51 protein-coding genes and 2 tRNA genes are annotated in these 54,421 nt (G+C 40.1%); 15 read left to right on the top strand and 38 right to left on the bottom strand.

Features of this window, described 5'->3' with window-relative positions; translation table 11 throughout:
* Nucleotides 1-56: 56 nt before the first annotated feature.
* From ACJHV0_RS02855 to ACJHV0_RS02835, 5 genes are all read right to left on the bottom strand, one after another.
* Nucleotides 57-132: transfer RNA gene (locus ACJHV0_RS02855), tRNA-His, on the bottom strand.
* 28 nt (nt 133-160) lie between these two features.
* Nucleotides 161-237, bottom strand: a tRNA-Arg gene (locus tag ACJHV0_RS02850).
* A 156-nt stretch (nt 238-393) separates the two neighbouring features.
* The gene (wecG, locus tag ACJHV0_RS02845) at nt 394-1,116 is read right to left on the bottom strand and encodes a lipopolysaccharide N-acetylmannosaminouronosyltransferase (protein ID WP_483133328.1); all 723 of its coding nucleotides are present in this window, start codon (nt 1,114-1,116) and stop codon (nt 394-396) included.
* The gene (locus ACJHV0_RS02840; RefSeq protein WP_483133327.1) at nt 1,106-2,371 is read right to left on the bottom strand and encodes a WzyE family oligosaccharide polymerase; all 1,266 of its coding nucleotides are present in this window, start codon (nt 2,369-2,371) and stop codon (nt 1,106-1,108) included. The genes wecG and ACJHV0_RS02840 overlap by 11 nt, the downstream gene beginning before the upstream one ends.
* A complete protein-coding gene (locus ACJHV0_RS02835) occupies nt 2,364-3,434 on the bottom strand; it encodes a TDP-N-acetylfucosamine:lipid II N-acetylfucosaminyltransferase family protein (RefSeq protein WP_483133326.1) in 1,071 nt (356 codons plus the stop codon). The genes ACJHV0_RS02840 and ACJHV0_RS02835 overlap by 8 nt, the downstream gene beginning before the upstream one ends.
* A gap of 173 nt (nt 3,435-3,607) precedes the next feature.
* Here ACJHV0_RS02835 and glnA point away from each other — a divergent pair, with 173 nt between their 5' ends.
* A complete protein-coding gene (gene glnA / locus ACJHV0_RS02830; RefSeq protein ID WP_334255606.1) occupies nt 3,608-5,029 on the top strand; it encodes a type I glutamate--ammonia ligase in 1,422 nt (473 codons plus the stop codon).
* A gap of 34 nt (nt 5,030-5,063) precedes the next feature.
* On the opposite strand, the gene rffA is transcribed toward glnA, so the two are convergent.
* From rffA to wecA, 5 genes are read right to left on the bottom strand one after another with little or no spacing between them, the layout of a single operon-like run.
* Complete coding sequence (gene rffA, locus ACJHV0_RS02825; protein WP_483133325.1) at nt 5,064-6,212, bottom strand: dTDP-4-amino-4,6-dideoxygalactose transaminase; 1,149 nt, start codon at nt 6,210-6,212, stop codon at nt 5,064-5,066.
* Complete coding sequence (rffC, locus tag ACJHV0_RS02820; protein ID WP_483133324.1) at nt 6,209-6,853, bottom strand: dTDP-4-amino-4,6-dideoxy-D-galactose acyltransferase; 645 nt, start codon at nt 6,851-6,853, stop codon at nt 6,209-6,211. Before rffC ends, rffA begins: the two co-directional genes overlap by 4 nt.
* Complete coding sequence (gene wecC, locus ACJHV0_RS02815) at nt 6,841-8,085, bottom strand: UDP-N-acetyl-D-mannosamine dehydrogenase (RefSeq protein ID WP_483133323.1); 1,245 nt, start codon at nt 8,083-8,085, stop codon at nt 6,841-6,843. The genes rffC and wecC overlap by 13 nt, the downstream gene beginning before the upstream one ends.
* Nucleotides 8,086-8,134: 49 nt before the next feature.
* Entirely contained in the window at nt 8,135-8,944 is an 810-nt protein-coding gene (locus ACJHV0_RS02810; RefSeq protein ID WP_483133322.1) for an LPS chain length-determining protein, read from the bottom strand.
* A gap of 11 nt (nt 8,945-8,955) precedes the next feature.
* The gene (gene wecA, locus ACJHV0_RS02805; protein WP_283386515.1) at nt 8,956-10,020 is read right to left on the bottom strand and encodes a UDP-N-acetylglucosamine--undecaprenyl-phosphate N-acetylglucosaminephosphotransferase; all 1,065 of its coding nucleotides are present in this window, start codon (nt 10,018-10,020) and stop codon (nt 8,956-8,958) included.
* A gap of 142 nt (nt 10,021-10,162) precedes the next feature.
* Between wecA and hemL the strand changes: the two genes are divergently transcribed.
* Entirely contained in the window at nt 10,163-11,443 is a 1,281-nt protein-coding gene (gene hemL / locus ACJHV0_RS02800; RefSeq protein WP_483133321.1) for a glutamate-1-semialdehyde 2,1-aminomutase, read from the top strand.
* Between the two features lie 172 nt (nt 11,444-11,615).
* On the opposite strand, the gene ACJHV0_RS02795 is transcribed toward hemL, so the two are convergent.
* The 7 genes from ACJHV0_RS02795 to ACJHV0_RS02765 all read right to left on the bottom strand — a co-directional run bounded on the left by ACJHV0_RS02795 (nt 11,616) and on the right by ACJHV0_RS02765 (nt 22,650).
* The gene (locus tag ACJHV0_RS02795) at nt 11,616-11,753 is read right to left on the bottom strand and encodes a hypothetical protein (RefSeq protein ID WP_200865317.1); all 138 of its coding nucleotides are present in this window, start codon (nt 11,751-11,753) and stop codon (nt 11,616-11,618) included.
* A gap of 195 nt (nt 11,754-11,948) precedes the next feature.
* Nucleotides 11,949-12,476: an ImmA/IrrE family metallo-endopeptidase gene (locus ACJHV0_RS02790; RefSeq protein WP_025235152.1), complete on the bottom strand. Its 528-nt coding sequence runs from the start codon at nt 12,474-12,476 to the stop codon at nt 11,949-11,951.
* Nucleotides 12,476-12,832, bottom strand: a complete 357-nt coding sequence (locus tag ACJHV0_RS02785; RefSeq protein WP_025235151.1) for a helix-turn-helix domain-containing protein — start codon at nt 12,830-12,832, stop codon at nt 12,476-12,478. Before ACJHV0_RS02785 ends, ACJHV0_RS02790 begins: the two co-directional genes overlap by 1 nt.
* 212 nt (nt 12,833-13,044) lie before the next feature.
* Nucleotides 13,045-17,328: a DNA-directed RNA polymerase subunit beta' gene (gene rpoC, locus ACJHV0_RS02780; protein WP_483133320.1), complete on the bottom strand. Its 4,284-nt coding sequence runs from the start codon at nt 17,326-17,328 to the stop codon at nt 13,045-13,047.
* Nucleotides 17,329-17,509: 181 nt separating this feature from the next.
* A complete protein-coding gene (gene rpoB, locus ACJHV0_RS02775; RefSeq protein ID WP_025235149.1) occupies nt 17,510-21,535 on the bottom strand; it encodes a DNA-directed RNA polymerase subunit beta in 4,026 nt (1,341 codons plus the stop codon).
* A gap of 326 nt (nt 21,536-21,861) precedes the next feature.
* Nucleotides 21,862-22,077 carry a hypothetical protein gene (locus ACJHV0_RS02770; protein WP_483133319.1) on the bottom strand — a complete coding sequence of 72 codons (216 nt, stop codon included), beginning with the start codon at nt 22,075-22,077 and terminating at the stop codon, nt 21,862-21,864.
* Nucleotides 22,078-22,173: 96 nt separating this feature from the next.
* Nucleotides 22,174-22,650 (bottom strand): hypothetical protein, encoded by a 477-nt coding sequence (locus tag ACJHV0_RS02765; RefSeq protein WP_483133318.1) that lies wholly within the window; start codon nt 22,648-22,650, stop codon nt 22,174-22,176.
* Nucleotides 22,651-22,864: 214 nt separating this feature from the next.
* Here ACJHV0_RS02765 and ACJHV0_RS02760 point away from each other — a divergent pair, with 214 nt between their 5' ends.
* Entirely contained in the window at nt 22,865-23,125 is a 261-nt protein-coding gene (locus tag ACJHV0_RS02760; protein ID WP_176807923.1) for a helix-turn-helix domain-containing protein, read from the top strand.
* A 119-nt stretch (nt 23,126-23,244) separates the two neighbouring features.
* On the opposite strand, the gene ACJHV0_RS02755 is transcribed toward ACJHV0_RS02760, so the two are convergent.
* The 9 genes from ACJHV0_RS02755 to dprA form a co-directional block, all read right to left on the bottom strand.
* Nucleotides 23,245-23,649 (bottom strand): type II toxin-antitoxin system VapC family toxin, encoded by a 405-nt coding sequence (locus ACJHV0_RS02755; RefSeq protein WP_483133317.1) that lies wholly within the window; start codon nt 23,647-23,649, stop codon nt 23,245-23,247.
* On the bottom strand, nt 23,646-23,885 hold the full coding sequence (locus tag ACJHV0_RS02750) for an antitoxin (RefSeq protein ID WP_025235144.1): 240 nt from the start codon (nt 23,883-23,885) through the stop codon (nt 23,646-23,648). Before ACJHV0_RS02750 ends, ACJHV0_RS02755 begins: the two co-directional genes overlap by 4 nt.
* A gap of 254 nt (nt 23,886-24,139) precedes the next feature.
* Nucleotides 24,140-24,505 (bottom strand): 50S ribosomal protein L7/L12, encoded by a 366-nt coding sequence (gene rplL / locus ACJHV0_RS02745; RefSeq protein ID WP_005621166.1) that lies wholly within the window; start codon nt 24,503-24,505, stop codon nt 24,140-24,142.
* 55 nt (nt 24,506-24,560) lie between these two features.
* Nucleotides 24,561-25,052, bottom strand: a complete 492-nt coding sequence (rplJ, locus tag ACJHV0_RS02740; RefSeq protein WP_025235143.1) for a 50S ribosomal protein L10 — start codon at nt 25,050-25,052, stop codon at nt 24,561-24,563.
* 286 nt (nt 25,053-25,338) lie between these two features.
* Complete coding sequence (gene rplA / locus ACJHV0_RS02735; protein ID WP_025235142.1) at nt 25,339-26,028, bottom strand: 50S ribosomal protein L1; 690 nt, start codon at nt 26,026-26,028, stop codon at nt 25,339-25,341.
* Nucleotides 26,029-26,032: 4 nt separating this feature from the next.
* The gene (gene rplK, locus ACJHV0_RS02730; protein WP_025235141.1) at nt 26,033-26,461 is read right to left on the bottom strand and encodes a 50S ribosomal protein L11; all 429 of its coding nucleotides are present in this window, start codon (nt 26,459-26,461) and stop codon (nt 26,033-26,035) included.
* A gap of 415 nt (nt 26,462-26,876) precedes the next feature.
* Nucleotides 26,877-27,440, bottom strand: a complete 564-nt coding sequence (nusG, locus tag ACJHV0_RS02725) for a transcription termination/antitermination protein NusG (RefSeq protein WP_025235140.1) — start codon at nt 27,438-27,440, stop codon at nt 26,877-26,879.
* Nucleotide 27,441: 1 nt separating this feature from the next.
* A complete protein-coding gene (secE, locus tag ACJHV0_RS02720) occupies nt 27,442-27,855 on the bottom strand; it encodes a preprotein translocase subunit SecE (RefSeq protein ID WP_025235139.1) in 414 nt (137 codons plus the stop codon).
* A 123-nt stretch (nt 27,856-27,978) separates the two neighbouring features.
* A complete protein-coding gene (dprA, locus tag ACJHV0_RS02715) occupies nt 27,979-29,118 on the bottom strand; it encodes a DNA-processing protein DprA (protein WP_334235535.1) in 1,140 nt (379 codons plus the stop codon).
* An 87-nt stretch (nt 29,119-29,205) separates the two neighbouring features.
* Here dprA and def point away from each other — a divergent pair, with 87 nt between their 5' ends.
* Nucleotides 29,206-29,718, top strand: coding sequence for a peptide deformylase (def, locus tag ACJHV0_RS02710; protein ID WP_188157027.1), 513 nt, complete (start codon nt 29,206-29,208; stop codon nt 29,716-29,718).
* Between the two features lie 94 nt (nt 29,719-29,812).
* Nucleotides 29,813-30,742 (top strand): ADP-glyceromanno-heptose 6-epimerase, encoded by a 930-nt coding sequence (rfaD, locus tag ACJHV0_RS02705; protein ID WP_483133316.1) that lies wholly within the window; start codon nt 29,813-29,815, stop codon nt 30,740-30,742.
* A 92-nt stretch (nt 30,743-30,834) separates the two neighbouring features.
* On the opposite strand, the gene ACJHV0_RS02700 is transcribed toward rfaD, so the two are convergent.
* From ACJHV0_RS02700 to idnD, 3 genes are read right to left on the bottom strand one after another with little or no spacing between them, the layout of a single operon-like run.
* Nucleotides 30,835-32,184 carry a GntP family permease gene (locus ACJHV0_RS02700; RefSeq protein WP_025235130.1) on the bottom strand — a complete coding sequence of 450 codons (1,350 nt, stop codon included), beginning with the start codon at nt 32,182-32,184 and terminating at the stop codon, nt 30,835-30,837.
* A gap of 22 nt (nt 32,185-32,206) precedes the next feature.
* The gene (gene idnO, locus ACJHV0_RS02695; protein WP_283387057.1) at nt 32,207-32,971 is read right to left on the bottom strand and encodes a gluconate 5-dehydrogenase; all 765 of its coding nucleotides are present in this window, start codon (nt 32,969-32,971) and stop codon (nt 32,207-32,209) included.
* 13 nt (nt 32,972-32,984) lie between these two features.
* The gene (gene idnD / locus ACJHV0_RS02690; protein ID WP_025235128.1) at nt 32,985-34,028 is read right to left on the bottom strand and encodes an L-idonate 5-dehydrogenase; all 1,044 of its coding nucleotides are present in this window, start codon (nt 34,026-34,028) and stop codon (nt 32,985-32,987) included.
* Between the two features lie 185 nt (nt 34,029-34,213).
* On the opposite strand from idnD, the gene ACJHV0_RS02685 reads away from it, so the two are divergent.
* Complete coding sequence (locus ACJHV0_RS02685; RefSeq protein ID WP_025235127.1) at nt 34,214-34,735, top strand: gluconokinase; 522 nt, start codon at nt 34,214-34,216, stop codon at nt 34,733-34,735.
* Nucleotides 34,736-34,763: 28 nt separating this feature from the next.
* Here the strand turns inward: ACJHV0_RS02685 and gntR are convergent, their stop codons facing one another.
* The 6 genes from gntR to xylF form a co-directional block, all read right to left on the bottom strand.
* On the bottom strand, nt 34,764-35,759 hold the full coding sequence (gene gntR / locus ACJHV0_RS02680; RefSeq protein ID WP_334234496.1) for a gluconate operon transcriptional repressor GntR: 996 nt from the start codon (nt 35,757-35,759) through the stop codon (nt 34,764-34,766).
* A 72-nt stretch (nt 35,760-35,831) separates the two neighbouring features.
* Nucleotides 35,832-36,992, bottom strand: a complete 1,161-nt coding sequence (locus ACJHV0_RS02675; protein WP_025235125.1) for a XylR family transcriptional regulator — start codon at nt 36,990-36,992, stop codon at nt 35,832-35,834.
* Nucleotides 36,993-37,080: 88 nt separating this feature from the next.
* Nucleotides 37,081-38,061: an aldo/keto reductase gene (locus ACJHV0_RS02670; RefSeq protein ID WP_483133315.1), complete on the bottom strand. Its 981-nt coding sequence runs from the start codon at nt 38,059-38,061 to the stop codon at nt 37,081-37,083.
* Between the two features lie 142 nt (nt 38,062-38,203).
* Nucleotides 38,204-39,331, bottom strand: a complete 1,128-nt coding sequence (locus tag ACJHV0_RS02665) for a sugar ABC transporter permease (protein ID WP_483133314.1) — start codon at nt 39,329-39,331, stop codon at nt 38,204-38,206.
* A gap of 3 nt (nt 39,332-39,334) precedes the next feature.
* Nucleotides 39,335-40,849, bottom strand: a complete 1,515-nt coding sequence (gene xylG, locus ACJHV0_RS02660; protein ID WP_483133313.1) for a D-xylose ABC transporter ATP-binding protein — start codon at nt 40,847-40,849, stop codon at nt 39,335-39,337.
* 64 nt (nt 40,850-40,913) lie between these two features.
* Nucleotides 40,914-41,915, bottom strand: a complete 1,002-nt coding sequence (gene xylF, locus ACJHV0_RS02655; RefSeq protein WP_334256969.1) for a D-xylose ABC transporter substrate-binding protein — start codon at nt 41,913-41,915, stop codon at nt 40,914-40,916.
* A 245-nt stretch (nt 41,916-42,160) separates the two neighbouring features.
* Between xylF and xylA the strand changes: the two genes are divergently transcribed.
* The 7 genes from xylA to ACJHV0_RS02620 all read left to right on the top strand — a co-directional run bounded on the left by xylA (nt 42,161) and on the right by ACJHV0_RS02620 (nt 50,554).
* Nucleotides 42,161-43,480, top strand: a complete 1,320-nt coding sequence (gene xylA, locus ACJHV0_RS02650) for a xylose isomerase (protein ID WP_483133312.1) — start codon at nt 42,161-42,163, stop codon at nt 43,478-43,480.
* Nucleotides 43,481-43,781: 301 nt separating this feature from the next.
* A complete protein-coding gene (gene xylB / locus ACJHV0_RS02645) occupies nt 43,782-45,227 on the top strand; it encodes a xylulokinase (protein WP_483133311.1) in 1,446 nt (481 codons plus the stop codon).
* 311 nt (nt 45,228-45,538) lie between these two features.
* Nucleotides 45,539-46,306 carry an SDR family NAD(P)-dependent oxidoreductase gene (locus ACJHV0_RS02640; RefSeq protein ID WP_483133310.1) on the top strand — a complete coding sequence of 256 codons (768 nt, stop codon included), beginning with the start codon at nt 45,539-45,541 and terminating at the stop codon, nt 46,304-46,306.
* A 12-nt stretch (nt 46,307-46,318) separates the two neighbouring features.
* Complete coding sequence (locus ACJHV0_RS02635) at nt 46,319-47,155, top strand: transketolase (RefSeq protein ID WP_483133309.1); 837 nt, start codon at nt 46,319-46,321, stop codon at nt 47,153-47,155.
* 12 nt (nt 47,156-47,167) lie between these two features.
* A complete protein-coding gene (locus tag ACJHV0_RS02630) occupies nt 47,168-48,154 on the top strand; it encodes a transketolase family protein (RefSeq protein WP_483133308.1) in 987 nt (328 codons plus the stop codon).
* 105 nt (nt 48,155-48,259) lie between these two features.
* A complete protein-coding gene (locus ACJHV0_RS02625) occupies nt 48,260-49,567 on the top strand; it encodes an MFS transporter (RefSeq protein WP_483133307.1) in 1,308 nt (435 codons plus the stop codon).
* 66 nt (nt 49,568-49,633) lie between these two features.
* Nucleotides 49,634-50,554, top strand: a complete 921-nt coding sequence (locus ACJHV0_RS02620) for a LysR family transcriptional regulator (protein WP_483133306.1) — start codon at nt 49,634-49,636, stop codon at nt 50,552-50,554.
* 127 nt (nt 50,555-50,681) lie between these two features.
* Here the strand turns inward: ACJHV0_RS02620 and ACJHV0_RS02615 are convergent, their stop codons facing one another.
* Nucleotides 50,682-51,005 carry a DMT family transporter gene (locus ACJHV0_RS02615; RefSeq protein WP_483133305.1) on the bottom strand — a complete coding sequence of 108 codons (324 nt, stop codon included), beginning with the start codon at nt 51,003-51,005 and terminating at the stop codon, nt 50,682-50,684.
* 79 nt (nt 51,006-51,084) lie between these two features.
* Here ACJHV0_RS02615 and ACJHV0_RS02610 point away from each other — a divergent pair, with 79 nt between their 5' ends.
* Nucleotides 51,085-51,624 (top strand): RBBP9/YdeN family alpha/beta hydrolase, encoded by a 540-nt coding sequence (locus ACJHV0_RS02610; protein ID WP_334235504.1) that lies wholly within the window; start codon nt 51,085-51,087, stop codon nt 51,622-51,624.
* 36 nt (nt 51,625-51,660) lie between these two features.
* Here the strand turns inward: ACJHV0_RS02610 and dapF are convergent, their stop codons facing one another.
* Entirely contained in the window at nt 51,661-52,485 is an 825-nt protein-coding gene (gene dapF, locus ACJHV0_RS02605; protein ID WP_483133304.1) for a diaminopimelate epimerase, read from the bottom strand.
* Between the two features lie 148 nt (nt 52,486-52,633).
* Here dapF and ACJHV0_RS02600 point away from each other — a divergent pair, with 148 nt between their 5' ends.
* The gene (locus ACJHV0_RS02600; RefSeq protein WP_334229508.1) at nt 52,634-53,956 is read left to right on the top strand and encodes an anaerobic C4-dicarboxylate transporter; all 1,323 of its coding nucleotides are present in this window, start codon (nt 52,634-52,636) and stop codon (nt 53,954-53,956) included.
* A gap of 59 nt (nt 53,957-54,015) precedes the next feature.
* Here ACJHV0_RS02600 and ACJHV0_RS02595 read toward each other — a convergent pair whose 3' ends face one another.
* Nucleotides 54,016-54,381 carry a CrcB family protein gene (locus tag ACJHV0_RS02595; protein WP_334229509.1) on the bottom strand — a complete coding sequence of 122 codons (366 nt, stop codon included), beginning with the start codon at nt 54,379-54,381 and terminating at the stop codon, nt 54,016-54,018.
* Nucleotides 54,382-54,421 lie beyond the last annotated feature (40 nt).

Genomic DNA, 54,421 nt, shown 5'->3' with positions numbered 1-54,421 from the left:
TGCGCTACCAAGCTGCGCTACTCGCCGTCAGTTACTCATTAAGAGTATATTTAAAATGGGGTGGCTAATGGGATTCGAACCCACGACAACTGGAATCACAATCCAGGGCTCTACCAACTGAGCTATAGCCACCATTGTGTTGATAGTGCTGCATTGACTCTGGCGCGCTCGACAAGATTCGAACTTGCGACCTTTGGCTCCGGAGGCCAACGCTCTATCCAACTGAGCTACGAACGCTTTGATTTACATCAATAAGTTATTGCGTCGCAACGGAGGCGTATATTATAGATTTCCATTCCCCTTGTCTAGCACTTTTTCAAAAAAATTTAAAAAAACATCTCATTTGATTTTATTTTATTCAAAACGTGTAATAAATATCAAATATGCTGATTTTTAGAGCTGATTCGTTACATAATAATAAGCATATCTCAGCAAATTGAGTTGTCGTTGCCAACGTGTGGGTTGATGTAATAAGCGATACAACCACTCCAGTCCTAAGTTTTGCCAGATTTTAGGTGCTCTTTTTGCCTTTCCGGTAAAAACATCGTAAGTTCCCCCTACCCCCATATAAAGAGCCTGCGGATATTCTTTATAGACTTTTTGAATAAATAGCTCTTGCTTTGGCGTTCCCATTGCAACACTGATAAATTTCGCTCCACTTTGCTTAATTTGGGTAATAAGAGAGTATTCATCTTCTTCATTAAAATAGCCGTGATGCGTGCCGACAATATTGACATTCCATTTCACTAACTTAGCTTCAACTAACTTTAAATTCTCAGAAGTGCTACCCACTAAAAAAACAGGCACATTCAACTCCCCTGCTTTTTGCATTAGTTTTTCCCATAAATCTGCTCCTGCAATTCTTTCTATTTCCATATTTGGATATTTCTTTTTTACCGACTGAACAATGCTGATCCCATCTGCATAGTTAAACTCAGCGTCAGCAATCACTTGGTGTAGCTGTGGATTTTTTTCTGCATTAATCACTTTTTCCGCATTAATAGCGATCAACCTTCCTTGTTGAATACCCTTCTCATTCATTAAAAAATTGGTAAAAATTTCCTGATTTTTGACCGCTTGCAACTTAATGCCACGAATAATGACGTTATCGAACATCTTGTTTCCCACCTATTAACTTCGCTAATAGCCAACAAACGGCAAAAACAATCGTAAAAAAGAGGAAGCGAGAGACAAAAGCGTCCATTCCCTCTCGGACTAAAACAATCAAGTTGAACAAATTACCGAAACAATACGCCTGAATTAACGCAGAATTGACTGCTTTTCCATAGGTAAAAAAGTTATCTAACATTTTAATCAAAAACGCTACAACCGCCATTCCAATCGCAATCGCTCCAAATCCGCCCATCATATAGAAAGAGCCTAATAATGTGGGTGAAATAGCTAAGCCTGAATGATTCCCCAAAATCACTTTAGTGAAATAATTTGCCGTGTTCCAAGCAATATCCGGGCGTTCTTGCCAAACAGATTGTGGAATATAGACATAAAAATCCCTCACAATCGGCATTAAGCCTTGATATTCCACATCAGAAGATAATAAGCGGGCGAGATTTTCCCAAGGTGAAAAGGTATCTCGGCTCAAATATAAAAAGGTGTAGATCGTTTCACTGGCAGAAAGATTCAATTTATAGCGAGCGAGAGCGAGGAAAAACATTGCGATTACACCACTTAACCCTAGCCAGACTACAGTGGATAGTGAAAGATACTTTTGCTGCAAGCCAATCAGCAAGAAAAATGCCACCGCTAATGCTAAATTTGCCCTTGTACCACCTACGGCGAAATAAGTTAATAAACCAAATAATCCGCCGATAATCAACACCGCCCACCACGCTTTTTTGTTCTTATATAAGAAGAAGAAAATCAGCAGAGCCGGCAATAAAAAGTAGAAAAAACGTTTTAATGCTGAAAGCACGACCCAATCTTTGGCGAATAGCTGGCTATATTTTTCTAATTTAAAGAAGAGAAAACCGTTTAAATAAAGGAAGTAAAATAACGTTGAAATGGCAACTAACGCCAACATACAAGCGGTTATTTTTGCCTGAAAATTTGCAGATTTTGGCTCAAACGGCAGTGAAAAACGGCAACAGTAAGAATAAACGACAAAATAAATGAAATAGCCCACTCCGCTTGTCATAAACACCAACCATTGATGTTCAATGTTTGGGAGTAAGTAATCAAAGCCTAATGCCATTGCGAGAGAAAGCGGGAAGCCTGCGTAAAAGGTAATAAAATAGATCAGACTGAACAGTAAATGGAAAGTAAAGCCCGATTTCTGATAAAGCCGATAAAGTACGGTTAAAAATAGCCCTACGGAAACGAGGTAAAATCCGCCAAGAAACAGTAAATTATTCATTATGTATCAATTCAGTTAATTGTGTTTGCCATAATTTCAGATAAGTTTGAGGAAAAAACGCAATGTTGTTTTTATCCATATTACCTAATTGTTGTTTGGCAGCTTGAATTTTTGAAAATGTCATATTCTCCGCCAACAGATAAGGCACTTGCTCAGCTTGCATATCCAAACCAAACGGATTATTCGGGTGCAGCACGCAGGGAATATTCTGTTGGATCAACAAACAAATCGTACCAATGCCTTGTTGGCGTTCAAAGTCAAAATAGCCGAGATCGCATTGTGAAAGCAATAAAAGATATTCGTCAAAATCCAATTTTTCTCGCAGAATTTGCAAATTTTCCGCTAAAAATAACCGCTTGCCCTCTGCTTCCACTTGCTGAATATAGCATTCATTATTTGCCGGATAGCCCATTGGCACAATAATTCGTACGTTGTTGCCCAAACGCTGCTGGATTTCCTTTAATGCTTGAATATGATTATTAGAAGGATCGCCTGAATTGCCTAATAAAATAGTTAATTGATCATTTTTAACTCTCTGCACGCTATGTCGATCCGGCAATTTCGTTGCGAAATAGATTAACCGATCTTGTTCCGTTCTTGATCTTATACGTCGCCAGAAATAATCCAAATCCCCTCTTGTCGCCCAAATCTGCTTTAACTTACGTTGAGCAAACCGCCTAATTGGATAAAATAACCTAAATTTCCAAGAAGCAGAGACTTCGTATAAATCCGCTCCCCAAATATGCCAGATAATATTTTCTGTTGATAATTTTCCTAACGCAATGGCAAGCCAAACCCACAGATTAAACTGACCGTGTAAGATAAAACAAGCGGTCGGATTTTGCTGATTTTTTGCAATGAGTGCTTGAGCAATTTGTTTTTGAGTAGAAAAAGTCGTTATCTCCAAATCAGGGAAATAGGTTTTAAGCATATCCTTACCCACTACATAAAAATAATGGGAAGAAGGCGGCAACGTAGGTAGCAACTCTTGTTGAAAAAACGTTAAAACACGCTGATTATGGTGTGGAATATCCGAGCCTAAAATATGATAAATCGGTTGCATAACGTTATAATTTCCTTCAGCCAAAAAATACTTCTAATTTTAACAACAATTGACAATTCTGCCGAAATTTCTTTTGCATAAATGCGACTAAAAAACATCACATTTCCAGCTAAAAAAATGCTATGATGTGCGAGTTTTTATTTATTAATTTCGCTACGAGGAATACTTATATTATGTCGAACGCAATCGCTAACGTATCTAAACTCATTCAAGACAATGACATCAAATTTGTCTTATTAAAATTTACTGATATTAAAGGTAAAGAACACGGAGTTTCATTACCTGTCAGTTTGGTCATCAATGATCTTGAAGACTTATTTGAGGAAGGCAAAATGTTCGACGGCTCGTCCGTTGAGGGCTGGAAAGCGATTAATAAAGCCGATATGCTTTTAATGCCAATTGCCGAAACTGCTGTTGTTGATCCTTTCGCTCGCATTCCTACCCTCACTATCCGCTGTTCAATTTACGACCCTAACACAATGCAGTCTTATGACCGCGACCCTCGCTCTATCGCTCAACGTGCGGAAAACTATTTAAAATCTACCGGTATTGCCGACAGCGTGATGTTCGGACCTGAGCCGGAATTTTTCCTGTTTGACGATGTGCGTTTCAGCACCGAGATGAACAATGTCTCATACAAAATTGATGATGTTGAAGCCGCTTGGAATACCAACCGTAAATTTGAAGACGGTAACAATGGCTATCGCCCATTGAAAAAAGGCGGCTACTGTGCGATTGCCCCAATTGATACTGCTCACGATATTCGCTCAGAAATGTGCTTACTGATGGAAGAAATGGGCTTAGTGATCGAAGCTCATCACCACGAAGTGGCAACTGCGGGTCAAAATGAGATCGCAACCAAATTCAACAGCTTAACGTTAAAAGCGGACGAAACCCAAATTTACAAATACATCGTGCAAAATGTAGCGGTTGAACACGGTAAAACAGCGTGTTTTATGCCAAAGCCATTCGCAGGTGATAACGGTTCGGGAATGCACTGTAATATGTCGTTAAGCAAAGACGGCAAAAACGTCTTTATGGGCGACAAATACGCAGGCTTATCTGAAACTGCCCTTTACTATATCGGTGGTATCATCAAACACGCTAAAGCATTAAATGCCTTCACCAACCCAACGACTAACTCATACAAACGCTTAGTGCCGGGCTTTGAAGCTCCAGTATTGTTAGCATATTCGGCAAGTAACCGCTCAGCATCTATCCGTATTCCGGCAGTAACCAGCCCGAAAGCGACTCGTGTAGAAGCTCGCTTCCCAGACCCAATGGCGAACCCTTACCTTTGCTTTGCCGCATTATTAATGGCAGGTTTAGACGGTGTGATCAATAAAATCCACCCGGGCGATGCAATGGATAAGAACCTATATGATTTACCACCGGAAGAGTTAAAAGATATTCCAACAGTTGCTTCATCGTTAGAATCTGCTCTTGATGCGTTAAGCAATGACTTTGAATTCTTAACTCAAGGTGGCGTGTTCACTAAAGATTTTATTGATGCGTATATCGGCATTCGCCGCAAAGAAGTGGAGCGTGTGAATATGACCCCACACCCGGTAGAATTTGAACTTTATTATTCATAATAGAGAACGGCTGAGAATAATCTCAGCCGTTTTTTCATTGTTCGAAAAAGCTTATCACCGCCTCAATAACTCTAGATTGTTCTTGTTCAGTGAAATTATAAAAGAGCGGCAATCTCACTAATCGTTCACTTTCTTTTGTAGTAAAACAATCTTCCCCACTAAATCTGCCAAACTTCCCCCCGGCAGGGCTGGAATGTAACGGTACATAATGAAACACTGTTAAGATCTTTTGAGCTTTCATAAACGCAATAAACGCCGAACGTTCAGCTAAATCTTTCAGTTTCAGATAAAACAAATGCCCATTATGTTGATATTGTTCTTCCGAACTTGGTAGCACTACTCTGCCTGTTTGAGCCAACGGCAAAAAGGCTTGCAAATAGTTCTGCCACAAAGTTAATCGTTTTTGATTAATTTTATCTGCCACTTCAAGTTGAGCATACAAATAGGCAGCTTGAATTTCCGACATTAAAAAACTCGATCCAATATCCTGCCAACGGTATTTATCCACCTCACCACGAAAAAACCGGCTTCGATCCGTGCCTTTTTCCCGTAAAATCTCTGCTCTAGCGATCAATGTCGGATCATTCAACACGATCGCTCCACCTTCACCACCTGCCGAGTAATTTTTGGTTTCGTGGAAACTATAGCACCCGATATGCCCGATTGAGCCTAAGGCTCTGCCTTGATAAAACGCATTAACAGCTTGAGCGGCATCTTCCACTACATAAAGCCCGTGCTTTTCAGCAATCGCCATAATTTTTTCCATCTCGCACGCCACACCGGCATAATGCACAGGCACAATGGCTTTGGTTTTCGGTGTGATTGCTTGCTCGATTTGGTTTTCATCAATATTCATTGTATCAGGGCGAATATCCACAAACACGATTTTCGCCCCACGCAACACAAAAGCGTTGGCAGTAGAAACAAAAGTGTAACTTGGCATAATCACTTCATCACCAGGCTGAATATCCAACAAAATCGCTGCCATTTCTAAGGCTGCCGTGCAAGAAGGTGTGAGTAGCACTTTACTGTGCGTGAGGTTTTTCTCCAGCCACTGTTCGCACAAATGGGTAAATTTACCATTGCCTGATAGCTTTCCGCTCGCCATTGCTTGTTGAATATAGCCAAGTTCCGAGCCAATAATCGGTGGTTGATTGAATGGGATAAGATCTGTATTTTTCATAAATTGCTTGAAATTGCAGGATAAAACCAATAATAGACCGCTTGTATATTTGCCCCTAGAGATTGGTACAACCGAGCAGCCTTCAGATTACTACTTTGCGTAGCAACAAATAACTTATCTACCTGCTGTTGCTTCGCCCAATAGATTGCAGCGTGCAACAACGCAGAACCAATCCCTTGTTGCTGAAAACGAGGCTCTACCGCCAATAAGCCAATTTTAGCTTGCTTGCCGGCTAATAAACGAACAGTAATCGCCCCTTGAAGTTGCCCTAATTCATTTCGTTTAATCAGGCAAATATCATCAAATTCGCCTTTCACTGCATTTTCAATCCACGTTTGATAAAAACGTTGATTTTCCTCTATAGAAAAATAAGGCGGGCGGAAACGGCTATTTGGAAAAGCAGAACCAAATAATGAAATTAACTCAGGCAAATCAGACATCTTTGCTTCACTACAAGCGGTCGGATTTTGCGAAAATTTTACAAGATCGAATGCAAGTTCCACCTCGCCTTCTACAAAGATAAAACCTTGTTTTTGCAGTCGGTCTATGTGAACAAAATTATCAGCCGCTACTTTTGCTTGCACGATTTCTCTGCCGAAAAAATCAGAGAGCCATTTATCCGCCCTTATCATCTTAACCATATCCCTCTGCAATCAAGCAGATATTTTTGTTTCACACGATCAATTGAGATTTGTTTGAATGGTGTATGATCAACCAATAGAACAATAATATCGGCTTGGGAAAGTGCTGTAACAGTATCAACTAATATTACATTTTCTAACGATAAAGTCTGAATATTTGGTTCAACCGCCATCACTCTGCCTTTATGCCATCGAGCTATCTGTTGGGTAATTGCTAGGGCTGGGCTTTCTCGCAAATCATCAATATCCGGCTTAAAGGCTAAACCGAAACAAGCAATGGTTAGATCACCGGGTTTACAATTTTTCTCTACCACACAATCCGCCACAAGGGCTTTGAGTTTTTCTAACACCCATTGCGGCTTGGCATTATTTACTTCCCGTGCAGTGCGAATTAAACGGGCTAATTGAGGCGATTGAGAAACAATAAACCAAGGATCAACCGCAATGCAATGTCCGCCCACGCCAGCTCCGGGTTGTAGAATATTCACTCTTGGATGCTGATTGGCAAGCTCAATGAGCTCCCACACGTTAATATCTAGCTCATCGCAAATCATTGAAAGTTCGTTGGCAAAAGCGATATTTACATCACGAAAGCTATTTTCCACCAGCTTACACATTTCAGCCGTGCGAGCTTGGGTTGAAATACAATTCCCTTTTGCAAAAATTTGGTATAAATCGACCGCTTGTTGGCTGCATTGGGGGGTTAAACCACCAATAATGCGGTTATTTTCCACCAATTCTGTCATTATTCTGCCGGGTAAAACACGTTCAGGGCAGTAGGCAATATGCACATCGGCAGGAAAGGCTAAATCGGAACGAGCTTGGCTTAACCACTCGGCTAATTTTTCTGTTGTACCGACAGGCGAAGTGGACTCAAGCACCACCAAATTCCCTTTGCGTAAATAAGGGGCGATAGCTAAAGCAGCATTTTGCATATAGGAGAGATCGGGCTTTTTCCCTAATAGTGGCGTTGGCACTGCAATAATAAAGGCATCCGCCTCCTCAGGCGTTTGAGTTGCAAAAAAATATCCATTTTTGACCGCTTGTGTAAAGGCTGTTTGCAAATCAGGCTCAATAATATGAATTTTGCCTTGCTTGAGGCTTGCTACAACTTGCTCATTAATATCCACCCCAATTACTTGCTTACCTGCATTGGCAAAAGCCACCGCCGTTGGTAACCCTATATAGCCTAAGCCAATAATACAAATTCGATTAAATTTAGTTTTTTGCATCTTTACCCATTAAAAAGAGAAATGGCACACTACGCGTGTGCCATTTTAATTATACTTCTTCTAATGCTACATTAGTTTTTGCTCTTACTGCAAAACTTAACATAAAGCCGATAAGCAATCCGCCTAATGCTCCAACCATTAACCAAAACAGTCGCTCCGGCGATTCTGCTTTTAGTGGAATAGCAGGCGATTTCACTAAACGATAAGCTTTTAATTGGTTATCCAATGGCTGAACCGAACGCATCATTTGCAATTTTGCCGCCCAGTCTTGATTACCTTTTGTTCCAACATTTAACTCTGAAGCAGTTTTAATTTGTTGGAATAATACCTTCCATTTCGCAATTAAATCGGCGTTTAACTTCTCACGAGCTTGAGTATTTACCAGTGGAATAAAATCCGTTAATAATTTTTGAGCATCTTCTGCATTTTCTAAAGTTAAACTCAGATTATCGGCAGAAGTGGTTACATCTTTTTGGAAACTAAACTGCTCAACCAATTCAGCCGCCACAATCGCTGTCGATTTTTTCTCAACTTGAGCCTTTAGCTTTACCACGTCATTTTCTAATAAGTAAGCTTGAAGCAAATCAGCAGAGTTCAAATTGCGTTGAAATTCCTCATAGGCTTGTTCCACCGCATCTTTCTGGGAAGCTTGGCTACTGAGTTCCGGCGTATTACTACTCAAAAACCGATAAGTAGAAAGCAACGAATAATAATTACCTAAATCAGGAATGCTCGGTTGCTCAAACTGAGCGGTTACTTGCCATTTTTCAGGCTGAGTATAACTCAAACCATAACCGGCACCGCCCCCAATGGCAGCAAATAAAATCAGAACTAAAAAACGATAAAATAGCGTTTTCACAACAATTTCCTTTAAACTTGTTTAGTGCGTTTTGCACGGCGTTTCAAACGGCGAATAAAACGCGTTATACGCCACGCGTGGGTAATTGAATAGGCGTATAAAAAGAACAAACCGATGAACATCAACATCATTACCCATTGGTTCCAGTAATATACTTCGCCCAATATGCCAAGTGTGGCACAAAAACCAGCCCAAAGTGTAATCACTAACAGGGCTTGGCGAGAGGTTAATCCTGCTCGCATCATTAAATGGTGCAAATGCAAGCGGTCAGGTTTGAACGGACTTTTACCTTTTTTCAAACGGCGAATAATTACTGCCACCATATCAATAAGAGGAACGGCAATCAACCATAACCCTGTAATCGGGCTGATTGGTGAGCCTTGTCCCTGCGTGCTTAACAGTAAAATCCAAATAATAGTAAAGCCAATCAGCATACTGCCTGAGTCGCCCATAAATACTTTCCATTTTGCACCGAATAGACTTAAGTTGAACATTGCATACGGCAGTAGTACAAGAATGATAGCAAAACACCAATAGCCTAAAGTTGGCTCATCTTTAATAAACATCAATGTGCCAAGCCCTGCGAAGCTCACACTTGAAAGTCCTGCTAATAAGCCATCAATACCATCAACCATATTGAAGGCATTAATAACACCAATCGTAATGAAAACGGTAAATACAATGCCAAGCCAGCCTAGCTCAATACTAAATGGGGCGATTATCTGCCCTAAACTGCTCAGCGATAAGCCACTGTAAATCATCGCCCCTGCTAACGCGGCTTGAATGCCGGCTCGCAGTAGTGGACTGATGTCAAAGCGATCATCTAACACGCCGATAATCAGCAAAATAGAAACTGCCGTGAGATAAAGCTCCGGCAGTCGCATATCTTGCCACTGCATAAAATAAAAGGTGAGATTACCGATAAATAATGCAATACCACCAATTAACGGGATTAAACCTTGATGGCGTTTACGAAAGTTTGGTTTATCGACTAAACCCACAAATTCCGCCACTGGTCGCATAACGATTAAGGCAAGAAACGAAACGATAAAAACGGTAAGAAAAGTAAGCCACATAGTGGGATTACCTCAAAAAAATGAGCAATAAAATAGATGTTCAGCATAGCACAAGGCAGCAAAGTCGCAAAATTTTTTAGCGAAAATAGGGGCTTTTCAGTACAATAGAGAGCAAATTTATCAAAACTGAAAAGGAATTATTATGTCAATGTCAGAACAACTATTTGAACAAGCCCAAAAAGTGATTCCGGGCGGGGTAAACTCCCCCGTTCGTGCATTCAAAGGTGTCGGTGGCACACCTGTTTTTATTGAAAAAGCCGCAGGTGCTTATATTACGGATAGCGATGGCAAACAATATATCGACTACGTTGGTTCTTGGGGACCAATGGTGCTAGGACATAACCACCCGGCTATTATTGATGCCGTATTAAAAGCCGTGCCAAACGGCTTAAGTTTCGGTGCTCCAACTGCGGCTGAAATCACCCTTGCCGAATTAGTCTGCAAATTAGTACCATCGATTGAAATGGTGAGAATGGTAAGCTCCGGCACAGAAGCTACAATGTCTGCTATTCGCTTAGCTCGTGGCTACACAGGGCGAGATAAAATCATCAAATTTGAAGGCTGCTACCACGGGCATTCTGATTCACTTCTAGTGAAAGCCGGTTCAGGTGCTTTAACACTTGGTCAGCCAAGTGGTCCGGGCGTACCGGCAGATTTTGCAAAACACACGCTTACTTGCACTTATAACGATTTAGATTCGGTAAAAGCAGCATTTGAACAATATCCAAATGAGATCGCTTGTTTAATTGTTGAGCCCGTTGCCGGTAATATGAACTGTATTCCGCCCCAAGAAGGCTTTTTGCAAGGCTTACGTGAGCTTTGTACTCAATACGGTGCAGTATTTATTATTGATGAAGTAATGACAGGCTTCCGTGTCGCACTTGGTGGAGCTCAATCTTACTACGGCGTTACACCTGATTTAACTACACTCGGCAAAATTATCGGCGGCGGTATGCCGGTAGGAGCATTCGGCGGTAAAAAAGAAATTATGGAACACATCGCCCCAACTGGCCCGGTTTACCAAGCCGGCACACTCTCCGGCAACCCGATTGCAATGGCAGCAGGTTTGGCGTGCTTAACCGAACTTTCCAAAGCTGGCAATGAAGAACGCTTAGCCGCTCAAACTAAAGTGTTAGCCGAAGGCTTTAAAGCTCTTGCAGATAAACACAATGTACCGCTTACCGTGCAATACGTTGGCGGAATGTTTGGCTTATTCTTCACCGAACAAAAAGCAGTAAACAACTTCCAAGAAGTAATGAAATGCGATGCCGCCAAATTCAACCGCTTCTTCCACTTAATGTTAGAGCAAGGTGTCTATTTAGCCCCATCAGCATTCGAGGCAGGATTTATGTCTTTAGCTCACAGTGATGAAGATATTGCTCGCACGCTAGAGGCTGCGGATAAGGCGTTTGGGGAGCTTTAAGAAATTTACAAGCGATTGGGTTTTGGGGAAATTTGACCGCTTGTATAGTACAGAATGGCACAAACATAGACACTTAAACTATCAGTATCATTAAAAAAAGCACCCGTAAGAAGACGGGTGCTATCAAGAAGAATAACTTTATATCTTTTAGAACTATAAACTTTATTAAAGGTTAAGCTCGAACTAAAAAGCACCAAGCTTGATAACCATAGTCCTTTGCATATAAGACTTTTGAGGATTTACCACGTACTTTCCGTTGCGGTGTACAAATCCATTTAAAGCCTTTAGGAGCAGGTTTATGCTGTTGCATATTATTTACCTCAAAGGTTTAATTACCTTCACTTGCTCGTAGACAACAACATATCGATTAGTTTAAAATAGCGAACACTTTTTTCAGAAAGTTTGTTCTTCAATATGCTTTGGATATTGCGGAAGGAGAACAATATCGAGTATTGATACGCCAATATCTTTACTCTCCATAAACCCAATCTTTATGATTGGGTTTTTATTTGCCAAATTTAGCTATTCTTGTTTGAGCACATTCATAGCTAACACCGAATAATTCTGCAATATCTCCAACAGACATATCTTGATAGAGTGCTATATAGCTGTCTGGTAATAAAAGTCTTCCTGCAAATTCATTCGCTTGCCATTCTGCATTACAATAAATTTTAGTACTGCTTCCTACTGGGCGAGCTAAACCAATATATTCTTGATGCAATATACCATGCCCAATCTCATGTGCGATAGTAAATCGATCTCTACCATTACCATCACATGCACCATCATAAACACTTTGTCTTAATAGAATATCACCTGTTGGTAACGTTAATCCAAGAATACCTTTCATTTCATTATCTGGAAGTATATGATATTTCTGATATTCAAATTCCAACAAGGCAAGCACATCTATTGCACCATGTTCATTTACCCAATGTGGGTTAGCCTTTCGAATAAACTGAGTAATAGTATCAATTTTTTGTTTAGATAGCGCAGGGACTGAAAACCCCTCTTGATAAAATACAGAACTCATTATTTAACTCCTTTTAATAAGTTCAATAATTCTTGTTTTCTTGATTCATCTAACTCATTGAAATTACGACAAAACGCACCAACTAACATCTGATCTAAGGAATTTTGTGGAATTTCGATAGTACTTTGCTTTCTCGTTGTATCAATAGATCGATATAAATCTTCTTTTTCTTCATCAGTAAAGGTATAACTATTAATTAATTTTTGTTCTATATCTTGGGGAATTGGTTTATTACCATTCTCTATGGATGAAAGAAATGCTGAACTAAAACCTAAAGCATCCGCCATTTGTTTTAGTAAGATATTATGAACCCCTCGATACCCCCTTATAAATTTACCAAAATTTGTTAGTTTCATGATACACTCCTTTACATAAGATAAATCTTAGCTTTCAATCAGCTAAATTAACCTATCAGTTAAAATATTAACATCCAGGTTAATTTAATGCAAATATTACTTATTTAATCAACAATCAAGTGAATATTTTATGAACAAAGCCCCTAGAACTTCCATTCTAGGGGCTTCGTTTAATTTATCGGTGTGGCAGCACCACCACACCCTACGAGCTATTACTCTTCCTCACCCGCATTTAACAACGCTGCTAAACTTTGGGTTGCATCGTCTGCAACAAATTCAAATTCAGCTTCGATGTCTGCATCGGTTACAAATGAATTTGCTTTTGTAGCTGGAGCTTCAAACTCAGGGGCTACTGCGATGCCTGCTTCAAGTTGTGCACGTTTTTTCGCACGAGCTTGGTGGTAAGCAAAACCTGTACCTGCCGGGATTAAGCGACCAACGATTACGTTTTCTTTTAAGCCACGTAACTCATCTTGTTTACCTGCCACTGCTGCTTCAGTAAGCACACGAGTGGTTTCCTGGAACGATGCCGCAGAAATAAAGCTTTCTGTTGCAAGTGATGCTTTGGTAATACCAAGCAATTCACGTTCGAACTCAACAAGTGGTTTGCCTTCTGCTTCACGTTTGCGGTTAGCAATTTTCACACGAGCTACTTCTACTTGTTCTCCGTCTAGGAATTCAGAGTCGTAAGCGCTAGTGATGGTTGCTTTACGTAACATTTGGCGAACGATAACCTCAATGTGTTTATCGTTAATTTTTACCCCTTGTAAGCGGTAAACTTCTTGTACTTCGTTTACAATGTAGTCTGTTACTGCGTGTACGCCACGTAAACGCAAGATATCGTGTGGAGTTTCTGCACCATCAGAGATTACATCACCACGTTGTACCATCTCGCCTTCGAATACGTTTAATTGACGCCATTTTGGAATCATTTCTTCGTACGCTTCGCCTTCAGCCGGAGTAATTACCAAGCGGCGTTTACCCTTGGTTTCTTTACCGAATGATACGATACCTGAAATTTCCGCCAAGATTGCCGGATCTTTCGGTTTACGTGCTTCAAATAAATCTGCTACGCGTGGAAGACCACCGGTAATATCTTTCGTTCCTACAGATTCTTGTGGAATACGAGCTAACGCTTCACCCACCGCGATTTCTGCACCGTCATCTAAGGTTACAATCGCTTTACCCGGTAAGAAGTATTGTGCCGGAACGTCTGTACCCGGAATTAAGATATCGTTACCGTTACTATCAACTAAACGTAGTGCCGGACGTAAATCTTTACCTGCTGTTGCACGTTCACCCACATCTTGTACTACGATTGATGATAAACCTGTTAATTCGTCAGTTTGACGCGTTACCGTTAAGCCATCAACGATGTCGCTAAATTGGATACGACCTGATACCTCTGAGATAACCGGCATTGTGTGCGGATCCCAGTTTGCTACTACTTCACCTGCATTTACTTCTGCACCGTCATTTTTCGATAACACTGCACCGTAAGGCACTTTGTAGTTTTCTTTGGTACGACCAAAGGTATCGATAACAGTTAATTCCGTGTTACGTGAAGTTAATACGATTTTGCCGTCTTTGTTAGTTACGAATTTCGCGTTAGTAAGCTTAATCGTACCTGCATTTTTCACTTGAATGCTAGATTCTTTCGCTGCCGCAGATGCCGCACCACCGATATGGAACGTACGCATCGTTAACTGTGTACCCGGCTCACCGATTGATTGTGCCGCAATAACACCCACTGCTTCACCTTGATTAATTAAGTGTCCACGTGCGAGATCACGTCCGTAACATTTTGCACACACACCGAAGTCTGTATCACAAGTTACCACCGAACGAACTTTGATCACATCAACTGACTCACGATCCACCACATCACACCATTTTTCATCTAATAAGGTATTACGTGGAATTAATACTTCATCTGTACCCGGTTTTAACACATCTTCCGCTACCACACGACCTAATACACGATCACGCAGAGCTTCTTTTACATCACCACCCTCGATTAATGGGGTCATCACGATACCTTCGTGTGTACCACAGTCATCTTCGATGATCACTAAATCTTGTGCTACATCCACTAAACGACGGGTTAAGTAACCTGAGTTCGCTGTTTTTAATGCCGTATCCGCAAGACCCTTACGTGCACCGTGGGTAGAAATAAAGTACTGAAGAACGTTCAAGCCTTCACGGAAGTTTGCCGTGATCGGCGTTTCGATAATCGAACCATCCGGACGTGCCATCAAGCCACGCATACCCGCTAACTGACGAATCTGTGCCGCAGAACCACGAGCACCGGAGTCTGCCATCATAAAGATGCTGTTGAATGATGCTTGTTTTTCAGGATTACCTTCACGGTTGATGACTTCTTCCGTTGAAAGGTTTTCCATCATCGCTTTTGCAACACGTTCGTTTGCCGCCGCCCAAATATCGATTACTTTGTTATAACGCTCACCGGCAGTTACTAGACCGCCATTGAATTGCTCTTGAATTTCAGCAACTTCTGCTTCAGCTGCTTCAATGATTGAGTATTTTTGTTCTGGGATAACCATATCATCAATACCAACCGATGCACCTGAACGTGCCGCGTAGGCGAAACCTGTGTACATAATTTGGTCAGCTAAAACCACAGACTCTTTCAAGCCTAAACGACGGTAGCTCTCGTTAATTAATTTCGAGATCGCTTTTTTACCTAATGTTTGGTTGAATAAGCTAAATGGCATACCTTTTGGTGCAATCATCCATAAGATTGCACGACCGATAGTGGTATCCACTAATTCAGTTTTAGCAACAAACTCGCCTGTTTCATTTTTCTCATATTCGGTTACACGCACTTTAACACGAGAGTGTAATTCTGCCTGACCGGTACGGTAAGCTTTTTCCGCTTCACGTGGGTCTAGGAAGTACATTCCTTCGCCTTTACCGTTTACTTTCTCACGGGTCATATAGTACAAGCCTAATACAACGTCTTGAGATGGTACGATAATCGGATCACCACTTGCCGGTGAAAGTACGTTGTTGGTAGACATCATTAACGCACGAGCTTCTAACTGAGCTTCAAGTGTTAATGGAACGTGTACCGCCATTTGGTCTCCATCGAAGTCCGCGTTGAACGCCGCACACACAAGTGGGTGTAATTGGATTGCTTTACCTTCGATCAGTAACGGTTCAAACGCTTGAATACCTAAACGGTGAAGCGTTGGTGCACGGTTCAGAAGAATCGGATGCTCACGGATAACTTCTGCAAGAATATCCCATACGATCGGATCTTCACGTTCTACCATTTTCTTCGCAGCTTTGATAGTTGATGCAATGCCACGAGATTCTAATTTAGAGTAGATAAACGGACGGAATAATTCCAATGCCATTTTTTTCGGTAAACCACATTGGTGTAAGCGTAAGTATGGACCTACGGTAATTACCGAACGACCTGAATAGTCTACACGTTTACCTAATAAGTTTTGACGGAAACGACCTTGTTTACCTTTGATCATATCCGCAAGTGATTTTAATGGACGTTTGTTAGAACCCGTGATTGCACGACCACGACGACCGTTGTCTAATAACGCATCCACAGACTCTTGTAACATACGTTTTTCGTTACGCACGATGATATCCGGTGCAACTAAGTCTAATAAGCGTTTTAAACGGTTATTACGGTTGATTACACGGCGATATAAATCGTTTAAGTCAGACGTTGCAAAACGACCACCATCAAGCGGAACTAACGGACGTAAATCCGGTGGCAATACCGGTAATACTGTCATTACCATCCACTCAGGTTTGTTGCCTGATTGCAAGAATGCTTCTAAAGTTTTTAAACGTTTAGTGATTTTTTTACGTTTGGTTTCAGAGTTGGTTTCTTGTAACTCTTCACGCAATACTTCGCATTGGTGCTCTAAATCTAAATCACGAAGTAAGGCTTGGATACCTTCTGCACCCATTTTCGCTTCAAACTCATCGCCCCAACGTTCTTCAGCATCCATAAACTGTTCTTCGGTTAATAGCTGATTTTTCTCTAAATCAGTCATACCCGGTTCAGTTACCACATAGCTTTCGAAATAAAGTACACGTTCAATATCACGTAACGGCATATCTAAAATTAAGCCGATACGGGACGGAAGTGATTTTAAGAACCAAATATGGGCAACCGGACACGCTAATTCGATATGCCCCATACGCTCACGGCGTACTTTAGTTTGGGTTACTTCAACACCGCATTTTTCACAAATTACACCACGATGTTTTAAACGTTTATATTTACCACATAAACACTCGTAATCTTTTACCGGTCCGAAAATACGTGCACAGAATAAACCATCACGCTCTGGTTTGAAGGTACGGTAGTTAATCGTTTCCGGTTTTTTTACTTCACCGAACGACCAAGAACGGATCTTGTCCGGTGATGCTAAACCAATTTTAATCACATCAAAATCATCGCTTGATTTTGTTTGTGCTTTTAAAAACTTCACTAAGTCTTTCACTTTTTTGCCCCTAGGGTAGGTTTTTAAGTTCGCCCCGCCATTAGCCGAGCGAGTAAATTTTGTCTACAAGCGGTTAGATTTTGCAAAATTTTTACGAAATTTAACCGCTTGTTGTAGTTTATTCTCCGATCTGCTCCCCTCTTTTCTAAAGAGGGAAGTTTGATCAAGGGAAAATCAACTATTACGCTTCGTCTAACTCCATATCGATCGCTAATGCACGGATCTCTTTGGTGATTACATTAAATGACTCTGGGATACCCGGCTCCATATAATGTGTGCCGTCTACGATGTTTTTGTACATCTTCGTACGACCGTTCACGTCATCTGATTTCACTGTGAGCATTTCTTGTAAGGTGTAAGCAGCTCCGTATGCTTCTAATGCCCAAACCTCCATCTCACCGAAACGCTGACCACCGAACTGTGCTTTACCACCCAACGGTTGTTGAGTAACAAGGCTATAAGAACCAGTTGAACGTGCGTGCATTTTGTCATCAACTAAGTGGTTCAATTTGAGCATATACATATAACCTACGGTTACAGGACGCTCGAATTTCTCACCTGTGCGACCATCGTAAAGGGTAATCTGACCTGAAGTCGGTAAGCCACCTAATTCTAATAAGCCTTTGATCTCCGTCTCGTGAGCACCATCGAATACAGGCGTTGCAAGCGGTAAACCTTTACGTAAGTTTTGTGCTAAACGCATTACTTCTTCATCTGTGAAGGTGCTTAAATCAACCACCTGTGAACCGTGTCCTAAGTCATACGCTTTTTGGATATATTCACGTAATTTAGCAATTTCTTGCTGTTGTTTGATCATCTTGTCGATCTGATCACCGATACCACGAGCCGCTAAGCCTAAGTGGGTTTCTAAGATCTGACCAATGTTCATACGAGATGGAACACCTAACGGGTTCAATACGATTTCAACCGGCTGACCGTTTTCATCGTATGGCATATCTTCAACAGGGTTGATTTTTGAGATAACACCTTTGTTACCGTGACGACCCGCCATCTTATCACCCGGTTGGATTTGGCGTTTAACCGCAAGGTAAACTTTAACTACTTTTAACACGCCCGGTGCTAAATCATCGCCTTGAATGATTTTGTTACGTTTGATTTCAAGTTTACGTTCAAACTCTTTGCGTAACTCTTCGTGTTGTTCCGCTAACTGCTCTAATTGATTTTGTTTCGCTTCGTCATCTAAAGTTTGTTCTAACCATTTCTCACGAGCAACGCCATCTAGTGCAGACTCTTTCACACCACCTTCAATTAACAAGTTGCGAACACGAGTAAATAAACCTGCTTCTAAGATTTCTAACTCTTCAGATAAATCTTTCTTCGCTTCACGAAGTTGAAGTTCTTCGATTTCTTTCGCACGTTTGTCTTTCTCTACGCCATCACGGGTAAATACTTGAACATCGATAACCGTACCTGAAGTACCGTTTGGTACACGAAGTGAAGAATCTTTAACGTCTGATGCTTTTTCACCGAAGATCGCACGTAATAGTTTCTCTTCCGGTGTTAATTGGGTTTCACCTTTAGGGGTTACTTTACCGACTAAGATGTCGCCACCTTTCACTTCCGCACCGATGTAAACAATACCCGATTCATCTAATTTGCTTAATGCTGATTCACCCACGTTTGGAATATCTGCTGTGATTTCTTCAGCACCTAATTTGGTATCACGAGCTACACAAGATAATTCTTGAATGTGGATTGTCGTGAAGCGATCTTCTTGAACCACACGCTCAGACACTAACATTGAGTCTTCGAAGTTATAACCGTTCCAAGGCATAAATGCCACACGGATATTTTGACCTAACGCTAATTCACCTAAGTCTGTTGAAGGACCGTCTGCTAAGATCTCACCACGTGCTACCGGCTCGCCCAAGTTCACACAAGGTACTTGGTTGATACAGGTGTTTTGGTTTGAACGGGTGTATTTAATTAAGTTATAGATGTCGATACCCGCTTCGCCCGGAATCGTTTCATCTTCATTCACTTTAACTACGATACGAGATGCATCAACATACTGAACTGTACCACCACGTTTTGCAACAATTGCAACACCTGAGTCAAGAGCAATTGGTTTTTCCATACCCGTACCGACTAATGGTTTATCCGCACGTAATGTTGGAACTGCCTGACGTTGCATATTCGCCCCCATCAACGCACGGTTCGCATCGTCGTGCTCTAAGAACGGAATTAACGCTGCCGCCACAGAAACCACTTGTTGGGTTGAGATGTCCATATACTGAACTTCTTCTGGCTTGAATAAACCTGACTCACCTTGCTGACGGCAAGTTACATAAGTATCAGTAAAGCGGAAGTTTTCATCTAAGTTTGAGTTCGCCTGAGCAATGATATTGTTGCTCTCTTCAATCGCTGATAAGTACTCGATCTCTTCTGTTACTTGACCATCAACCACTTTACGGAATGGAGTTTCTAAGAAACCGTAGTTATTGGTACGAGCATACACAGAAAGTGAGTTGATCAAACCGATGTTTGGACCCTCTGGGGTTTCGATTGGACACAAACGACCGTAGTGAGTCGGGTGAACATCTCGAACCTCAAAGCCCGCACGCTCACGGGTTAAACCACCCGGACCTAATGCAGAAATACGGCGTTTGTGCGTAACCTCTGAAAGCGGGTTATTTTGGTCCATAAATTGCGAAAGTTGTGAAGAGCCGAAGAACTCTTTCACTGCCGCAGAAATCGGTTTTGCATTGATTAAATCTTGTGGGGTTACGCCATCTAAATCACCTAAAGATAAACGCTCACGTACTGCACGCTCAACACGCACTAAACCAATACGGAATTGGTTTTCTGCCATCTCGCCTACAGAACGGATACGACGGTTACCTAAGTGGTCGATATCGTCCACCTCACCACGACCGTTACGGATCTCAATTAATTTTTTCATCACACCGATGATATCATCGTTGCTTAAAATGCCTGTGCCTTCGCCTTCTGGAATCTCTAAAGAGCGGTTGAATTTCATACGACCTACTGCAGATAAATCGTAACGCTCTGCAGAGAAGAACATATTATCAAATAAGGCTTCTGCCGCTTCTTTTGTTGGTGGCTCGCCCGGACGCATCATACGGTAAATTTCCACTAACGCACTTAAACGGTCGTAAGTTGGATCAACACGTAATGTTTCAGAAATGTATGGACCGTGATCTAAATCGTTGGTAAATAGTACTTCGATCTCTTTATAGCCTGCTGCCGAAAGGTTCGCTAACATCTCCATTGAGATTTCCATATTCGCAGGGCAGATCACTTCACCTGATGATAAATCAACATAATCTTGTGCTGCTACTTTACCGACGATGTACTCAACCGGCACTTCAATTTGGGTAACATTATCTTTTTCTAATGCACGAATATGACGAGCAGTGATACGACGACCCATTTCAACATACACTTTACCGTTTGCCGCAATATCAAATGAAGCTGTTTCGCCTCTTAAACGCTCAGGCACTAACGTCATTAATAATTTGTTATCAACAATTTCAAATTTAACTTTCTCGAAGAATAAATTTAAGATTTCTTCGGTCGTGTAACCTAATGCACGCAAAATGATAGTTGCCGGTAATTTACGGCGGCGGTCAATACGAGCAAATAAGTTATCTTTCGGATCGAATTCGAAATCTAACCAAGAACCACGGTAAGGAATAATGCGTGCGTTATAAAGCACTTTACCTGATGAGTGGGTTTTACCTTTGTCAGAATCAAAGAATACGCCCGGGCTACGGTGTAATTGCGACACGATAACACGCTCGGTACCGTTGATCACAAATGTACCGTTGTCGGTCATTAATGGGATTTCGCCCATATACACGTTTTGCTCTTTAATATCTTTGATTGTACCGGCAGCAGCCTCACGATCGTAAGATACTAAACGCAATTTCACGCGTAATGGTGCAGCATAGGTTGTACCACGGATTTGACATTCACGCACGTCAAACACCGGCTCACCTAATTCGTAAGAAACGTATTGCAATTCAGTTGCACCGTTGTTGCTCACAATCGGGAAAACTGAACGGAATGCCGCTTCTAAACCTTGTTGCCCTTCAGGATCTTTTTCGATAAATTTTTCAAAAGAATCAAGCTGAATTGTTAATAGATAAGGTACGTTCAGAACTTGTGGACGTTTGCCAAAGCTCTTACGGATACGCTTTTTCTCGGAATATGAATATGCCATTTTTTAAGATAGCCTCTGATGTATATTTTGGTTGAGATTACACAATCCGACACGAAAGACTCGGTTGGAAGTGGCATTATAAAAAACTGTACGAGGTGTCATTTTCCAATCGCCAATCAAGCAGTCAAAAATCACTACTGCAAGCGGTCAAATTGGGCAGGAAATTTGCAAATTTTGTTGATTAAAATGACAAAACCAACACTTGCGTTCAAGCACAAAAGGCTGACCGGTCAAGCCGTCAGCCAATTTTTACTAAAAATGGTTGTAAATTATAGCGGATTTTACAAAATTTTACAACAATTTGACCGCTTGTTTTTATGGAAAAATTATTGGGTTTTCTCTTCGTCTTGAGCTAATTTACTACCGAAAAATAGGCTTGCAAAACCGATAGCGAAGATAGAAATTAAGAAATAATAGCCCCATTCACAAAGGTTGATACTTGCTTTATATCCCTCAATCTTTAGTACATTTCCCAATGTCAGAGCATACGCTCCACAAATTGAGATAACAATAAGTACCTTACCCAATAATTCTTTACTCATTTTCCAACCAAAATTTCCGCCTTTAGCTAAATATAGCCCAAATCTAGCAATAGCACATAATCCTAATAAAATACAAAAAAATATCATAATAAATCTCTACTTAGTAAATCGTTTACCAAATTCACCAAAAGTACTACAAATTTCGACAACTTCAGGAATAGAGGATTTTTTTAGAGACTTATTAGAGCAAGCCTCTGCTATCATTTTACTCCCTATTTCTATGTTCTTTTTCTCATCTAATCCTGCTTTAGCTTTCTTGCCAGTTGCATAGAGATACCCTTCAGTCAATTTACCTAAAGCATCATTCTTCCTTGCTGCTTCTCTAGCAACGCTATAAGCCGCATCAAAACCTCCCCCCATTGCAGCAGTAAACGCACTAAATCCCAATACATTAGGCTGATATTTGTCAAATGCTCGATTGAAATCATCGTTAGTATAAGTACCTGATTGCATACCTTGCATAATTTGATCTGGAGTAGCATTCTTAGGAATTGGCTTAGCACTCACCAGAGTCGAAAGAGAAAAGGTTGCAAGGGTGACTAATAAAATAGATTTAAGAAATTGTTTGTACATAATAAATCCTTAGAAATGGTTTAATTAGAGATGTTTTACTTCCTATGTCAATAGGAAGTAAAGGGAGTATACTCCCTTGAAAAATTGATTTTTATTTGTTCAATTTTCCTTAAAGTATTCTAGCGAGAAATTAGAAGAATGATATAAACGATAGGCTACATTTAGTATTCATTAGTAGATTGATAGGTTTATCCCTAAAAACAATACTAGGGGAATGAAAAATGAAACGCTGACCAGCCACCCGATTCGCCATACTTTTGCCAATAATCTTAGAAAAATCCGCCGATTAAAGGATATTTCTCAAGAGGCATTAGCATTTGACGCCGAACTGAGCCGAGCTTATATAAGTGATGTAGAAAGGGGGAAAAGAGCCATCTCAATTGATGCTATGGGGAAAATAGCCGACGCCCTAAACGTCAGCCTAATTGACCTGCTGAAAAGCGATTATTCAGTAGATGATTTGATTCAAAAATAAAAACAAGCGGTCGTTTTTCTTTCGTTTTTTGCAAAATAATCCTAACAAGGGGCAAAATATTTCGCCCCATTCAAATATCAAACACGAAAAAGGGCAAAAAATATTTTGCCCCTACACGTCTAACACGTCCAATCTTGCCAATTTAATGCTTCAATTCGCTCGAACTCTTTGACATTATGCGTTACTAATATCGCATTACAAGCTAAAGCGTGACAAGCAATCCATAAATCATTTCCACCAATCGGCTTGCCTTGTTGCTTCAGTTTATTTGCCCAAACACCATAAAATTCACAGATTTTTTCATTTGGGTAAACAACTGAAATACGTTGTTTCAACTTTTCGATATTCGCTAAGGCTTTTTCCGGATTAGCACTGCCATTTGCTCCTTTGAGCAATTCAGCATAGGTAATAAAGCTCATAACTAATTGATCACTTGGCGTAAGTTGTGCTACACGTTCTGCCACCGCAAGCGGTCGATTTTTCATTAAATAAATCAAAATATTGGTATCAAGCATATAGATCATAAATCATCTCGCTCTTGTGGTGGAGATGTATCACGATCTTCCAATGCCTGAATAAAATCATCATCAAAATCGGAAAATAAAGCCAGAAACTCCATATCGGCTTGAGGTTTCACCGGACGCAAAATAACATCGCCATTCTGCCCTTGTAAAATCTCTACGGTATCTACGTCAAAACGGAAATCAAACGGAATCCTCACCGCTTGGCTATTACCACTTTGGAAGACTTTTGTTCGCATACCACACCTCAATATATACATTAAATATCAAGAGTATATACTATGCTTATTTTTCATTGATTGCAATAGCCGTTTTTATGCACAATAGATATGTTTATCCGATAAACATATCTATTGAAATCTAATAACAAGCGGTCGTTTTTCTTTCGTTTTTTGCAAAAAATCGGATAAAAATCACCGCTTGCAAAAACAAAACCCCGATGTTTCCATCGGGGTCTGTTGAACTTGAAGTTCGGGGAAAGTTAAATCAAAAATTATTTGATTTCTACTTTCGCACCAGCTTCTTCTAATTCTTTCTTAAGTGCTTCAGCTTCACCTTTAGAGATGCCTTCTTTTAACGCTGCAGGTGCTGATTCAACTAAGTCTTTAGCTTCTTTTAAGCCTAAACCTGTTGCACCACGTACTGCTTTGATTACAGCAACTTTGTTTGCACCAGCTTCTGCTAAGATTACGTCGAATTCAGTTTTCTCTTCTGCTGCTGCCGCTGCTGGAGCTGCTGCTGCAACTGCTGCCGCTGCTGAAACGCCGAATTTTTCTTCCATCGCTGTGATTAATTCAACGATTTCTGATACTGATTTAGAAGCAATCGCTTCAATGATTTGTTCGTTAGTTAATGACATAACAATCGATTCCTAAAGTAAATAAAGTTAAACGAATAAAGAAGTACTGCTAAAATTAAGCAGCTGCTTCCATTTGGTCGCGTAATGCTGCAAGAGTGCGAACAAGTTTGCCTGCCGCAGCTTCTTTCATTGTGCCCATTAAACGTGCAATTGCTTCTTCGTAAGTCGGTAATGTCGCTAAGAATGCAACATCTTGTCTTTTACCTTCAAAGGCTGCACCTTTAAGTTCAAACTCTTTGTTTGTTTTCGCAAATTCAGTGAACAAACGTGCTGCTGCACCCGGGTGTTCATTTGAGAATGCGATAAGAGTTGGACCGGTAAACGTATCTGTTAAGCACTCGAATTCTGTGCCTTCCACTGCACGACGTAATAAAGTATTACGTACAACTTGCATTGTAACACCAGCTTCGCGAGCTGCTTTACGTAACTCAGTCATTTTTTCAACTGTTACGCCACGTGAATCCGCAACAACAGCTGAAAGTGCACCTTTGGCAGCTTCGTTTACTTCAGCAACAATCGCTTGTTTGTCTTGAAGATTTAATGCCATTGGTTTTAGCTCCTGATACACTCTACTCTTTCAAGTAGAATTTACAAAAAATCCCAAAAATATCACCGCTTGTTTTACAACAAGTTGCAATCTTCTGAGCCTAAGGTGTACAGAAGCAGAGAATTCTGTCTGTTCACCATCTATGTAGGATAATTAAGTTTTCACCCCTACAGTCTTAGACGGGGCTTAGATTAGGCTAAGCACCATCAGCTTGCTCTCGCAAGTTAAGGTCGCAAATTATACAGATAATCTGCGACCCTGTAAAGTTTTAACTTCTAACGAGAAATTAAAGTGAAGCTTGATCAACCGCTACACCAGCACCCATAGTTGTAGAGATGCTTACTTTCTTGATGAAGATACCTTTAGCAGTTGTTGGTTTAGCTTTAGTTAAAGCCGCTAACAACGCTTGTAGGTTTTCTTTTAATTGCTCAGGTGCGAAGTCTGCTTTACCGATAGTAGTATGGATAATACCATTTTTGTCGTTACGGTAACGGATCTGACCTGATTTTGCATTTTTAACTGCTTCAGCAACGTTTGGAGTTACAGTACCTACTTTCGGGTTTGGCATTAAGCCACGTGGACCTAATACTTGACCTAATTGACCTACAACACGCATTGCATCCGGAGAAGCGATAACAACGTCAAAGTTCATTTCGCCTTTCTTGATTTGCTCTGCAAGATCTTCCATACCCACTAAATCTGCACCCGCTGCTTTCGCTGCTTCTGCGTTAGCACCTTGAGTGAACACCGCAACACGTGCCGTACGACCTGTACCGTGTGGTAATACTGTTGCACCACGTACGTTTTGGTCTGATTTACGAGGATCGATACCTAAGTTTACTGCAACATCAACACTTTCAACGAATTTCGCTGTTGCGAATTTTTTTAACACTTCAACTGCTTCGTTGATGTCATAAGCTTTAGTAGAATCTACACCAGCTTTAATTGCTTTCATTTTTTTAGTCAATTTAGCCATTGTATTATTCCTCTACGATTAAGCCCATTGAACGAGCAGTACCAGCGATTGATTTCATTTTCGTTTCGATAGTTGAACCAGTCATATCTGCTGCTTTAGTTTCAGCGATTTGACGGATTTGCTCTTGAGTAACTGTACCCACTTTATCTTTATTCGGTTTACCAGAACCAGATTTAATACCTACCGCTTTTTTCAGTAATACTGCTGCCGGTGGAGTTTTGGTAACGAATGTGAAAGATTTATCTGCATATACAGTGATAACAACTGGAATTGGTAAACCTTTTTCTAAGCTCTCAGTACGAGCGTTGAATGCTTTACAGAATTCCATAATGTTAACACCTTGCTGACCTAATGCAGGACCAACCGGTGGTGATGGGTTAGCCATACCCGCTGCAACTTGCAGTTTAACGTAGGCTTGGACTTTTTTTGCCATTTTAGTTTCCTTTATTGTGGGTGATAACGCTGAAAATCAGCTCCCCTGTGGTTTGTTTTACATAAAAATACGAGCCAAACGGCTCGTATGAGGGCAGTATTATAATGAGTCGGCGAACGTTTTTCAAGCAGATTTTCTATTTTGCAAGAAATCAATGAAAATGAACCGCTTGCTATTTCGCTTTTGCAGAATGTTGCGTATTTTTGACCGCTTGTTGTGCATTGGCTGATGTCATAAAGCAGAATGCAACAATAGCGGAAAAAGTCAATTGAGCTAGTTTTTTCATAAAGTCCTCTCATAGGTTGTGGTATGTTACCGCTACAAATTCTATTCAATATTTATGACACTTTAATGACAACAAACAATAAAAAAACAAAACCCCGCATTTGCGGGGTTATTAATAAATTTGTCTAAATTAAGACTGTTTCTCAACCTGACCAAATTCAAGCTCAACCGGTGTTGCACGACCGAAAATTGATACAGACACTTTCAAGCGACCTTTTTCGTAATCCACTTCTTCTACTGTACCGGCAAAGTCTGCGAATGGACCTTCTGTTACTCGAATGCTTTCGCCCGGCTGGAATTCTTTTCTGTGGCGTGGTTTTTCTGCCGTTTCTTGAACACGGTTTAGAATGCGATCAGCTTCACGCTTGGTAATTGGTGCAGGACGATCCGCCGTACCGCCAATAAAGCCCATTACACGCGGAACACTTTTTACTAAGTGCCAGGTATCGTCATTCATTTCCATTTCCACTAACACATAGCCGGGGAAGAATTTACGCTCAGTTTTACGGCGTTTGCCACCAACATTTTCTACAACTTCTTCGGTTGGCACTAATACTTCGCCAAACTGCTCTTCCATTTTATGAAGTTTGATGTATTCGCGTAATGTTACTGCCACACGGTTTTCAAAACCTGAAAATGCTTGTAATACATACCAGCGTTTTGAGCTGCTTTCTTTTGCTTCTACTTCACTCATTTTAGAACCTTAAATTTGTTAAAAATGTAATTAATGCCACAATAATTGAATCAATACCCCATAGCACTAACGCAACAACCACACACATTGCAAGTACGATTAACGTGGTTTGCGTCGCTTCAGAGCGAGTTGGCCAAATAATTTTGCGAAGCTCTGTACGAGAATCTTTTATAAAATGAATTGCTTTTTGACCTTGATTAGTAATAGCTGCGAGTGCTACTGCTCCAATCAATAAAACCACCAATAAAAGCACTCGAACAATTAATGAAAAGTGTGATGCAAAATAAGTATTTCCTACTGCTGCAACCACTAAAAGTGCAATGGATAACACCCATAATACGGTATTTACACCTTTACTTTTTGCCCCTTTGTGTTCCACTTGTTCAAGGGACTTTGTTTTAATCTCAGTAGCCATATATAACCTAGAAATGAATAAAAAAATCGAACATTTATTTTTAAAGCGTTAAATTCTATCATTTTCTACAAAAGTTGCCACGATCTTTTATACATTTTTCGCTAAATTTCTTTTAAAAAGCGATCAGTTTACTACATAACCTCCACTTACCTGCCTAATCACACCTAATAATTCCAATCCCAGCAATTCCACCAAAAGGGCTTCTATCGGCATTTCTACTGCTTTTGCTAAATCATCAATAGAAATCGGGTCTAGGTTAATATGTTGATAAATTTGCTGCTGACAAGCGGTCAGATTTGGCAAATCTTTTGCAAAAAATTTCTCTCTTTCAACCGCTTGTAAAGGCTTACTTACTGATAGTGAAGGCTTATCAAATAAAGAGATTTGCTGTGGTTGGTATTGATGACTAATAGCTTCTAAAATATCTGCGACAGTTTCCACTAACAACGCCCCTTCTTTAATTAATTTATGGCAACCTTGAGCATACGGGTTTTGCACCGCATTCGGTAAGGCAAAAACTTCTCTCCCTTGCTCCAACGCATAGCGAGCAGTAATCAATGATCCGCTATTGATAGTTGCTTCAATCACTAAAGTGCCGAGCGATAAACCGCTGATAATCCGATTACGACGAGGAAAATTTTCTGCCATCGGTGGCTGATTGGGTGAAAACTCTGACACCAACGCACCACCTAAATCCACAATCTGCTCCGCTAATCTTTTATGCCGTGCAGGATAAACCTGATTTAAACCACTCCCCAAAACTGCAATGGTGATGCCTTGTTGTTCAACCACTTTTTTATGGGCAAAACCATCAATGCCAATCGCTAATCCGCTGGTTATGGCTAGATTATGTTGAGTGAGTTGTTCGGCAAACTGTCCAGCCCAATATTCTCCATAAGGGGAATAATCTCGACTACCTACAATTGCAATTTGTGGTAATGTAAGACTTTCTACTGCCCCTTTTATATAAAGCAGCGGTGGTGCAGTGGAAATTTGACGTAAAAGAAACGGATAGCTCTCATCAAACAATGTGATAATTCGTTGGTTTTCTTGTTCCTCCCAAGTAAGGGATTGCTCAATCCAATTTTTATCCGGATTAAACCAACGTTGAATTTGCTTTTCATTCCAGCCCATTTGCTTAAGCTGCAATTTGTCATAATCGCAAAATTGAGCAAAATCAACCTCGCTTAATAATCGCCCAATCCGCTGTGCCCCAAATTGCGGAACTTGTAATAATCGTAATAAATTGTATTGATATGCCATTTTTATTCCTCAATATTTCCCTAATAATAAGAAAAGGTTTAAAATAGCCAAACGAATTTTTTAAACTTTTCGAGAGAGATCACAAAAATGGCTGTATTAGAGGTTGTACTCTACCCTGATGAAGGGCTTGCAACAATGTGCGAACCTGTAGAACAGGTTGATGAAGAATTAAATCGTTTTATTGATGATATGTTTGAAACAATGTATGAACACGAAGGCATCGGTTTAGCCGCACCGCAAGTGGGCGTATTAAAACGTGTGATTACGATTGATATTGAAGGCGATAAAACCAACCAAGTGGTTCTCATCAACCCTGAAATATTAGAAAGTAGTGGCGAAACAGGTATTGAAGAGGGCTGCCTCTCCATTCCAGGACACCGTGCCCTAGTGCCACGCAAAGAAAAATTAAAAGTGAAAGCCTTAAACCGTAAAGGCGAGGAAATTATCTTTGAGGCAGACGACTTATTCGCCATTTGCATTCAACACGAAATCGACCACTTAAACGGTGTGCTATTCGTGGATCATATTTCCGCTCTCAAACGCCAACGCATTAAAGAAAAAATGCAGAAGCTGAAAAAGCAGATTGCGAGAGCAAAATAAGTATCTACAAGCGGTTAAAAAAGCGTAAAAATTTGCAAATTCAATGCAATAAAACCATAATAAATAAAGTTGAACAGTTAAAAAGGATAGAAAAATGATTATCGTAACCGGTGGTGCCGGAATGATCGGCAGCAATATTATCAAAGCGTTAAATGAAATCGGTCGTAAAGATATTTTAGTGGTAGATAACCTGAAAAATGGCGAAAAATTTATCAATTTAGTGGATTTAGATATTGCCGACTACTGCGATAAAGAAGATTTTATTGCTTCTATTATTGCTGGTGATGATTTTGGCGAGATTGATGCGGTTTTCCATCAAGGTGCTTGCTCGGCAACCACCGAGTGGGACGGCAAATACTTAATGCAAAATAACTACGAATATTCAAAAGAGTTATTGCATTTCTGTTTAGACCGCCAAATTCCGTTTTTCTATGCCTCAAGTGCTGCAACTTATGGCGGACGCTCTGATAATTTCATCGAAAAACGTGAATTTGAAAGTCCGTTAAATGCCTACGGATACTCAAAATTCCTATTTGACGAATATGTCCGCCGTATTCTGCCAGAAGCGGAATCACCTGTCTGTGGTTTCAAATATTTCAACGTTTACGGACCTCGTGAACAACACAAAGGTTCGATGGCAAGTGTAGCATTCCACCTCAATAATCAAATGCTAAAAGGCGAAAACCCGAAATTATTCGCAGGTTCTGAGCAGTTCTTGCGTGATTTTGTTTATGTAGAAGATGTGGCAAAAGTCAATCTTTGGGCGTGGCAAAACGGTGTATCGGGTATTTTCAACCTTGGAACAGGTAAAGCAGAGTCATTTGAAGAAGTGGCGAATGCGGTAATCAAATACCACGGCAGAGGCGAAATTGAAACGATCCCATTCCCAGAACACTTAAAATCTCGCTACCAAACTTTCACACAAGCAGATCTCACGAACTTACGAGCTGCCGGCTACACAGGTAAATTTAAAACTGTGGCAGAAGGTACGGCGGAGTATATGGTTTGGTTGAATCGTAAGTAACTATATCTCTTTGTAAATAAAAAATAGCGGTCATTTTCTTGTAAAATTTTACAAAAAAACGACCGCTTGTTATTTATACTATATCACCTATTTTACAGAAGAATACTTCCCACAAACGAAAGACCGAAACCAACTAATCCAATTAGTGTTTCTTGTACTGTCCACGTTTTAAACATAGTCTTGGTATCAATTTCCAAGAAACGGCTTACTAACCAGAAACCACTGTCATTAACGTGAGCCAAAACAGTTGCACCAGATGCAATCGAAATTATGATAAAACATAAATCAAATTCACTTAAACCTGTGCTTGCTGCAACCATAGGTGCAATCAATGCAGAAGTAGTGGTAATTGCAACTGTCGCTGACCCTTGAGCCACCCTAAGAGCAGTAGAAATTAAGAATGCAGTTACTATGATTGGCATTCCAGTATCAGCAAATAAGTTAGCTAATACGTCTCCGATACCGCTTGCACGTAGTACACCACCAAACATACCGCCAGCACCCGTTACTAAAACAATACCGCAAATCGGTCCTAATGCGTTATCACAAATTTTTTCAATTTGTTCAACACTACGTTGTTCTTTTAATAAAAAGATCGTAACTAATAAACTAATAAGCAAAGCAACTGGCGTTTTACCAATTAAACGTAAACTTTGCACCCATAATGCTGATCCATCTACAACTTTTGCAACTGATAAAGTATTCAAAACAGTATCTAACATTATTAAACATAATGGCATTAATAAAATAACTAATACCTTTCTAAAACTTGGTGGGTTTAATACGGCTGTTTCATTAATTGGTGCGGAGTTTAAAAACGCTTTTGGAATAGGTAATTCAAATTTTTTGCCTAAATAAGTACCGTATAAATAAGCTGCAAAATACCATGTTGGAATTGCCAAAACTAAGCCCACAATGGTAAGTAAGCCAATATTAGCTCCTAATAACTCTCCTGATGCTACAGGACCAGGGTGAGGAGGTAAGAAAGCGTGAGTTACAGCAAATGCCCCCGCTGCTGGGAAAGCATAACGGAATAATGAGCCACCAAACTGTTTTGCTACACTAAAAATAATTGGTAGCATTACAACTAAACCAGCATCAAAGAAAATTGGGAAACCAAATAAGAAAGATGCTACACCAAGTGCAAAGGGTGCTCTTTTCTCACCAAACTTGTTAATTAGAGTATCAGCTAATACTTTTGCACCACCTGTAATCTCTAATAAACGCCCTATCATTGCACCAAATCCAACTAGTAATGCAACGGCAGCCAATGTATTACCAAATCCACCTAGAAGTGTAGGCAGAATCTTATCTACAGGTATTCCAGTTACAATAGCAGTGAGTAAACTAACTAAGACTAAAGCAACAAAAGCATGTACTTTAAATTTGATGATAAGTAGCAATAGCAATGCTATTGACGCAATTAAAACAAAAATTAACATAAATTATTCCTTAATAATAAAATTAAACGGCAGCAAGCATACCGCCATCAACAAAGAGTAAATGTCCATTTACAAAATCTGAGGCTTTAGATGATAGGAAAACGGCTGTTCCAATTAGCTCTTCAGGATTTCCCCAACGAGCAGCAGGTGTACGTTTACATAACCAGTCAGAAAATTCCTTATTTTCAACTAAAGGACGAGTTAATTCAGTTTTAAAATAACCTGGAGCAATACCATTCACCTGAATATTATAGCGAGCCAACTCTACACACATCCCTCTCGTTAACATTTTTACTGCTCCTTTAGAGGCTGCATATGGAGTGATTGTGTCTCTTCCTAACTCACTTTGCATCGAGCCGATGTTAATAATTTTTCCTGATTGTCGCTTAACCATATAACGAGCAACAGCCTGAGAAACAATAAATACCGATTTTTGATTAACCTTAATAACCTCATCATATTCTTGCTCAGGGAAATCACAGAATGGATAACGGCGTTGTATACCTGCATTATTAATTAAAACATCTATTGTTCCTATATTGCTTTCAATATAGTCTATTGCTTGATGTACTGCTTGTGTATCAGTAACATCAAAAGCAACTGCATGAGCTTTCAATCCTTTGGCATTAAGTTCATCAGCTACTAATTGAGATTTTTCTTGATTGGTACTATTAATAATAACTTCAGCACCATATTCCGCCACACCCTCAGCTAACAAACGCCCAATGCCTCTAGCTGAGCCTGTAATTAAGATTCGTCTATTTTTTAAAGAAAATAAATCACGCATCATTGCCTCCCGGTTATGCAAATGTTAGCTGAATTTTTGAAATTTCATTTTTATTGCCTGCTTGCTGTAGTGCAGTTTCCAGCTGCTCAAAAGAATATACAGCAGAAAGTAATGGTAGCGGATTAACTTTACCCGAACCTAGCCATTCCACAGCAGTATTAAACTCTTCAACAAAACGGAAAGAGCCTTTCCAATTAATTTCTTTGGCAATAAGTGTCATCATATTAAATTCAGGAATAGGTGCTCCCATACCAATTTGCACTACAGTTCCTTTTGCTTTAGTTACTAATAAGCAACGTTCTACTGAAGATGAATGTCCCGATGCTTCAAACGAAACATCAAACTCACCTTTATGCTTTAAGTAGTCAGAAAAATCACTATTTATTGCGTGTAATACTTTGGTTGCTCCCATTTCTAATGCTAGATCTAAGCAACGTTGACTAATATCAGCACAAATAATTTCAGTTGCACCAAGAGCTTTTACAGCAGCAACAGTCAAACATCCAATAGGTCCCACACCGGAAATAAATACTTTTTTACCTTGTAAATCTCCACCCTGTTTGGCAGCATGAATAGTGACGGCTAATGGCTCTGCAAATGCCATAATATCGTCAGAAACTTCTTGGGGATAGGGAATACATTGTGTGTCATCTACCACTTTATACTGAGTAAATCCTCCATCAACGTGAGGGTTATACATCGCACTCCCAAAGAATCTCATTGTTTCACATTGATTAGTTTCCCCACTCAAACAATATTTACAATTGAAACAAGGCTTACTCGGATTAATAGCAACTTTCTGCCCTTCAAATAACGCTCGAGAGTTAGTTTTTACAACTTTACCGATGACTTCGTGCCCTAAAATCATAGGGTGCTTAATTTCAAAGTTACCAACTTTTCCATGTTCATAATAGTGAAGATCTGAACCACAAATTCCTCCTCGTGTAATTTGCACCAATGTTTGTCCTTGATTTTGTTCATCAAAGTTAATTTCTTGTGAAACAACATCAACTGACTTTTTTCCTTTCACAACACAGGATAAGGTAGATATTTTCATAGCATTTTCCCTCATATAAATGTTATCGGTAACATATATAAAAATTAATAAATAGTAAACGGTTGCGTAATTTTTATTTTAAATTTGTGATCTACTTCAAATTTTGCGTAAATATCAGATGATTTTTCGTTTTAAACTGCTAAATTAAGCTCAAATAAGAGTTACCGATAACATAGGAGCAGACAATGTCTCAAGGAAAAGCATTTATCTTAATGGGGGTATCCAGCACAGGTAAAACCTCTGTTGGTACGGCTGTTGCACAGAAATTAGGGTTGAAATTGATTGATGGGGATGATCTTCACCCTCGTGCGAACATAGTGAAAATGGCAAGTGGTACACCGCTAAATGATGATGACCGCCGCCCGTGGTTAGAGCGAATTAACGATGCCGCTTTCAGCCTAGAACAGAAAAGCGAAAAAGGGATTATTGTCTGCTCGGCATTAAAGAAAAAATATCGTGATCAAATCCGCGAGGGCAATGCTGATGTAAAATTCCTATTCCTAAACGGCTCATTTGAGCTGGTGCTGGAACGAATGAAACAACGCAAAGGACATTTTATGAAACCCGAAATGTTGCAAAGCCAGTTCAACACTCTCGAAATTCCACAAGCAGACGAACCGGATGTGCTCTTTATTGATATCGACGGTAGTTTTGAAGAAGTGGTGGAGAGATGTGTGGAGGCGGTTAAACCATTGTTAGCCAAATAACACCGTAGGGGCAAATTACAATTTGCCCCTACACACTCTCTCCCAAATGAATCTGATACCCCAAATTGATGATCGGGCTTTGTTGCGGTATGCCGTGAATGCGGTTGAGCAATTCTTGTGCTGCCACTCTGCCCATTTGTAAGCGAGGGGTAATCACGCTGGCAAGCTGTGGAGTAAGGGATTGCCCAACATCGTGTCCGTGAAAGCCGGCGATTTTGATCTGTTCCGGCACAGCGATGCCTAAACGTTGACATTCAAATAATGCTCCGATGGCTAAGTCGTCATTGGTACAGAACACACCATCTAGCTGCGGTTGTTGAGCTAGAGCTTGGCGGAGTTGTTCTGCTCCGAGCGTAAAAGAGGAATGCTCTTCGGTCGTGATATTCAATGGTGTCAAACCGTGTTTTTGCATCGCCTGCTCGTAGCCCTGCATTTTAAGCTGAGAGCGTTTGTCCATTCTCGCCCCGAAATAGGCAATATAGCGGCTGCCTCGATTGATCATCGTTTCCACCATCGCTTGTGCTGCAGAAATATTGTCAAATCCGACCGCTTGTTGAATACCGCCTTCGCACTCCATAATCTCAATCACTGGAATGCGAGCGACTTCCAGCATTTTCAACGTGCGGGCGGAATGATGATTTTCAGAGAGAATAATGCCATCAATATTATAAGAAAGCAGCGATTCAATCCGTTTCTCTTCCTTCTCTTCGCTATAACCGTAGTGAGCAAGCATTGTCTGATAGCCCGCCTTGTCGGTAATCTGTTCAATGCCTTTGATCACATCTGCAAATACTTGGTTGGTAAGAGAGGGAACAAGCACGCCAATCGCTCTACTTTTGGCGTTCGAAAGAATATCAGGGGCTCGATTCGGAATGTAACCAAACTGCTCAATCGCTTGTGCAATGCGTTCACCGGTCTCTTTCGCTACCGTATTCGGATCTCGCAAAAAACGGCTGACGGTCATTTTGGTAATACCGAGATGGGAGGCAATATCTTGCAAAGTGGGGCGTTTGTGTTTGGTCATTTAGAATACATTGAGTAATAAAAAATATTGCTCATTATATGCAAAATTTTGCGTAAAAACGACCGCTTGTAACTACTCTTCCCGAAACTCTTTCGGGGTTTTGCCAAATTCTTTTTTAAACACCGCATAGAAATACTGTAGGGAAGGATATCCGCACACATTGGCAATCTCTTGGGTCGAAATATCAGTAAATTTGAGCATATATCTTGCTCGAGCCAGCTTTTCCTCGTGGATAACTTGATGAATGGTTTTGTTCATCTCCTCTTTAAAACGCTGCTCGAGGTTGGAACGAGAAATTTTAAGGTGATCCAATACCTGTTCTACCTTGATCCCCTGACAAGCCCGATGGCGAATGTAGTGCATTGCCTGAATAACCAGCGGATCTTGCAAAGAACGGTAATCGGTGGAACGGCGTTCTTCCACTTTCAGCGGAGGGATCAAAATCGGTTTAAATGAAACAGGCAGATCGTTTAGTTTGCGATAAAGCAACTTCGCTGCGTGATAGCCAATTTGTGTTGTGCCTTGTGTAACAGAGGAAAGAGAAACACGAGAGAGATATTGAATCAGCTCTTCGTTATCAATACCAATCACACAAAGCTGCTCCGGCACAGCAATTTTTAGGTGCTCGCAAGTTTGTAAAAGGTGTCTGGCTCTAGCATCTGTTACCGCAATAATTCCTGTGTGAGGCGGCAAGGTTTGCAGCCATTCACCGAGTTTCGTTTGCAGTTCGAGCCAGTTATCGGAATGAGTTTGGTCGCCAATGTAACAATTCGGTTGATGTTCATATTTTTCCATCAGCTGAATAAAAGCGTTTTGACGCTCTACCGCCCAATGTTTTTCCGTTTCTGCCGGGTAGCCATAAAAAGCAAACTGATTAATGCCTTTTTGCTTTAGGTGTAGAAATGCTGCTTCCACCAACGCATAGTTATCGGTTGCGACATAAGGTACTTTCGGGTAAAAATCAGGATTTTGATAAGAACCGCCCACGCCGACAATCGGTACATTAATGCCTTTTAGCAACTCAACGGTTTCAGGATCGTCAAAATCGGCAATAATACCGTCAATGGAGAGGCTTTCAATGGTATTTTTATGATAGACAAAATCATCTTCAATAAAAATATCCCAAGAGCATTGAGAAGCCTGAATAAACTGCCCAATCCCTCGCATTACGCCACGATCGTAAATTTTATTTGCATTAAAAAGCAGGGCGATTTTATGATATTGCTCTGTCATTGTTCCCCTCCGTGAATAGAATAATATTAAATCAAAATCGGGGAACAAGCAAAAGCCACGAAAATTCGTGGCTTTTTCCTATTAACAACTACCATAAATTGTGTACGTCCGGGCGAATCAATCTGTTATAAATCTCCGCCACTTTTTGCATCTGTTGTTCTGTTAATAGTGGGAAGGCATCAACTTCCGCATTAGTGATCACTTGTGAAACTTTACTTGCCCCCGGAATCACGGTACTCACCGCATCATTCATCAATACCCAACGTAATGCGTGAGGAATTAAATCTTCCGTACCGAATAAGGCTTTCAGCTCTTCTACTGCTTGTAAGCCAAGTTGATAATCCACACCGGAGAAAGTTTCGCCTTTATCAAAGGCTTCACCTTGTCGGTTGAATGTGCGGTGATCATCTTTGCCAAATTGTGTGCTAGCACTGTATCTGCCGGTTAATAAACCACTTGCTAACGGCACTCGGGCAATGATGCCCACATCTTTTTGCTGTGCGGTTGGGAAAAGTTGCTCCAACGGTTTTAGACGGAACATATTGAAGATGACTTCCATTGCGGCAATATCGTAATCCATTGCCAGCAAACCTTCTTCGACAGTTTCGATACTCACACCGTAGTCGATCAATTTTCCGCTAGACTTAAGCTGTTCCAATTTTGCAAAAATCTCATCATTGCGATACACCGAGGTTGGCGGGCAATGGAGCAAAATCATATCTAACTTTTCTGTACCTAAACGGCTTAAACTACCCTCAACAAACTTTTCGATTGCCTGTGGCGTGTACATTTCAGCTGTATGTGGATTTAACGCTCGCCCACACTTGGTTACCACATAGAAAAAGTCAGGATATTTTTTCAAGATTTCGCCAATCGCTTTCTCGCTTTGCCCGTTGTTATACACATCAGCCGTATCAATAAAATTTATGCCTTGCTCATAGGCGGTTTCTAAAATTGCCATCGCCTCTTGGTGATTAAACGGATCGCCCCATTTCGTCCCAAGCTGCCAAGTACCTAAACCGATTTCCGACACCATTTTGTTGGTTTTACCAAATCTGCGTTGTTTCATAAGTATCTCCGCTGAGTGAAAGTGATGTTTCTGTTTCAAAACAATTTAGGGCTATTAAAGATTTACATTTATATCATTCTAGACAAGCGGTCGTTTTTTGCAAATTTTTTACAAAAAACGACCGCTTGTATCAGGGGAGCAATTAGGCTTTTTTCTTGCTTATTGTATCCACCCAAACCGCAAGTAGTAAAATCGCACCTTTTACGATATATTGCCAGAAAGTTGGCACATCAAGCATACTCATTCCGTTATCCAGTAAGGCGATGATAAATGCTCCGATGACTACGCCGTAAATTGTGCCGATACCACCAGCTAAGCTTGCTCCACCAATCACACAGGCAGCAATCGCATCTAATTCAGCATTTTGTCCTGCGGATGGAGCCCCAGCTCCTAAGCGAGAGCTTAAAATCAAGCCTGCGATAGCAACTAATAATCCGTTTAGTGCGAAAATCGACAGTTTGACTTTTTCAACCGAAATACCTGAGAGACGTGCAGCATCAATGTTACCACCAATCGCATAAACGTGGCGACCGAAGGCAGTTTTACGAGCTAGGAATGTACCTGCAATCGCTAATACTACTAATACCAATACCGGGAATGGTACGCCACGATAATCATTGAGCAGATAAATTGCCCCTAATACAATCATCGCTACAATGCCATATTTGAAGGTTTCTTTTGGGAAAGTCGGAACGGTTAAATTAAGTTTTTGTCTTGCCTTACGTTGGTAGCTACCCCAAGCAATAAAGCAGAGAATACCGATTGTGCCTAAAATCATACCGACCATATCAGGCAAGTAGCCTTGACCGATAGTTGTCATCTCTTCGCTAATAGGCGAAACCGTTGTACCGTTGGTGATACCGACTAAGATGCCACGAAATGCCAACATACCTGCAAGGGTTACAATAAAAGATGGTACTTTTTGATAAGCCACCCACCAGCCGTTCCACGCCCCGATCATCAAGCCTAAAACAAGTGTAACCGCAATGGTTAGCGGTAAAGGCCAACCCCACCAGACATTACTGATCGCAGCAAAGCCGCCAAGTAAACCCATTAGTGAACCAACAGATAAGTCAATTTCAGCGGAAATAATCACAAATACCATACCAATGGCAAGAATACCTGTAATGGAAGTTTGGCGTAGCAGGTTAGAAATGTTTCTGGCACTTAAATAGGCACCATCTGTTGCAATTGAGAAAAAACTCATAATCACCACGATGGCAATCAGCATAATATAGACTTGTAAATTGATTGATTTTAACTTGTTCATAGATTACTCCTTGAGTGCCGCTTCCATCACTTTTTCTTGGGTTAAATTTTGGTTGATGAGGTTTGCTTTGATTTTGCCCTCGTGCATTACTAACACACGGTCGCTAATGCCTAATACTTCTGGCAATTCGGAAGAGATCACAATAATCGCCATTCCTTCTTGAGCTAATTGATTGATGAGTTTATAAATTTCATATTTCGCCCCCACATCAATGCCTCGTGTCGGCTCGTCTAAAATTAAGATTTTCGGATTGAGCAGCAAACATTTTGCTAAAATCGCCTTTTGTTGATTACCTCCACTTAACCGCCCAATGGCTAATTCAGGTGAGGAAGTTTTCACTTTTAGTTTGGCAATAGATTGGTTGATAATGGTCTCTTCAAGCGGTTCATTTATCACTTTTTTTCCAAAACAAAATTGCGGCAATGCAGAGAGAGTAATATTTTTGCCTACTCCCATAATCGGTACAATACCGTGTTTTTTACGATCTTCTGGCACCATTACAATGTGATTTTCAATGGCTTGAGCACAATTTTTGATTTTTATTTTTTGGTTATTGAGATAAATATCAGCCTGATATTTCCCTTGATAAGAGCCAAAAATACATTGTGCCATTTCGGTTCGTCCTGAACCGACCAAACCTGCCACACCTAAAATTTCGCCTTTGTGTAGTACAAAATTAGCATTATCTACCCGCTTGATATGTGTGTTAGTTGGGTGCCAAGCAGTAATATTTTCAACACGCAAAATTTCTTCGCCAATCTCGTGCGGTTCGTGTGGATAGAGCGAGGTAATTTCACGCCCAACCATCATCGTGATAATGTCATCTTCACTCATACCGATTGCCGAGCGAGTGCCGATATGTTCGCCATCACGGATCACGCAAATTTTGTCAGAAATGGCTTTGACCTCGTTCAATTTGTGAGAAATATAAACGCAAGCAATGTTATGAGCTTTTAAGTCTTTAATTAAATTAAGCAGAATATCGGTTTCTTTTTCAGTAAGAGAGGCGGTTGGTTCGTCCAAAATCAATAAACGTACCTGTTTGTTCAATGCTTTGGCAATTTCGACTAATTGTTGTTGCCCTAAGCCTAACTCTCCTACTTTGGTGTTTGGGTCAATATCCAGCTGCACTTGCTCTAACAAGGTTTTACAACGTAGATACATTTCGTTGTCATCTGTAACACCTGATTTGGTAATTTCATTCCCTAAAAACATATTCTCCAAAATCGACATATTTTTTACTAAGGTCAATTCTTGGTGAATAATGGAAATGCCTTTCTCTTCAGTATCTTTAATATTTTTGGCAATCAGTTTTTCGCCGGAAAAATAGATTTCCCCTTCATACTCACCGGCAGGATAAATGCCACACAATACTTTCATTAAGGTTGATTTGCCTGAACCATTTTCACCACACAAAGAAAGTATTTCACCGGTTTCAAGGGAAATTGAAATATTATTTAATGCAACAACATCACCAAATTTTTTGGTGATATTCTTCATCTCTAATAATTTCGCCATAACTTATCCCCTTCAAAATATGGCAAGGAATACTCCTTGCCATCTTAAACGATAGAATTAATCTTTATTTATTAATAGCTTCTTTTGTGTGGAAACCATCTTTAATCACCGTTTCATCAATGTTATCTTTAGTTACCACAACAGGCTCTAATAAGAATGCAGGAACTTCTTTAGCACCATTATTCAATTGTGCATTAGATTCCACTTTATCACCTTTACCTAATGCAACAGAGATTTCGGCTGCTTTATCTGCTAAATTCGTGATAGGTTTATACACAGTCATCGTCTGTGTACCCGCGATAATGCGTTTAATCGCCGCTAAGTCAGCATCTTGACCAGAAATTGCCACTTTGCCTGATAAACCTTGAGCACTTAATGCTTGGATTGCACCACCTGCAGTGGCATCGTTTGAAGCCACTACTGCATCAATGTTGTTTTTATTGGCGGTTAAAGCATTTTCCATAATTTGTAATGCTTTCTCGGCTAACCAAGAATCTACCCATTGATCGCCCACCACTTTAATTTTTCCGCTATCAATATGTGGTTGTAGCACTTTCATTTGCCCTTTACGGAATAACTTCGCATTGTTATCCACCGGTGAACCACCCATTAAGAAATAATTCCCTTCTGGTTTTTGCTCGATAATGCTTTGTGCTTGTAACTCACCCACTTTTTCGTTATCGAATGAAACATAAAAATCAATATCTGCGTTATTAATTAGACGGTCATAAGCTAAAACTTTAACACCTTCTTTTTTCGCTTCGGCAATTACGTTTGATAACACTTCGCCGTTAAACGGAATAATCACTAATACATCAATATCTTTATTTAACATATTCTCAATTTGAGAAATTTGAGCGGTCGCATCGCCATTTGCGGATTGCACAAACACTTTTGCACCTAAGGCTTCTGCTTTATTCACAAAAATATCTCTATCTTTTTGCCAACGCTCTAAACGTAAATCATCGATAGACATACCGATTTTTAGATCTTTAGCAATCGCTGAGTGGCTAAATACCATTAAAGTGGCGGCAGCAACTGCTAATAATTTGGACTTAAGTTTCATAGTTCACCTCATTGGTTGTAAAAATAATGTTCGAGCCTATTCTTGCTCGTTCAAAGTCTGTTCTGATTTCAAATGAAGTTCAATTATCATATTTCTCAACACTATTACGATTTTTCACTTTTGTGATCTACGCCACATTAACCAATAATCGAAATTAAAAAACGAAATATCGTAATTGAATGGTTTTGATAATTCTCCGATGATGTCGCCGAAACATCATTTTTCCAATACATAGGAGCATTGTTATGTCTAACTATTTCGACAAAATCTCAAAAGTACAATACAAAGGGGCAAACTCAACCAATCCTTTCGCATTCAAACACTACAATCCAAATGAAGTGATTTTAGGCAAAACAATGGCAGAACATTTGCGTTTAGCGGTTTGCTATTGGCATACATTCTGCTGGACAGGCAACGATATGTTTGGTGTCGGTTCATTGGATCGCAGCTGGCAAAAAACAGGCGATTTACTTGCAGGTGCGAAACAAAAAGCGGAAATTGCCTTTGAATTTTTCCAAAAATTAGGCGTGCCTTATTACTGTTTCCACGATGTGGATATCGCCCCTGAAGGCAATAATTTCAAAGAATATCTCCATAACTTCAACACCATTGTAGATATTTTAGAGCAAAAACAAGCAGAAACTGGCGTGAAATTATTGTGGGGTACAGCAAACTGCTTTACCAACCCTCGCTATATGTCGGGAGCCTCAACCAATCCAAATCCGGAAGTGTTTGCTTGGGCAGCGGCACAAGTCTTTACCGCAATGAACGCGACAAAACGCTTAGGCGGTGAAAACTATGTGTTATGGGGCGGACGTGAAGGTTATGAAACTTTACTCAACACCGACTTAAAACGTGAGCGTGAACAAATCGGTCGCTTTATGCAATTAGTGGTAGAACATAAACATAAAATCGGCTTTAAAGGCACATTACTCATAGAACCAAAACCACAAGAGCCAACCAAACACCAATACGATTACGATGTCGCAACCGTTTATGGTTTCTTAAAACAGTTCGGTTTAGAAAATGAAATCAAAATGAACATTGAAGCCAACCACGCGACACTTGCAGGGCATACATTCCAACACGAAATTGCAACTGCAACGGCATTAGGTATCTTCGGTTCTATCGATGCAAACCGTGGCGACCCGCAATTAGGCTGGGATACCGACCAATTCCCGAACAGCGTGGAAGAAAACACCTTGGTAATGTACGAAATCTTAAAAGCTGGCGGTTTCACCACTGGTGGTTTCAACTTTGATGCGAAAATCCGCCGTCAAAGTACCGACCCTTATGATTTATTCCACGCACACATCGGGGCAATGGACGTGTTAGCCCTCTCCCTTAAACGTGCAGCGAAAATGATTGAAGACCAAGCGTTACAAAAAGTAGTGGATAACCGCTACGCAGGCTGGAACCAAGATCTTGGTCAGCAAATCTTAACAGGCAAAGCCAGCCTTGAAGATCTTGCTAGAATCATAGAAACCCAAGACTTAGATCCAAAACCGGTTTCAGGTCAGCAAGAATATTTAGAAAATTTAGTGAATAGCTATATTTATCGTTAATCTACAAGCGGTTGTTTTTTGTAAAAAATTTGCAAATTTAAGCTCGATCTGATCCCCCTCTTTAGCAAAGAGGGGTTAGGGGAGATTTGGCAGGAGTGATTAGCGAAGTGAGAAAAAGATAACTTCACTATTTTTAAATTTGCTTCAATACTTTTATCTTATATCTATTTTCTCCGTTTATTTCTTCTGCCAAATCTCCCCCTCCCCTCTTTGCTAAAGAGGGGTGATAGATCTCCAAAACGTTAAATTGCAAATTTCCCGAATAAAATGACCGCTTGTATTCAATGACAAAGGAATATTTATGTATATTGGAATTGATCTTGGTACTTCTGGGGTTAAAGTCGTTCTACTGGATGAAACCCAACACATTGTTGCAATCACCCAAAAACCTCTCCCTATTTCCCGCCCACAGCCATTGTGGTCTGAACAAAACCCACAAGATTGGTGGAATGCCGCCAATGAAGCAATGCTTGAGCTAGCCTCTCAACAGGATTTAAATGGTGTGAAAGCTATCGGCTTAACCGGGCAGATGCACGGAGCGACCTTGCTAGACAATGCTGACAATGTACTTTCCCCTGCAATTTTATGGAATGACGGACGCAGTTTTGCTGAATGCGAAGAGTTGGAAAAACTAGTGCCAAACAGCCGTGAAATCACAGGCAATCTGATGATGCCAGGCTTTACCGCCCCGAAATTGCGTTGGGTGGAGAAACACTTACCAAATGTAGCGGAAAAAGTGAGTAAAGTGTTGTTGCCGAAAGATTATTTAAGGCTCTTAATGACAGGCGAATACGCTTCTGATATGTCCGATGCATCAGGCACAATGTGGCTTGATGTGGGGAAACGGGATTGGAACAAATCGCTACTGAATGCTTGCGGATTAGACATTGAAAATATGCCGAAACTGTTTGAAGGCAATCAAATCACAGGTTATTTACGCCCAACCCTTGCCGAGCAATGGAAAATGAAATCTGTGCCGATTGTGGCGGGCGGTGGCGATAATGCCGCCGGTGCAATCGGTATTGGTTTATACCAAACCGGACAAGCTATGCTCTCATTGGGGACTTCAGGGGTTTATTTTGTAGTGAGCGATAAATTTCAGGCTAATCCGCAAAAAGCAGTGCATAGTTTTTGCCACGCTTTACCTGATCGTTGGCATCTGATGTCAGTAATATTAAGTGCCGCTTCTGCAGTAGATTGGGCAGTAAAATCATTGGGACTAAAAGATGTATCGACCTTATTCCAACAGGTTGAAGCAAACCAAACGGCATCTGATGTTATTTTCTTACCTTATTTATCAGGTGAGCGTACACCGCATAATGATCCTTATGCGAAAGGCGTATTTTGGGGATTAAGCCATAACGACAACCAAATAACGATGGCAAAAGCCGTGATTGAAGGGGTAAGTTTCGCTTTGGCTGAAGGGATTGAGGTACTCCACGAAACAGGTGTAATTGCTGACAATATTGCATTAATTGGCGGTGGAGCAAAAAGTGCGTACTGGCGACAACTACTCGCCGATATTAGCGGTAAAACCTTTGAATACCGCACTGGTGGCGATGTTGGTCCGGCATTAGGGGCGGCAAAACTCGCTCAAATTGCGTTAAACCCAAATCAGAATATTGCTACGTTCTGTCAGCCGTTACCCCTGGAACAGGTTTACCAACCAACCCCTGCCCGCTATGCAGAATATCAACAAAAACGCCAAAAATTTACTGAGCTTTACCGGCGGTTGAAGGGGTTATAATTCTTATCTGTTTCCATAAACGTAATAACTCATAAATTAAATATTGAGCTCGGTATTTTACGAGCTCAAATTTTTTCACCTCTGCTTGGCTCATTACTCATTGTAATAAAGAATGTAGTTGTGTAACGCTGGCTCTAACTCATCAAGCCAATTCAGACAGCTGTAATCAAAATTATCTTTCCACTTTCAGACAAAGCTAATTTTTGTTACCTACATCACGATTTCAATTTTTTTCAATCACGATTGAGATGTTCGCTATTTCTCCTCAACTAGACTTTAGTTATCTTTAGTTCGCCAAACATTATACCTATATGAGGAGAAACAAAATGTTACTAAAAGATAAAGTCGCTATTATTACTGGTGCTGCTTCTGCCAGAGGGTTAGGTAAAGCCACTGCTGTATTATTTGCGGAACAAGGGGCTAAAGTTATTATTGCTGATTTAAATGAAGATGCAGCAATAGAAGCTGCAAATTCCTTACCAGGTTCAGGACATATGGGCATTGCAATTAATGTTACAGATGAAGCACAAGTTAAGGCCGGTACTGGAAAAATCTTAGCAAAATACGGTCATATTGATGTGCTTGTGAATAACGCTGGCATCACTCAGCCAATTAAGACCTTAGATATTAAAAGTGAAAATTATGATGCCGTATTAAATGTAAGCTTACGTGGTACATTATTAATGTCACAGGCTGTTCTTCCAATAATGCAAACACAGAAATCAGGAAGTATTGTTTGCATTTCTTCTGTTTCTGCACAACGTGGAGGTGGTATCTTTGGTGGCCCACACTATAGTGCAGCCAAAGCAGGTGTTTTAGGCTTAGCTAAAGCGATGGCCCGTGAATTTGGGGCTGATAATATCCGTGTAAACTGTATTACTCCAGGTTTAATTCAAACCGATATCACGCAAGGTAAATTAACTGATGAAATGAAAGCTCAGATTATTTCAGGTATTCCACTTGGCCGTTTAGGTGATGCCATTGATATTGCAAGAGGTGCATTATTCTTAGCTAGCGATCTTTCTTCTTACTCTACCGGTATCGTTTTAGATATTAACGGTGGTATGTTAATTCACTAGAAGGAGTAAATTATGACAGAACAAGAATTAGAAAAACTCTCCAAAAGTGCCTATAACATTAGACGCTATGCGTTAAGAATGGGTGAGGTACAAGGACAAGGTTATATAGGACAAGCATTAGGTTATGCTGATGTATTAGCAACCGCTTATTGCTATGCAATGAACTTTAAACCTGATAACCCTGAATGGGAAGATCGTGATTTCTTCTTACTTTCTCACGGTCACTATGCGATTGCATTTTATGCAGCTTTGATTGAGGCAAAAATCATTCCAGAAGATGAATTAGAAACCTATGGCTGTGATAATAGCCGTCTTCCTATGTCTGGTATGACAACCTACACACCAGGAATGGAAATGTCAGGTGGCTCACTTGGTTTAGGTCTGTCTATCGCAGTTGGTATTGCATTAGGTTTGAAATATCAAGGCAAGAAATCTTTCGTTTATAACTCTATGTCTGATGGTGAATTAGATGAAGGTTCTACTTGGGAAGCAGCAATGGCAGCAAGCCACCATAAACTCAGTAATATCATAAATCTAATTGATGTTAATCAGCAACAAGCAGATGGGAAATCTACTGATGTGATGAACTTTGAACCACTTGTAGATAAATGGGAAGCTTTTGGTTGGTATGTTCAACGTGTTGATGGTAATAATTTATCTGCTGTTGTGGAAGCCTTTGATAAAGCAAAAAGTTATAAAGGTGACAAACCACGAGTAATTATTTTTGATACGTTAATGGGCAAAGGGGTTCCATTCTTAGAGTCTCGAGAAAAAAATCACTTTATCCGAGTGGATTCCGATGAATGGCAAAAAGCCATTTCTATATTAGATGAAAGTCAAAAACAATAGGGGATAACTACGATGACTAAGAAAAAATTAACTACATCAGCAATGATTGCCTCTATTGCCGAAGAAGGACAAGAAACTATTTCTGCACCATTTGGTGAGGCATTAAATAAACTAGCCGAATCACGTAAAGATATTGTTGCAGTAACCGCAGATTTAGCAAAATATACCGATTTGCACTTATTTGCTCAAAAATATCCTGAGCGTTTCTTCCAAGTAGGCATTGCAGAACAACTGGCTATTGCAACAGCAGGTGGATTAGCAAAAACCGGCCTAATGCCATTTGTAACTACTTACGCAGTATTCGCCACTCGCAGAGCTTATGAATTTATTCATCAAATCGTTGCTGAAGAAAACTTAAATGTAAAAATTGCTGTCGCCTTACCAGGATTAACAACTGGTTATGGACCAAGCCATCAGGCAACAGAAGATATTGCAATGATGCGTGCTATTCCTAATATGACTATTATCGATCCTTGTGATGCTTTTGAACTTGAACAGGTAGTACCTGCAATTGCCGAACACAAAGGACCTGTCTATCTTCGCCTATTACGAGGCAAAGTCCCAGTAGTTTTAAAAGACTACAATTATAAATTTGAAATCGGTAAAGCGAAATTATTAGAAGATGGAAAAGATGTTCTGATTATTTCGACAGGTATATTAACAATGCGTGCATTAGAGGTTTCTAAAAAGCTTCATGAAGAAGGTATCAATGTTGCAGTATTGCACTGCCCTACCATTAAACCTTTAGACACTGAAACTATTTTGCAAGAAATTGGAAAATCTAACCGCTTGATCGTGGTTGCTGAAAACCATTCAGAAATTGGTGGCTTAGGAGAATCAATTGCCAACCTGTTAGTTAAGGAGAAAATTTCAGCAAATGTTAAACAAATCGCATTGCCGGATAAATTCCTTGATGCAGGTGCATTACCGACATTACACGATAATTATGGTATTTCAACCTCTGCCATTTGTGCAAACATCAAGAAATGGCTTGCCTAGTGAGCTGAAAAGGTGGGCATTTTGCCTACCTTTTTATCTGTCAAATAAAAATACTAATAATCTATGTCACACAATAGATTGATACTTATCAATGGAGAGATTTTTATGACAAGCCGTAATATCTTAGAAATAGAAAAAAGTACTGTTAGAAAAGTTACTAAACGATTATTACCTTTTTTATTTATTTGCTTTTTTATTTCAATTTTAGACCGTGTCAATATTAGCTTCGCTGCTTTACAAATGAATGAAGATCTGAAATTTTCCAATACCGTTTTTGGTATCGGAGCAGGTATTTTCTTCTTTGGCTATTTTTTATTAGAAGTCCCTGGCAGTGCTATGATGTCAAAGGTCGGGGCTCGAAAATGGATTTGCCGAATTATGGTAAGCTGGGGAATTTTAGCTATCTTAATGGCTTTTATCAAAACACCCTGGCAATTTTATGTTATTCGTTTTTTACTTGGTGTAGCAGAAGCTAGCTTCTATCCTTGTATGGTACATTATTTAAGTGGCTTCTACCAAACCAAGCACCATGCTCGAGCTATTGCAGCTTTTATGCTTGCTATTCCGGGAGCAAACGCTCTAGGCTCACCACTTTCAACATTTTTGCTCGGTATTGAAGGAATGGGCTTATCTGGTTGGCAATGGATGTTTATAATTGAAGCTATTCCAGCCGTAATTCTAGGTATTATCTGTTATTTCTATCTTACCGACAGTATAAGTAAAGCTCATTGGCTAGAAAAAGACGAAAAAGAATGGTTAATTGAAACGATTGAAATTGAAAATAGAATGAAACAGGAAGTTAAGCACTATACCTTTATGGAAGCTTTAAAAGATAAAACCGTTATATGGTTATCAGTAGGATACTTCTTCTGGATGATGGGATATTATGGCATCAATATGTTCTTGCCTACAATTTCTAAAGCAATTTCAACAGCAACCAATATCAGCTTACAAAATTTAGGTTGGATAATCGGTTTAATTTATTTCATTGCAATGTTTGTTATGCTTGGTGTTGGAAATCACTCCGATAAAACTCAAGAACGTTCTTGGCACGTCGCAGCTTGCCTTATTATTAGTGCTTTAGGACTATGGGCCGCTATTTATGTGTTAGATATCAATGTTTGGTTTGCTTTCATATTCTTAGCCATAGCTTTATGCGGAGCATTTGGTGCCTTTCCTCCATTTTGGGCAATTCCGCCATCATTTATTACAGGAGCTGCTGCAGGTGGAGCAATTGCTTTAATAAATAGTATTGGCAACTTAGGAGGATTCTTCGGACCTACTATTGTAGGTTATTTAAAAGAAATCACAGGATCATTTAATTCAGCCATTGCATTCTTAGGAATTAGTATGTTTATCGCGGGTGCGATTATCGTAAGTAGTTCAAGACGTAAACAAAAAGAATTGGCATAAAATTTATCTCTATTATAATAAGAACACAAAGTATATTTGTGTTCTTATTTTTTATAGGATTATATTATGTCAGAAAGCAAAATATTAATTCCGCAATTAAAAGCATTACAAGCTTTTGAGCAAGCAGCTTACTTTGGTAATATTGTTAAAGCAGCAGAGAGCCTGAATGTTTCCCCATCTGCAATTAGCCATCAAATTGCATCTCTTGAAAAATTCCTCAATAAAAAATTATTTTATCGGACAGGTCGAGGTATCACCTTAACAGGCACAGGAGAGAAATATTTAGAGTCTATTTCCGGTGCTTTGCACTCAATTAACACTGCAACAAATGATATTATAAAAAGGAAGGAAAAAGAAACCCTTAATATTCATACTTCTCCTGCATTTGGGCATATCTATCTTCTACCTAGAATTAAAAAATTTCAAGATCTGCATCCTGAAATTCAAATAAATTTTACTTGCTCATATGAAAATGTACAGTTTAATTTAGACAGGGTAGATATTGATATTCGCCATGGTATATTTTCTTGGGTGGGTCTAAATGTTATTCCAATTAAATACGAATATGCAACAGTTCTAACTCATCCGGAATTGATTAATGATAACTTTATAAAAGAACCTAAAGATCTTTTATCTAAACCTCTAATCGCCTCACAAAGCACATTAATACAATGGCACCATTGGTTTGCACATCATAATGTTAATATTTCTCACGGACTACAATTTGCATTTAGTTTTGATAGATCTCATATGAGTTACGAAGCAGGTAAACAAGGACTAGGATTTATTCTAGAAAATTCAATACTAGCTGAGCAATATATACTAAATAAAGAACTTGTAAGAGTGTTTACTAGAGATTTTGACATACCTGTAAATGCCCACTATATTACATTTCCATATTCTCATAAAAAATATACTAAAGTTAATTATTTTATTGAATGGTTAAGTAACGAGTTGAAAATTTCACAATCGAACATTGTCATTTAAAAATGACCGGCTATTGATTACATTATTTTACTCAATGGGTAACTGATACACGGTTCAATTCTACCTACCTCACATTAAATGCCTTTTATAACCTTAGCAAAATATTCGGTAAAACCGACCGCTTGTATCACACCTTAGAAAACAAATTAATTACCAATACGCCGGCGATAATGAGGCTGATGCCGATTAAGCCTGCTAGGTCAATTTTTTGTCCGAAGGCAAAATAAGCCACAAGGGCAGTAAGTACAATTCCTACACCAGACCAAACCGCATAGACAATGCCCACCGGTAAGGTGCGGAAAATAATTGAGAGAAAGTAAAACGATAAGCCATAAAGTGCCAGCGAGCTAATGGTTGGTACGGCTTTGGTAAAACCGTTGCTTAATTTTAATAAGTTAGTGGCGGCAATTTCCAAACAAATTGAAATCGCTAATAAAATCCAAACGTTCATTGAGTTCCTTATAAGTAGTATATGTGGCTATTTTAGCATTTTTTGCTACAATCTTTTTAGTCAAATTAGGAGGTGTGTAATGGCACAGGTTTATATCGTACACGGCTATACTGCAAATGCAGATAAACATTGGTTTCCTTGGTTGGAACAGGAGCTTGAAAAATGTGGTGTAAGTTGCGAGCGGCTGAATATGCCTAACTCGGAAAATCCGTCATTAGATGGTTGGTTAAATCATCTTGCACAAAATGTGGAGCTTAACGATCAAACCATTTTTGTCGGGCATAGTTTGGGCTGTATTGCTATTTTGAATTTTTTAGCGAAAAATTACGCCAAAATTAAAGGGGCGGTGTTTGTGTCGGGGTTCTATCAACCCGTAGAAAATTTACCCGAACTGTCTGCCTTTACCAATTATTATGCGATTTTACCAAGCGTATCGCATTTTCCAAGCTATGTGGTGAGTGCGTTAGACGATACTATCGTGAATCATAAATATAGCGATGCCCTCGCTCAACATTTGCAAGCGGACTATATTCGCCTAAATCAGGGTGGACATTTCTTGGATAGAGAGGGTGTAACCGAATTGCCTGTGGTGTTGGAGTTGGTGAAGAAGTTAGTTTAATGAAAAAATGGGAGGACTTAACCCTCCCGATAATAATTACAGCTTGATAAATCCATCATAAATATGTGTTGCATCACCTGTCATATAAAGAGGATGCCCTACGCCTTGCCATTCAATAATGAGTGAACCACCCGGCAAATCCACCTGTACTTTATTATCCAACAAGCGTTGCATAATACCGACCGCTACCGTGCCGCACGCCCCGCTGCCACAAGCTTGGGTTTCGCCTGCTCCACGCTCATATACCCGTAATTTGACGTGATTGCGATTCACCACTTGCATAAAGCTGATATTCGCTCGTTCAGGGAAGCGTTCGTGGCTTTCGAGCAAAGGTCCAAGTTCATTCACTGGTGCAGTTTTTACATCATCTACTTGTAGCACACAATGTGGATTACCCATCGACACCACCCCACATAGAACGGTTTGCAAATCAGTGCGTAAAATATAGTTTTTCTCAAATTTATTCGCCGTAAATGGGATTTGTGCAGGTTCCCAAATCGGCTCGCCCATATTCACTCGCACCTTGTCGTCATCTTGCACCGTCAGCACCATTTTGCCTTTTGCGGTGCTAACATAAATATCTTTTTTGCTAGTTAAACCCTTTAAGGTTACAAAACGGGCAAAACATCTCGCCCCATTTCCACATTGTGAAACTTCACTGCCATCGGCATTGAAAATGCGGTAGTGAAAGTCCAATTCCGGATCGTAAGGCGGTTCGACCAATAAAAGTTGGTCAAACCCGATTCCGCGATGTCGGTCTGATAAAGTGCGGATCATCTCCTCTGTCAGGTACACATTTTGGGTTACACCATCAACCACCACAAAATCATTACCAAGTCCGTGCATTTTTGAAAATTGCATACTTTTCCTTAAATTTTTTAAAGCTTTTATTGATTTAGATTATAGAGATTACTTTGCTTTATTGATATAGTAGCCGTCGATTAATTTAAGAAGAAATATCAATTTCTTTTGTGATCGATTTCATTTTTTAATATAAAGGAGTCAGATTATGTCTGCTATGTTTATTATCCAATTTGCTATAGTGTTACTGTGCATTTTGGTCGGTGCTCGCGTTGGCGGTATCGGATTAGGGGTATTTGGTGGTTTAGGTTTAGCCATTTTGTCATTTGGCTTTGGCTTAAAACCGGCAGGATTACCGATTGATGTAATGTTTATGATTATGGCGGTAGTTGCAGCAGCGGCTGCAATGCAAGCCGCTGGTGGTTTAGATTATATGATCAAAATCGCCACTCGTATTTTGCGTAAAAATCCAAAACACATTACCTTTATCGCACCACTTGTAACTTGGACATTTACTGTGCTTGCAGGTACAGGACACGTTGCTTATTCTGTATTACCTGTAATCGCTGAGGTAAGCCGCCATAACGGTATTCGCCCTGAGCGTCCTCTCTCAATGGCAGTAATCGCTTCACAATTTGCAATTGTGGCAAGCCCAATTGCAGCCGCAGTGGTAGCAGTAGTGGCGTTCCTTGAACCACAAGGCATTCACTTAGGAGATGTATTAAGTGTAACTATTCCTTCAACATTATTAGGTTTAGGTTTAGCTTGCGTATTTGTGAATAAAATGGGTAAAGAGTTGAAAGACGACCCACACTATCAAAAATTATTGCAAGATCCTGAGTATGTGAAAGCAAACCACATCACCGCAAACCCAACCGAATTACCGTTAAAACCAACTGCAAAATTATCCGTTGGCTTATTCTTATTCGGTGCATTATTAGTAGTTTTAATGGGTGCGATGCCTTCACTTCGCCCAGTGTTTGACGGCAAACCGATGGGTATGGCTCACACCATTGAAATCGTAATGTTAAGCGTAGGTGCATTAATCATTTTACTCTGCAAGCCGGATGGCAATGAAATTACCAAAGGCTCAGTATTCCACGCCGGTATGCGTGCGGTAATTGCGATTTTCGGTATTGCGTGGTTAGGCGATACCTTAATGCAAGGTCATATGGATGAAGTAAAATCTATGGTGTCAGGCTTAGTTGAAACCGCTCCTTGGGCATTTGCTTTCGCACTCTTCGTACTTTCTGTATTAGTGAACAGTCAAGGGGCAACGGTTGCGACTCTATTCCCTGTGGCGATTGCAATCGGTATTCCTGCACCGGTATTAATCGGGGTATTTGTTGCCGTAAACGGCTACTTCTTCATTCCGAACTATGGTCCGATTATTGCTTCAATCGACTTCGATACAACAGGTACAACTCGCATCGGTAAATATATTTTCAACCACAGCTTTATGCTACCGGGCTTACTCAGTATGATTTTCAGTATCGGCTTCGGTTTATTACTATCGAATATGTTACTGTAAAAGTTCCACGAAAAACCTCCCGATTGGGAGGTTTTTTATTTGCAAATTTTTCAGCAAATTTAACCGCTTGTAAGACAACGAGTGAGCAAAATACCACAAATTGTGAGTACAATGCCACCCACTAAATGCAGGCTTAATACGGCAACAAATTCTCCCCATTTCTCAGCTAATAATTTCTCGCTTAACTCTGCGGAAAAACTTGAAAAGGTGGTGAAACTGCCGAGAAAGCCTGTAATAAATAATAATCTTTGGCTATCGCCTAAATTAAACCCCATCGCAACACCAATCAGAAAGCAACCAGCCCAATTTGCTAACAATGTGCCTAATGCAAGCTGATTAAGTAATGGATTCACCCACACGCCTAATTGCCAACGAGACAATGCCCCAAGTACTGCACCGGTTGAAAGTATAAAAACTGAGTACATATTTTGCCCTAAAAAATGATTTGTAAAATTATACCTAGAA

The organism is Mannheimia sp., assembly GCF_056854775.1.
Note: the sequence above shows the minus strand (reverse complement) of the source record. Positions and strands in the feature narration are given on the sequence as shown.

Excerpts from the sequence above, each read along its gene's own strand:
- ACJHV0_RS02755 (WP_483133317.1), bottom strand. The coding sequence starts at position 23,649 with ATGATCTATATGCTTGATACCAATATTTTGATTTATTTAATGAAAAAT.
- hemL (WP_483133321.1), top strand. The coding sequence starts at position 10,163 with ATGTCAATGTCAGAACAACTATTTGAACAAGCCCAAAAAGTGATTCCG.
- nusG (WP_025235140.1), bottom strand. The coding sequence starts at position 27,440 with ATGAGTGAAGTAGAAGCAAAAGAAAGCAGCTCAAAACGCTGGTATGTA.
- ACJHV0_RS02635 (WP_483133309.1), top strand. The coding sequence starts at position 46,319 with ATGACAGAACAAGAATTAGAAAAACTCTCCAAAAGTGCCTATAACATT.
- ACJHV0_RS02840 (WP_483133327.1), bottom strand. The coding sequence starts at position 2,371 with ATGAATAATTTACTGTTTCTTGGCGGATTTTACCTCGTTTCCGTAGGG.
- gntR (WP_334234496.1), bottom strand. The coding sequence starts at position 35,759 with ATGACCAAACACAAACGCCCCACTTTGCAAGATATTGCCTCCCATCTC.
- ACJHV0_RS02630 (WP_483133308.1), top strand. The coding sequence starts at position 47,168 with ATGACTAAGAAAAAATTAACTACATCAGCAATGATTGCCTCTATTGCC.
- def (WP_188157027.1), top strand. The coding sequence starts at position 29,206 with ATGGCTGTATTAGAGGTTGTACTCTACCCTGATGAAGGGCTTGCAACA.
- rplJ (WP_025235143.1), bottom strand. The coding sequence starts at position 25,052 with ATGGCATTAAATCTTCAAGACAAACAAGCGATTGTTGCTGAAGTAAAC.
- ACJHV0_RS02785 (WP_025235151.1), bottom strand. The coding sequence starts at position 12,832 with ATGAAACTAACAAATTTTGGTAAATTTATAAGGGGGTATCGAGGGGTT.
- secE (WP_025235139.1), bottom strand. The coding sequence starts at position 27,855 with ATGGCTACTGAGATTAAAACAAAGTCCCTTGAACAAGTGGAACACAAA.
- ACJHV0_RS02835 (WP_483133326.1), bottom strand. The coding sequence starts at position 3,434 with ATGCAACCGATTTATCATATTTTAGGCTCGGATATTCCACACCATAAT.
- ACJHV0_RS02670 (WP_483133315.1), bottom strand. The coding sequence starts at position 38,061 with ATGAAACAACGCAGATTTGGTAAAACCAACAAAATGGTGTCGGAAATC.
- idnD (WP_025235128.1), bottom strand. The coding sequence starts at position 34,028 with ATGAAAATATCTACCTTATCCTGTGTTGTGAAAGGAAAAAAGTCAGTT.
- wecC (WP_483133323.1), bottom strand. The coding sequence starts at position 8,085 with ATGCAAAAAACTAAATTTAATCGAATTTGTATTATTGGCTTAGGCTAT.
- xylF (WP_334256969.1), bottom strand. The coding sequence starts at position 41,915 with ATGAAACTTAAGTCCAAATTATTAGCAGTTGCTGCCGCCACTTTAATG.
- xylG (WP_483133313.1), bottom strand. The coding sequence starts at position 40,849 with ATGGCGAAATTATTAGAGATGAAGAATATCACCAAAAAATTTGGTGAT.
- ACJHV0_RS02685 (WP_025235127.1), top strand. The coding sequence starts at position 34,214 with ATGTCTCAAGGAAAAGCATTTATCTTAATGGGGGTATCCAGCACAGGT.
- ACJHV0_RS02765 (WP_483133318.1), bottom strand. The coding sequence starts at position 22,650 with ATGTACAAACAATTTCTTAAATCTATTTTATTAGTCACCCTTGCAACC.
- rplA (WP_025235142.1), bottom strand. The coding sequence starts at position 26,028 with ATGGCTAAATTGACTAAAAAAATGAAAGCAATTAAAGCTGGTGTAGAT.
- dapF (WP_483133304.1), bottom strand. The coding sequence starts at position 52,485 with ATGCAATTTTCAAAAATGCACGGACTTGGTAATGATTTTGTGGTGGTT.
- ACJHV0_RS02600 (WP_334229508.1), top strand. The coding sequence starts at position 52,634 with ATGTCTGCTATGTTTATTATCCAATTTGCTATAGTGTTACTGTGCATT.
- rffA (WP_483133325.1), bottom strand. The coding sequence starts at position 6,212 with ATGAAAAATACAGATCTTATCCCATTCAATCAACCACCGATTATTGGC.
- rplK (WP_025235141.1), bottom strand. The coding sequence starts at position 26,461 with ATGGCAAAAAAAGTCCAAGCCTACGTTAAACTGCAAGTTGCAGCGGGT.
- ACJHV0_RS02665 (WP_483133314.1), bottom strand. The coding sequence starts at position 39,331 with ATGAACAAGTTAAAATCAATCAATTTACAAGTCTATATTATGCTGATT.
- wecA (WP_283386515.1), bottom strand. The coding sequence starts at position 10,020 with ATGTGGCTTACTTTTCTTACCGTTTTTATCGTTTCGTTTCTTGCCTTA.
- rpoB (WP_025235149.1), bottom strand. The coding sequence starts at position 21,535 with ATGGCATATTCATATTCCGAGAAAAAGCGTATCCGTAAGAGCTTTGGC.
- ACJHV0_RS02640 (WP_483133310.1), top strand. The coding sequence starts at position 45,539 with ATGAGGAGAAACAAAATGTTACTAAAAGATAAAGTCGCTATTATTACT.
- rfaD (WP_483133316.1), top strand. The coding sequence starts at position 29,813 with ATGATTATCGTAACCGGTGGTGCCGGAATGATCGGCAGCAATATTATC.
- idnO (WP_283387057.1), bottom strand. The coding sequence starts at position 32,971 with ATGCGTGATTTATTTTCTTTAAAAAATAGACGAATCTTAATTACAGGC.
- ACJHV0_RS02625 (WP_483133307.1), top strand. The coding sequence starts at position 48,260 with ATGACAAGCCGTAATATCTTAGAAATAGAAAAAAGTACTGTTAGAAAA.
- ACJHV0_RS02700 (WP_025235130.1), bottom strand. The coding sequence starts at position 32,184 with ATGTTAATTTTTGTTTTAATTGCGTCAATAGCATTGCTATTGCTACTT.
- ACJHV0_RS02610 (WP_334235504.1), top strand. The coding sequence starts at position 51,085 with ATGGCACAGGTTTATATCGTACACGGCTATACTGCAAATGCAGATAAA.
- ACJHV0_RS02760 (WP_176807923.1), top strand. The coding sequence starts at position 22,865 with ATGAAAAATGAAACGCTGACCAGCCACCCGATTCGCCATACTTTTGCC.
- rffC (WP_483133324.1), bottom strand. The coding sequence starts at position 6,853 with ATGGTTAAGATGATAAGGGCGGATAAATGGCTCTCTGATTTTTTCGGC.
- ACJHV0_RS02770 (WP_483133319.1), bottom strand. The coding sequence starts at position 22,077 with ATGAGTAAAGAATTATTGGGTAAGGTACTTATTGTTATCTCAATTTGT.
- glnA (WP_334255606.1), top strand. The coding sequence starts at position 3,608 with ATGTCGAACGCAATCGCTAACGTATCTAAACTCATTCAAGACAATGAC.
- ACJHV0_RS02595 (WP_334229509.1), bottom strand. The coding sequence starts at position 54,381 with ATGTACTCAGTTTTTATACTTTCAACCGGTGCAGTACTTGGGGCATTG.
- dprA (WP_334235535.1), bottom strand. The coding sequence starts at position 29,118 with ATGGCATATCAATACAATTTATTACGATTATTACAAGTTCCGCAATTT.
- xylA (WP_483133312.1), top strand. The coding sequence starts at position 42,161 with ATGTCTAACTATTTCGACAAAATCTCAAAAGTACAATACAAAGGGGCA.
- ACJHV0_RS02790 (WP_025235152.1), bottom strand. The coding sequence starts at position 12,476 with ATGAGTTCTGTATTTTATCAAGAGGGGTTTTCAGTCCCTGCGCTATCT.
- wecG (WP_483133328.1), bottom strand. The coding sequence starts at position 1,116 with ATGTTCGATAACGTCATTATTCGTGGCATTAAGTTGCAAGCGGTCAAA.
- xylB (WP_483133311.1), top strand. The coding sequence starts at position 43,782 with ATGTATATTGGAATTGATCTTGGTACTTCTGGGGTTAAAGTCGTTCTA.
- ACJHV0_RS02615 (WP_483133305.1), bottom strand. The coding sequence starts at position 51,005 with ATGAACGTTTGGATTTTATTAGCGATTTCAATTTGTTTGGAAATTGCC.
- ACJHV0_RS02750 (WP_025235144.1), bottom strand. The coding sequence starts at position 23,885 with ATGCGAACAAAAGTCTTCCAAAGTGGTAATAGCCAAGCGGTGAGGATT.
- ACJHV0_RS02620 (WP_483133306.1), top strand. The coding sequence starts at position 49,634 with ATGTCAGAAAGCAAAATATTAATTCCGCAATTAAAAGCATTACAAGCT.
- ACJHV0_RS02675 (WP_025235125.1), bottom strand. The coding sequence starts at position 36,992 with ATGACAGAGCAATATCATAAAATCGCCCTGCTTTTTAATGCAAATAAA.
- ACJHV0_RS02795 (WP_200865317.1), bottom strand. The coding sequence starts at position 11,753 with ATGCAACAGCATAAACCTGCTCCTAAAGGCTTTAAATGGATTTGTACA.
- rplL (WP_005621166.1), bottom strand. The coding sequence starts at position 24,505 with ATGTCATTAACTAACGAACAAATCATTGAAGCGATTGCTTCTAAATCA.